The sequence below is a fragment of the Rugamonas sp. GW822-FHT03B10 genome (assembly GCF_058801745.1).
In genome coordinates, this window is the sequence record NZ_JBXANP010000015.1 from 1 (window position 1) to 48875 (window position 48875).

General features: G+C 66.6%; 37 protein-coding genes, 2 tRNA genes and 2 pseudogenes. 23 read left to right on the plus strand and 18 right to left on the minus strand.

What is annotated here, in order from left to right:
- Positions 1–223: 223 nt before the first annotated feature.
- From AC1RQG_RS20565 to AC1RQG_RS20580, 4 genes are all read left to right on the plus strand, one after another.
- Positions 224–1159, plus strand: coding sequence for an SEL1-like repeat protein (locus AC1RQG_RS20565; protein WP_493134093.1), 936 nt, complete (start codon positions 224–226; stop codon positions 1157–1159).
- Between the two features lie 38 nt (positions 1160–1197).
- On the plus strand, positions 1198–2382 hold the full coding sequence (locus AC1RQG_RS20570; RefSeq protein WP_493134095.1) for a tetratricopeptide repeat protein: 1185 nt from the start codon (positions 1198–1200) through the stop codon (positions 2380–2382).
- Positions 2342–3433: a tetratricopeptide repeat protein gene (locus tag AC1RQG_RS20575; protein WP_493134097.1), complete on the plus strand. Its 1092-nt coding sequence runs from the start codon at positions 2342–2344 to the stop codon at positions 3431–3433. The genes AC1RQG_RS20570 and AC1RQG_RS20575 overlap by 41 nt, the downstream gene beginning before the upstream one ends.
- A 182-nt stretch (positions 3434–3615) precedes the next feature.
- Positions 3616–3894 (plus strand): PAAR domain-containing protein, encoded by a 279-nt coding sequence (locus tag AC1RQG_RS20580; protein ID WP_493134099.1) that lies wholly within the window; start codon positions 3616–3618, stop codon positions 3892–3894.
- A gap of 5 nt (positions 3895–3899) precedes the next feature.
- Here the strand turns inward: AC1RQG_RS20580 and AC1RQG_RS20585 are convergent, their stop codons facing one another.
- Both AC1RQG_RS20585 and AC1RQG_RS20590 read right to left on the minus strand, forming a co-directional pair.
- Positions 3900–5180, minus strand: a complete 1281-nt coding sequence (locus AC1RQG_RS20585; protein ID WP_493134101.1) for an EAL and HDOD domain-containing protein — start codon at positions 5178–5180, stop codon at positions 3900–3902.
- A gap of 480 nt (positions 5181–5660) precedes the next feature.
- Positions 5661–6545, minus strand: a pseudogene (locus AC1RQG_RS20590) (23S rRNA (adenine(2030)-N(6))-methyltransferase RlmJ); the annotation flags it as partial.
- A gap of 245 nt (positions 6546–6790) precedes the next feature.
- Between AC1RQG_RS20590 and AC1RQG_RS20595 the strand changes: the two are divergent.
- Complete coding sequence (locus AC1RQG_RS20595) at positions 6791–7048, plus strand: hypothetical protein (protein WP_493134103.1); 258 nt, start codon at positions 6791–6793, stop codon at positions 7046–7048.
- Complete coding sequence (locus AC1RQG_RS20600; RefSeq protein WP_493134105.1) at positions 7045–7257, plus strand: hypothetical protein; 213 nt, start codon at positions 7045–7047, stop codon at positions 7255–7257. The genes AC1RQG_RS20595 and AC1RQG_RS20600 overlap by 4 nt, the downstream gene beginning before the upstream one ends.
- Before the next feature lie 99 nt (positions 7258–7356).
- Here AC1RQG_RS20600 and aceA read toward each other — a convergent pair whose 3' ends face one another.
- The 3 genes from aceA to AC1RQG_RS20615 all read right to left on the minus strand — a co-directional run bounded on the left by aceA (position 7357) and on the right by AC1RQG_RS20615 (position 10773).
- Positions 7357–8655, minus strand: a complete 1299-nt coding sequence (gene aceA / locus AC1RQG_RS20605; protein ID WP_493134107.1) for an isocitrate lyase — start codon at positions 8653–8655, stop codon at positions 7357–7359.
- A gap of 315 nt (positions 8656–8970) precedes the next feature.
- Positions 8971–9465: a ribonuclease E activity regulator RraA gene (rraA, locus tag AC1RQG_RS20610; RefSeq protein WP_493134109.1), complete on the minus strand. Its 495-nt coding sequence runs from the start codon at positions 9463–9465 to the stop codon at positions 8971–8973.
- A gap of 36 nt (positions 9466–9501) precedes the next feature.
- Positions 9502–10773, minus strand: coding sequence for an MFS transporter (locus AC1RQG_RS20615; RefSeq protein WP_493134111.1), 1272 nt, complete (start codon positions 10771–10773; stop codon positions 9502–9504).
- Between the two features lie 105 nt (positions 10774–10878).
- Here AC1RQG_RS20615 and AC1RQG_RS20620 point away from each other — a divergent pair, with 105 nt between their 5' ends.
- The gene (locus AC1RQG_RS20620; RefSeq protein WP_493134113.1) at positions 10879–11670 is read left to right on the plus strand and encodes an AraC family transcriptional regulator; all 792 of its coding nucleotides are present in this window, start codon (positions 10879–10881) and stop codon (positions 11668–11670) included.
- Between the two features lie 140 nt (positions 11671–11810).
- Here the strand turns inward: AC1RQG_RS20620 and clpB are convergent, their stop codons facing one another.
- From clpB to AC1RQG_RS20655, 7 genes are all read right to left on the minus strand, one after another.
- Positions 11811–14399, minus strand: coding sequence for an ATP-dependent chaperone ClpB (gene clpB, locus AC1RQG_RS20625; RefSeq protein WP_493134115.1), 2589 nt, complete (start codon positions 14397–14399; stop codon positions 11811–11813).
- 104 nt (positions 14400–14503) lie between these two features.
- The gene (locus AC1RQG_RS20630) at positions 14504–14980 is read right to left on the minus strand and encodes a molybdenum cofactor biosynthesis protein MoaE (RefSeq protein WP_493134117.1); all 477 of its coding nucleotides are present in this window, start codon (positions 14978–14980) and stop codon (positions 14504–14506) included.
- Positions 14977–17568: a DUF349 domain-containing protein gene (locus AC1RQG_RS20635; RefSeq protein WP_493134119.1), complete on the minus strand. Its 2592-nt coding sequence runs from the start codon at positions 17566–17568 to the stop codon at positions 14977–14979. Before AC1RQG_RS20635 ends, AC1RQG_RS20630 begins: the two co-directional genes overlap by 4 nt.
- Positions 17569–17644: 76 nt before the next feature.
- On the minus strand, positions 17645–18355 hold the full coding sequence (locus tag AC1RQG_RS20640; RefSeq protein WP_493134121.1) for a hypothetical protein: 711 nt from the start codon (positions 18353–18355) through the stop codon (positions 17645–17647).
- A gap of 167 nt (positions 18356–18522) precedes the next feature.
- Positions 18523–21150 (minus strand): bifunctional acetate--CoA ligase family protein/GNAT family N-acetyltransferase, encoded by a 2628-nt coding sequence (locus tag AC1RQG_RS20645; RefSeq protein WP_493134123.1) that lies wholly within the window; start codon positions 21148–21150, stop codon positions 18523–18525.
- Positions 21151–21241: 91 nt separating this feature from the next.
- Entirely contained in the window at positions 21242–22231 is a 990-nt protein-coding gene (locus tag AC1RQG_RS20650; RefSeq protein WP_493134125.1) for a DUF2804 domain-containing protein, read from the minus strand.
- Positions 22228–23475 (minus strand): winged helix-turn-helix domain-containing protein, encoded by a 1248-nt coding sequence (locus AC1RQG_RS20655; protein ID WP_493134127.1) that lies wholly within the window; start codon positions 23473–23475, stop codon positions 22228–22230. The genes AC1RQG_RS20650 and AC1RQG_RS20655 overlap by 4 nt, the downstream gene beginning before the upstream one ends.
- Positions 23476–23718: 243 nt before the next feature.
- On the opposite strand from AC1RQG_RS20655, the gene AC1RQG_RS20660 reads away from it, so the two are divergent.
- From AC1RQG_RS20660 to AC1RQG_RS20670, 3 genes are all read left to right on the plus strand, one after another.
- Positions 23719–26358 (plus strand): sensor domain-containing diguanylate cyclase, encoded by a 2640-nt coding sequence (locus AC1RQG_RS20660; RefSeq protein WP_493134129.1) that lies wholly within the window; start codon positions 23719–23721, stop codon positions 26356–26358.
- 115 nt (positions 26359–26473) lie between these two features.
- Positions 26474–27745, plus strand: coding sequence for an exonuclease SbcCD subunit D C-terminal domain-containing protein (locus tag AC1RQG_RS20665; protein WP_493134131.1), 1272 nt, complete (start codon positions 26474–26476; stop codon positions 27743–27745).
- A 16-nt stretch (positions 27746–27761) separates the two neighbouring features.
- Positions 27762–31655, plus strand: a complete 3894-nt coding sequence (locus AC1RQG_RS20670) for an AAA family ATPase (protein ID WP_493134133.1) — start codon at positions 27762–27764, stop codon at positions 31653–31655.
- Between the two features lie 26 nt (positions 31656–31681).
- On the opposite strand, the gene AC1RQG_RS20675 is transcribed toward AC1RQG_RS20670, so the two are convergent.
- Positions 31682–31840 carry a hypothetical protein gene (locus AC1RQG_RS20675; protein WP_182159197.1) on the minus strand — a complete coding sequence of 53 codons (159 nt, stop codon included), beginning with the start codon at positions 31838–31840 and terminating at the stop codon, positions 31682–31684.
- A gap of 213 nt (positions 31841–32053) precedes the next feature.
- On the opposite strand from AC1RQG_RS20675, the gene AC1RQG_RS20680 reads away from it, so the two are divergent.
- From AC1RQG_RS20680 to AC1RQG_RS20740, 13 genes are all read left to right on the plus strand, one after another.
- A complete protein-coding gene (locus AC1RQG_RS20680) occupies positions 32054–32740 on the plus strand; it encodes a putative metalloprotease CJM1_0395 family protein (protein ID WP_493134135.1) in 687 nt (228 codons plus the stop codon).
- A 38-nt stretch (positions 32741–32778) separates the two neighbouring features.
- The gene (locus AC1RQG_RS20685; RefSeq protein WP_493134137.1) at positions 32779–32991 is read left to right on the plus strand and encodes a hypothetical protein; all 213 of its coding nucleotides are present in this window, start codon (positions 32779–32781) and stop codon (positions 32989–32991) included.
- 68 nt (positions 32992–33059) lie between these two features.
- Positions 33060–34088: a hypothetical protein gene (locus tag AC1RQG_RS20690; protein WP_493134139.1), complete on the plus strand. Its 1029-nt coding sequence runs from the start codon at positions 33060–33062 to the stop codon at positions 34086–34088.
- Positions 34089–34381: 293 nt separating this feature from the next.
- Positions 34382–35539 (plus strand): methyltransferase, encoded by a 1158-nt coding sequence (locus AC1RQG_RS20695; protein ID WP_493134141.1) that lies wholly within the window; start codon positions 34382–34384, stop codon positions 35537–35539.
- A gap of 141 nt (positions 35540–35680) precedes the next feature.
- Positions 35681–35757, plus strand: a tRNA-Met gene (locus AC1RQG_RS20700).
- 201 nt (positions 35758–35958) lie between these two features.
- On the plus strand, positions 35959–37617 hold the full coding sequence (locus AC1RQG_RS20705) for an acid phosphatase (protein ID WP_493134143.1): 1659 nt from the start codon (positions 35959–35961) through the stop codon (positions 37615–37617).
- Between the two features lie 232 nt (positions 37618–37849).
- On the plus strand, positions 37850–38074 hold the full coding sequence (locus tag AC1RQG_RS20710; protein ID WP_493134145.1) for a hypothetical protein: 225 nt from the start codon (positions 37850–37852) through the stop codon (positions 38072–38074).
- A 111-nt stretch (positions 38075–38185) separates the two neighbouring features.
- On the plus strand, positions 38186–39598 hold the full coding sequence (dbpA, locus tag AC1RQG_RS20715; protein ID WP_493134147.1) for an ATP-dependent RNA helicase DbpA: 1413 nt from the start codon (positions 38186–38188) through the stop codon (positions 39596–39598).
- Between the two features lie 391 nt (positions 39599–39989).
- Positions 39990–41108, plus strand: coding sequence for an acyl-CoA dehydrogenase family protein (locus AC1RQG_RS20720; protein WP_493134149.1), 1119 nt, complete (start codon positions 39990–39992; stop codon positions 41106–41108).
- A 10-nt stretch (positions 41109–41118) separates the two neighbouring features.
- Complete coding sequence (locus AC1RQG_RS20725; RefSeq protein ID WP_493134151.1) at positions 41119–41979, plus strand: phosphate/phosphite/phosphonate ABC transporter substrate-binding protein; 861 nt, start codon at positions 41119–41121, stop codon at positions 41977–41979.
- The gene (locus AC1RQG_RS20730) at positions 41957–43159 is read left to right on the plus strand and encodes a ferritin-like domain-containing protein (RefSeq protein WP_493134153.1); all 1203 of its coding nucleotides are present in this window, start codon (positions 41957–41959) and stop codon (positions 43157–43159) included. Before AC1RQG_RS20725 ends, AC1RQG_RS20730 begins: the two co-directional genes overlap by 23 nt.
- 90 nt (positions 43160–43249) lie before the next feature.
- The gene (locus AC1RQG_RS20735; protein WP_493134155.1) at positions 43250–43726 is read left to right on the plus strand and encodes a MarR family winged helix-turn-helix transcriptional regulator; all 477 of its coding nucleotides are present in this window, start codon (positions 43250–43252) and stop codon (positions 43724–43726) included.
- A 45-nt stretch (positions 43727–43771) separates the two neighbouring features.
- Positions 43772–44629 (plus strand): CPBP family intramembrane glutamic endopeptidase, encoded by an 858-nt coding sequence (locus AC1RQG_RS20740; protein WP_493134157.1) that lies wholly within the window; start codon positions 43772–43774, stop codon positions 44627–44629.
- On the opposite strand, the gene AC1RQG_RS20745 is transcribed toward AC1RQG_RS20740, so the two are convergent.
- The 5 genes and pseudogenes from AC1RQG_RS20745 to AC1RQG_RS20765 all read right to left on the minus strand — a co-directional run bounded on the left by AC1RQG_RS20745 (position 44626) and on the right by AC1RQG_RS20765 (position 48872).
- The gene (locus AC1RQG_RS20745) at positions 44626–45939 is read right to left on the minus strand and encodes an amidase family protein (RefSeq protein WP_493134159.1); all 1314 of its coding nucleotides are present in this window, start codon (positions 45937–45939) and stop codon (positions 44626–44628) included. The genes AC1RQG_RS20740 and AC1RQG_RS20745 overlap by 4 nt on opposite strands.
- Before the next feature lie 199 nt (positions 45940–46138).
- Entirely contained in the window at positions 46139–46714 is a 576-nt protein-coding gene (locus AC1RQG_RS20750) for an elongation factor P (RefSeq protein WP_182159231.1), read from the minus strand.
- Positions 46715–46824: 110 nt separating this feature from the next.
- Positions 46825–47922, minus strand: a complete 1098-nt coding sequence (gene earP, locus AC1RQG_RS20755; protein WP_493134315.1) for an elongation factor P maturation arginine rhamnosyltransferase EarP — start codon at positions 47920–47922, stop codon at positions 46825–46827.
- 201 nt (positions 47923–48123) lie between these two features.
- Positions 48124–48696 (minus strand): annotated as a pseudogene (gene earP, locus AC1RQG_RS20760) (elongation factor P maturation arginine rhamnosyltransferase EarP); the annotation flags it as partial.
- Between the two features lie 100 nt (positions 48697–48796).
- Positions 48797–48872 (minus strand) — tRNA-Glu (locus AC1RQG_RS20765).
- Positions 48873–48875 lie beyond the last annotated feature (3 nt).

Genomic DNA, 48875 nt, shown 5'->3' on the forward strand with positions numbered 1-48875 from the left:
TGACTTGTCGCCGGTCGAATATGAAAAGCGGTACTTCCAACGGCTCGCGAGTGTCTAGCAAACTCGTGGCGATTCAACTACTATTCTCTGTTGATCGGAAGCCAGGTCCTCCTGTGGTCTAGCCATGGTTATATTGCGGCTTCGTTGGAAATTATTCCTGGTTCTATTGTGTGCGCTAGCGGCAGGCGTCTTATGGGAACGTGAAAATTTAGAGGAGAGAAAATTGCACACGTTACCTTACGGATTTGAGCCCTTCAATATCTATGCGCCACCACCAGCATGTGGTCGCTGGAAAGAACACATGCCGGCCACTCGCGGCCCCAAGGCCTACCGTGTCTATATTGAAGCGCGAAAGCTCTGGCGCAGCAAATTTGGCTGGCAACTGTCTCGTGAGGAAAACACACGAATACTAACCGACGTGCGTACAGCTTCCGACCTTGGGGATTGGGGAGCACGCGCGCTGTTAGCCCACTTTTATCTTTATGGATTGGGTGTGCTCGATACTAATCATGTGCTTGATGCTGCGCCAGAGAAGGCGATTGAAATCGAGCGCATGGCGGCCAAAGAATTGCAGCCCTGGGCTATATATGACCTTGGTGTCGCCTATGAAAATGGCTATGGCGGGATGCCTCACGATACAGACTTGGCATGGGCATATTTTTTTAAAGCGGCTAAACTCGGCAGTCCTGAGGCCCAAATGGCGCTAGCAAGTGCTTACGCTCATGAGCGACTATTTGATAACGAGAAGACTATGCTGCAATGTGCCTACCAGCAAATGCACGGTGCAGCGGCGTATAAGTTAGCCCTCAAAGAGGAAGTTAAGAAAAACTTCGGCAATGCCATAAATTTCTATCAAGATGGCGTTAAGTTTGGCAGTCAAGACTGTGCATCAGCACTAGAGCTACTATTCGATGACGAACCGAATTCTAAAACCGATGACGATGAAAAAGACATTCTGAAATCGCTAAGTATGGTTGCAGACCCAGAACGCAGCCGCCGATATAACGCAATCAATGATGCTTTGCAAATCAACCCCGACCTCAAACTGACTCGCTTAGATGAGGTGCTGCCTTTGCCTCCGGCCAAGCTCCCCAGTTGGAATGGGGTTGCTAGTGCTGTCGAGCCTGAGGCGAGTGGCCCGCCAACTTATTATAGATGAACGAAAAAGCTGTCCAATGACGAGGAAACAATGGTGCAGTGTTCGTAAAAGCACAGCTGAGGTGGGATGACTACGGGGACATCTGTATCCACGCCAAGGTGGCAATGATAGGCGACGCCGCCGTCACTATAGGCTCTACCCATTGGAGAGCAATTGATTGCCCAACTATTGCCGTTTTACCCAGTTGTCTAGCCATGTACATTGCACGGCATCGTAGGCATGTCTTCCTGGCGCTAATGGCCGCGCTTGCGGCAGGCATCCTGTGGGCAAGCTGCCATTTAGTGGAGAAAAAATTGCACGCGCTACCTAGTGGATTTGAACAATTCAGCATCTACGCCCCACCGCCGGCATGTGGTCGCTGGAAAGAACATATGCCAACAACTCGCTCCCCTAAGGCCTACCGCATCTATATCGAAGCACGAAAGGTCTGGAGCAGCAAAATTGGATGGCAACTTACGCGTGCAGAAACAACTCGAATACTTGCCGACGTGCGTGAAGCAGCCGGCCTTGGGGATTGGGGAGCACGCGCGCTATTGGCTCACTTTTATCTTTATGGATTGGGTGTGCTCGACACTAATCATGTGCTTGACCCCATGCCCGAGAAAGCGGTTGAAATCCAGCGCATGGCGGCTAAGGAGCTACAGCCATGGGCGTTATACGACCTGGGCGTTACCTATGAAAATGGCTATGGCGGAGCACCCCATGACCCCGATTTGGCATGGGCATATTTCCTAAAGGCAGCTCAACTTGGGAGCCCCGAAGCGCAAATGGCGCTGGCCAGCGCCTACGCTAATGAGCGTAGATTTGATGATGAGAAAGCGATGCTGCAATGTGCTTATCAACAAGGGCACGGTCCAGCCGCATACCTTCTAGCGATAAAGGCAGGCATAGAGAAGCGCTACCAAGAAGCCGTCTCAATATGTCAAGAAGGAGTGAAATTTGGAAGTTCGGAGTGCGCCAGAGACCTTAAGATTATGTTCCATCGAGGATATTGGGATAGAAAATCAAACGATGAAAAGGATATCCTAATGGGCTTGGGTATTGGGATAGATACAGAGCGTAGCAATCGTTACAATGCCTCTCTTGACGCGTTGCAAATCAATCCCGATTTGAAGTTTAGTCGACTTGATTTGGTGCTACCTCTACCCCCTGCTCAGTTACCAGTCTGGTCAGGCATAGAAGATGCTGTTGAGCCTGCGCCAAACGGCCCTCCAATTTACTAACATACAGGGCGGTCGAGTGGCCTTGAGCACTGTTCGCGGGCGTTGGAGGACCATCTTTATCGCAGCTTTGGTGCTTGCGGCCGGCGGGCTTTGGCTGCGCAGCCACATACAAGAAAAGGCATTGCACACCATGCCTTATGGCCTCGAGAAGTTCAATATTTACGCTCCTCCGCCACCATGTGCCCGTTGGAAAGTTCACATGCCTATGACACGTTCCCCTGAGGCCTACCGCATCTATATCGAAGCCCGAAGGGTCTGGCGCAGCAAAATAGAGTGGCAACTTTCGCGAGAAGAGGCAACGCGGATACTCGCTGATGTTCGTACCGCAGCCGAAATGGGTGATTGGGGGGCACGGGCATTGTTGGCACACTTCTACCTTGCAGGCTTGGGACCGCTCGATACCAACCATGTGCTTGATGCTGCGCCCGAGAAAGCAATTGAAATCGAGCGAATGGCGGCCAAAGAATTGCAACCCTGGGCTCTCTATGACTTAGGCGTCGCTTACGATAATGGCTACGGCGGAGTGCCCTACGATACGGATATAGCATGGGCGTATTTTTACAAGGCTGCTCAGCTCGGTAGCCCTGAGGCACAAATGGCGCTGGCCAGCGCTTATGCTCATGAACGCCGATTGGATGACGAGGAAACAATGGTGCAGTGTGCGTATAAGCAAGGTCACGGCCCCGCCGCATTTGCACTTGGTGTTGATAGACGGACGTCAAAAAATTCAAAGGGAGCTGTCGCGTATTTTCATGCGGGCGTAAAGTTTGGCAGCGAAGATTGCGCTATCGCACTTCATCAACTCTTTGACGAAGGATATTGGTCAGCGACTGAAGAGGAGGAGAAGCGAGGCTTACAGGAGGTTGGAATTACTATAGATCCCGAGCGTAGTACGCGGTACCGAGCCATTTCGGATGCCTTGAAAATTAACCCGGACCTGAAGCTTACGCGATTAGATGAAGTAGTCCCGTTGCCTCCAGATACGCTCCCGACTTGGAAAGGTGTTTCTGATGCCGTCGAACTAGAGTCAAAAGGCCCACCGACTTATTGAGTAGACCGTGAAAGGTAAGCAAAGCAGGAAAAAAAAGAATTTTTGGGCTAGTAGGATGGAAATCACCGTCAATTAGACAAAACTTTACCGCTTCAAATTGCGCAATTACAGGCAGGACTGTACCACCCATCGATACAGGCAGGCCAGGAGCCCAAAAACCCACTTCCTGAAATAGGTGCAAAATGTCCACAAAGATCATCGTCGTCGGCGATTCAACTGACCATGGCGGCAAAGTCATCAGCGGTTCGGCTAAACATGACATCGGAGGCAAGGCGATTGCCCGGCTTGGTGACGATGTGTCCTGCCCACAGTTCTACCCAGGCGGCAAGCCGCATGGAATCAACAAAATCATCACGGCCCACGAAACGTTGACCGCCGGCGATATTCCCGTCGCAGTCGAAGGTTGCAGGACCGAGTGTGGCTGCACCTTGATTGGCAAGGTCAACGCGACGGTCGGATAAGCGCCCTACTGCATCCCATGCGCATAGTCATTGACCCAATCAAACGCCGCCAACTGTATCGCGTACAGCTCCGACGGCGATAGGTGCAACGCGTGCAGCATGCGGCTCAGGTTGTGGCCGTCGCCGTCCGTTTCGAGGTGTTCGATCAGGCTCAGCATGCTGCCGTACTCGCCACTGTGGTGCAGCAAGGCCGCGCGCACGTCATCGAGCACGTTCACACTGTTGAGCACGTCGTTCATGTGGATCGAGAACAGCGTGTCCATCAGCGACATGATGCCGACCGTGAAGCCGATATCGGCGCACACGCGCTGACCGGGGCGCAGCTTTTCCATCAGCAGTTCGATGGTCTTGCCGCGCGTGGTGGCCAGTTGCAGCAACGGCGACGTGAATTCCTGTTGCTGCCCGGTCTTCACATACAACAGGATCTGCAACCAGCGCTGCAACTGGCGCCGCCCGAGCACCACCAGCGCGTGCCCCACGGAATTGATGCGGTAGCGCGCGCCCACAGCCGGCGTGTTCACCAGCCGCAGCAAATTGAGCGTGATAACGGCGTCGTGCTTGACGCTGCGTTCGATGGCTTGGGTGTCCGCATCCTGGTTCAGCAAGTCCAGCAAATGCAGGATCGTCAATTGCGACGGGGCGAGCTTCTTGCCGCTGAGGATCACGGGGCGGGCGAAATAGTAGCCCTGGAAGTATTCAAAACCGAGCGCCAGACATTGCTGGAACTCTTCCATCGTTTCCACTTTTTCCGCCAGCAGCTTCTGTTTGGGATGGCGCAATCCCCGCGTCAACGACGACAGCGCCCCCGGCCGCACATCCTTGATGTCGACCTTGATCACGTCGCACAGTGGCTGCAACTTGCGCACGTCGTCCGATTCGGCCACCACGTCGTCGAGCGCGAACTTGAAGCCGGCCTGTTTGAGCTCCTGCACCCGATCGAGCACATCCGGCGTGGCTTTGACGGATTCGAGGATTTCCAGGATCACCTTGTCGGTGGGCAGGAAGTTGATGAAGTCGCTCATCAATCCCACCGTGTCCACATTGACGTATGCCATCTGGTCGCCCACCACCCTGCCCATGCCCAGTTCGGACGCGTGGGCAATCACGGTGGCGGTCGCTTCGGTGTGGTCGATGAAGCTGGCATCGTTGCGTTCGGCGGCCGTACGGAACAGTAATTCGTAGGCAACCAGGCGTTGCTGCCGGTTGAGGATCGGTTGCCGCGCCAGGAAGAAATTGTTGGCGTACGGCGGTGCTGCGGTGGCTGGCTGCGACAAGGTCATGGACATACCTCAGATCAGCGCTAGTGGCCGCGGCCGGTCCGCGGCAAGCCCGGCGGGTATGCCTTTGCAACATACCCGTTGATATAAGACTATACCCAGCCGTATAGTCTTGACAATATTTTCCTGCTTAAATCAGGGCTTGCGCGGGCCACTGTTGCGCGTAGCCGTCGCCGGGCCACGGCCACCGCTGCCGGCGCCGCCACGTGCTCCGGCAGGCCCGTTGCGCGGACCGCTTTGTGAGCCACGCGCGCCCGACTGCGGGCCGCGCTCACCGGATTGAGGACCAACTGCACCACCTTGCTGGCCACGTGCACCGGCCTGCGGGCCGCGTTCGCCGGACTGGGGACCGCGTGCACCGACCTGCGGGCCACGGGCACCAGGCAGCAGGCCGCGTCCGCCTGGCTGAGGACCACGCGCACCGGCTTGTGGACCACGGCCTTCGGCCTGAGCGCCACGCGAGCCCGACGACGCGGCACGCCCTGTCACCGGCGTGCCCGATTCCAGCGTGAACCGGGCGCCCTCATCCTTGCCCAGCGCCTGCACCAGATAGGGCATCACTTGCTTGAGCATCGGCTCCAGCGTGTACGGCGGATTGAGGATGAACATGCCGCTGCTGTGCAGGCCGAAGCCGTCCGGCATCGGGGTGTGCGTGGTCAGCGTGACATTGAGCCAGTCGCCGGCCGGCAGTTGCTTGAGCTTGTCGGCGAACTGGCGCGATTCCATGCGCTGCAAGATCGGGTACCAGACCGCGTAGATGCCGGAGGGGAAACGCACCAGCGCCTCGGCCAGCATGTCCTTGACCTTGCGGTAATCCATCTTGTCTTCATACGGCGGGTCGCACAGCACCAGGGCGCGGCGCGACGGCGGCGGCAGCAACGCTTTCAGACCGAGGAAACCGTCGCCCTTGGTGACGATGACGCGCTTGCCGCGCGTGGTCGGACGCACACCCTGCGCGGCGGCATGGGCCTCCACCTTGCGGAAGTTGTCGGCCAGCAGCTTGGCGTCGGCTGGATGCAGCTCGAACAGGCGCAGACGGTCTTGCTCGCGCGCCACCTGATCGGCGCAGTACGGCGATCCCGGGTAGTAGCGCATCTTGCCGCTGGGGTTCATGGCCTTGACCAGATCCACATATTCCTTCAGCGGCGCGGGCAAGTCCGTGCGGTCCCACAGCGGGCCGATGCCGGTGTCGTACTCGGCGTTCTTGGACGCGTACGTGCCGTCGAGCGCATACACGCCGGCGCCGGAGTGAGTGTCGATGTAGCTGTAGGCCGTATCTTTCTGATTCAGATACTGCAGCAACTGGATGGTCACGAAATGCTTCAATACATCGGCGTGATTGCCCGCGTGGAAGGCGTGGCGGTAACTCAACATAAGCTTGGTATTTCCTAAAATGGGTGGGCGGTGCGGCGGGCGCCGCGCGGGTGGCGTCCGGCAGGGAGCGGGACGCGCGACACCGGGCGCGATAAGCAGCATTATCGCCCAGAAACCCGGCCACGCCAAAAAAGCGTGCCGACGGCCGGGCGATGCCGAATGCGTCAAAGCGGACGCGGCCACACTAGCTAAGATGAAGCTGCCAGGCTGCACTCGCAAGCACGGCGTTCTTTATGGAGGATATCATGGCATTCAACAATGTCGGTCCGCTGACCTTCCTGGCGCCCGGACAGACCGCGTTCTGGAGCTACAGCTACGGCGACGACCACGGCACGCAATTCGCGTCGGCCGATGTCAAGACGCCGAACCTGGGCGCGGTCCATCTGGCCGACCAGCAGCGCAAGCGCAAGGACAACAATGGCGTGGCCACCTACTTCGTCGACATCCGCAACCTGGGCGCCGGCGGCTGCTTCCACAATCTGCAAGGCGGGGGGATGTCATGAAGATGACCATCGTGACCGATGACAGCGGCAACATCCTGGGCGCCGTCCAGGGCCATTCACTGTCGGAAACCAAAAGCGGCGTGCAGGCCACGGTGACGTTCGCGCCGGGCCACCAGACCCACATGGTCGAGGTGGACGACGACATGGCCAACATCGACGACGCCGATGTGTTCCAGCAACGTCTCAAGCAGCACCTGCCCAAGCATTAAGCCCGGGCCAGCAACAAGCCGCGGTGGAGCCTTGATGCCCCCCTGCGGCTTTTCATTGGCCCTATTTGCGTTACGCCCCGATATTCGTGTGCGTGCGCTTCAGGCCACCTTCTTGGCGTCGAAGAATTGCGCGTCCTCGGTCGAGCCATGCAGCGCCGTGGTCGAGCTCTGGCCGTTCTGGATGCACTGGGTCACGGCGTCGAAATAGCCGGTGCCCACTTCGCGCTGGTGCTTGACGGCCGTGAAGCCGCGCTCGGCCGCCGCGAATTCCGCTTCCTGCAATTCCACGAACGCCGACATCTGGCGCCGCGCGTAGCCATGCGCGAGGTGGAACATGCCGTAGTTGAGCGCATGGAAACCGGCCAGCGTGATGAACTGGAACTTGTAGCCCATGGCGCCCAGCTCGCGCTGGAACTTGGCGATGGTCGCGTCGTCGAGGTTCTTCTTCCAGTTGAACGATGGCGAGCAGTTGTAGGCCAGCATCTTGCCCGGGAACCGGGCGTGCACGGCTTCGGCGAAGCGCTTGGCGTAGATCAGGTCCGGCTTGCCCGTCTCGCACCACACGAGGTCGGCGTACGGCGCGTAGGCGAGCGCGCGCGACACGGCTTGCTCCAGCCCGGGCCTGACCCGGTAGAAGCCTTCCACCGTGCGCTCGCCCGTGCAATAGGGCTGGTCGTTCTCGTCCACGTCCGAGGTCAACAAGTCGGCCGCCTCCGCGTCGGTGCGGGCGATCACGAGCGTGGGGACGCCCATCACGTCGGCCGCCAGCCGCGCCGCCGTCAGTTTCTCCACCGCCTCGCGCGTGGGCACCAGCACCTTGCCACCCATGTGGCCGCATTTCTTCACCGACGCAAGCTGGTCCTCGAAGTGCACGCCGGCCGCGCCAGCATCAATCATGGACTTCATCAACTCGTAGGCGTTCAGCACGCCGCCGAAGCCCGCTTCGGCGTCAGCCACGATGGGGGCGAAATAATCGATGTCGTTCCTGCCTTCGGACCACTGGATCTGGTCCGCGCGCTGGAAGGTGTTGTTGATGCGCTTGACCACCATGGGCACGGAATTGGCCGGATACAGCGACTGGTCGGGATACATTTCGCCGGCCAGGTTGGCGTCGCCCGCCACCTGCCAGCCCGACAGATAGATCGCCTTCAACCCCGCCTTCACCTGCTGCATGGCCTGGTTGCCCGTCAACGCACCGAGCGCGTTCACGTAGGACTCATGGTTCAGCAAGTGCCACAACTTCTCCGCGCCGCGCCTGGCCAGCGTGTGCTCGATCTGCAGCGAACCGCGCAGGCGCACCACGTCCTCCGCGCTGTACGTGCGGGTCACGCCGTTCCAGCGCGGGTTGGTGTCCCAGTCGTGTCGCAGGGCGGCGATTTGCTCTTCACGGGTGGCCATGGTGTTCTCCTCAATTGCGTAACAGCGTTAAAACGAAATCCGTTAGAACCATCATAGCCCCAGTTGTGCCACGCAACAATACTCTTATATAAGACATATAAGCGGATCGAAGTCACTGAAAATCAAGCACTTAGAATTTGGTTTTCAGGATGCGGAACGTAATTTCTTACTTTGAAAGGACGTGATGCTGCGCATCCATATCGCTTTTTACGATATGAAACGTACTTCTCGCCTGATGAAAAATGGAAGGGAGGACAGAGTCGCCACCCAACAGACGGTGGCCGTCCGTTGGGCAGGAGGAAGAAATACGCTGGTTTATGCCAGCTTCTGCTGCGCCACAAGCACACCATCGGCATCGACGTAGATCCAGTCGCCGGGACGCACGGTCACGCCGGCCATCTGCACCTGGATGTCGCGCTCGCCCGCGCCGCGCTTGCTGCTCTTTTGCGGATGGGCGGCCAGCGCGCACACGCCGATGGCGCAGGCGTTGATTTCATCCGTGTCGCGGATGCAGCCATTGACGACGATGCCGGCCCAGCCATTGTCCTGGGCCAGCAACCCCAGCTGGCCGCCCACCAGCGCGCGGCGCAGGCTGCCGCCGCCGTCGATCACCAGCACGTTGCCGTTGCCGGGCGTCTCCAGCGTGCTGCGCACCAGCGCATTGTCCTCGAACACCTTGAGCGTGGTCGCGCGGCCCGCGAAGCGCACGTGCTGGCCATAGTGGCGGAACACGGGCGGCAGCACGGCCAGGCGGCCATCTTCCAGCATGGCGGCGTTGTCGTCGCACAGATCGGTGGTTGCAAAGCTCATCGTCATTTCCACAGGGTAGTTAAGATGGCGACCATTCTAAGCCGTTTGCGGCCGCGTTGGGCGAACCTGCCCGCCCACGCCCAGCGCGGTGACGATCACCAGCGCCTGGAACACGGCGATACCGGCGAACACGCCGGCCGGGTGGCCGCCATCCATCAGCGCGCCGAACAGCAACGGGCCCAGCGCCAAGCCACTGTCCAGGCCCGAATAGACCACGCCGAACACGCGGCCGGTGGCGTTGGCCGGCGCCGCGCCGCGGATCATCAGGTCGCGCGAGGGACCGGCCACGCCCGTCACCAGGCCGATCAGCCCCATCAGCACCAGCGCCAGCCAGGCCGGAACGGCGGCGGTGGCCAGCACCAGCGCCATCAGCGCAGCCAGACCGAAAGCGAGCATGATGGCGCGCTCGTGGCGCACCGAGCCGGCGCCCAGGAAGCCGCCGTACAGCGTGCCGACGGCCGATGCCACCATGTAGGCCGTGTAGCCGGACGCAGCCCAGGCCAGCGGCATGCCGTACAACGTGACCAGGCTGGTGACGGCGAACGACTGGATGCCGGCCAGCGCCACGGCGGAAATCAGGAAGAAAGCGAAACACATCCACACTACGCGCAGGCGCAGGAAGGCGAACGAGCCTTCGCGCGCGCCGGCCGCGTCGCCGGTGTGGACGGCGGCCGGCACGGAACGCAGCGCGTGGCGTTGCCAGACCAGCAGCGCCAGCACGGCGCACGGCACGGCGGCCGCGCACAACAACGCCGTGCGCCAGTCGCTGCGGCTGGCCACATAGGTCAGGAACAAGGGCGAGACGGCCCAGCCGATATTGCCGCTGATGGCATGCACGGAGAAGCCATGCGCGAGCCGGCTGCGCGTCACGTGTTCGTTGAGGATGGTGTAGTCGGCCGGATGGAACACGCTGTTGCCGCAGCCGGCCACGAAGGCGCCCAGCACCAGCATGGCGTAGCTGTGCGCGCCCGACAGCAGCAGCGCGGACAGGCCCAGCAGGCTGATGCCGCCGAACAGCACGCTGCGCGCACCGAGCCGGTCGACGACGAAGCCGGCCATGGCCTGCCCCACGCCGGACACGGTGAAGAACACCGTCATCAGCAAGCCCAGTTCCGCGTAGCTGAGCTGGAAGGCCGGCTTGAGCCATGGGATCAGCGCGGCCAGGATCACGTGGTAGAAGTGGGACGTGCCGTGCGCCAGGCCCACCAGCCCGATCACACGGGCATCGCGCCGCAGGGCGTCGGCGCCGTCCGCCGTGGCCGGCGCGGCGGTTGATACGGGGGCGGCGGAAGATGTATTGCTGCGCATAATGTCGCTCCGGTTACAAAACAGGTGAGCCAGTGTAAGCAAACCACGCGCGACTGATTTAAGATAGCCGGACAAATTTTATCGAAAAACTGCCAAGCTAGCCTCATGGCCATCCCCATCGCCACCCACACCCAGTTCAACTGGCATTGCAACTTTCCCACGCCGACCCGGCCCGTCACCTTGTCCGGCCGCGACCTGCAGGCCGACGACACGCTGCTGCCCCACGCCCATCCGTGGGGCCAGGTGACGTATGCGCTGGAAGGCGTGATGCGGGTGACGGCCAACAACAGCAGCTGGATCGTGCCGCCGCTGCGGGCGATCTGGATCGCGCCTGACGTCGAACACGCGATCACGGTGCTCGAAAGTGCGCGGCTGCGGCCATTGTGCGTGCACGCCGAGCGCGCACCGTTTCCGGGCAACGAATGTCAGGTGCTGGAAGTATCGGGTTTGCTGCGCGAACTGATCGTGGCGCTGGAACAGCACGACCAGCACGAACAGTCGGCGCGCGAAGTGTTGCTGGGGGAATTGATCCTCGACGAGTTGGCCCGTTCGGCCACGCGCCCGATCCGGGTACCGCTGCCCGGGGATAAGCGGCTCAAGGCCCTGTGCGCGGCGCTGATGGCCGAGCCGGGTGCGGAACACACGCTGAAGGACTGGGCAGCCCAGGTCGGCGCGTCCGAACGCACACTGGCGCGGCTGTTCGAACGCGAGCTGGGCATGGGCTTCGGCCAGTGGCGCCAGCAGGTGCGGCTGGCGCACGCCGCGCCGATGATCGCGCGCGGCACGCCGCTGCTGGTGGTGGCCCAGGAACTCGGTTACACCAGCCAGTCGGCGTTTTCCGCCATGTTCAAAAAGACCTTCGGTTGCTCGCCATCGGCCTTCTTTGCCGATCAGTAGCGCACGAAGTCCGCCTCGTCCGACGCCCGGAAATTGCTGGCCAAAACGTGGCTGGAGAACTGGCGCGGCTCGTCCGCCCAAAAAAAGGCCGGGGATGGCATGCACCCATCCCCGGCCTGCGAACACCGTGGCGGCGTCGCTTACTGCTGGGCTTCGAACACCAGCTCGCCGTTGCGGACGTCGATCTGGATCGTCTGCTTGGGCCCGAAGTTCCCTTGCAGGATCAGCTTCGACAGCGGATTTTCGATCTGCTGCTGGATCGCCCGTTTCAGCGGTCGCGCGCCATACACAGGATCGTAACCAGCCTCCGCGATCTTCTGCAGCGCCGCCGGCGTGACCGTGAGCGCCATGTCCATCTTGGCCAGACGATCCTCGAGGATCTTCAGCTGGATCTTGGCGATCGCGCCGATGTTCTTCTCATCGAGGCCATGGAACACGACGATCTCGTCGATCCGGTTGATGAACTCGGGACGGAAGTGCGAGCGCACCTCGGCCATCACGGACAGCTTGATCACACCCGGATCGGCATCCTCCATCGACTGGATCTTGTGCGAGCCCAGGTTGGAGGTCATGATGATCACGGTGTTCTTGAAGTCCACGGTGCGGCCCTGGCCATCGGTCATGCGGCCGTCGTCGAGCGCCTGCAGCAGCACGTTGAACACGTCCGGATGGGCCTTCTCCACCTCGTCGAGCAGGATCACGCTGTAGGGCTTGCGGCGCACGGCCTCGGTCAGGTAGCCGCCCTCGTCGTAGCCCACGTAGCCGGGTGGCGCGCCGATCAGGCGGGCCACGGAATGCTTCTCCATGAACTCGCTCATGTCGATGCGGATCATCGACTCCTCCGTGTCGAACAGGAAGCCGGCCAGTGCCTTGCTCAACTCGGTCTTACCCACGCCCGTCGGGCCCAGGAACATGAACGAGCCATACGGACGGTTGGGGTCCGACAGACCGGCGCGCGAACGGCGGATGGCGTCGGCCACGGCCGAGATGGCCTCGTCCTGTCCCACCACGCGCTCGTGCAGCTTCTCCTCGATGTGCAGCAGCTTGTCGCGCTCGCCCTGCATCATGCGCGACACGGGGATGCCGGTGGCGCGCGACACCACCTCGGCGATCTCCTCGGCGCCCACCTGGGTGCGCAGCAGCTTGGGCTGGCCTTCCTTGCCGGCCGCCGCGCCCGCGTCCGCCTGCTTAAGCTGGGCTTCCAGTTCCGGCAGGCGGCCGTATTGCAGCTCGGAGACGCGCTGCCAGTTGCTCTCGCGCGTGGCCTGCTCCATCTGCAGCTTGATGCGGTCGATCTCTTCCTTGATGTGGGAGCTGCCCTGCACCACGGCCTTCTCGGCCTTGAGCACTTCCTCCAGGTCGGCCAGTTCGCGGCCCAGCTTGACGATCTCCTCCTCGATCAGGCCCAGGCGGCGGCGCGAGCCCTCGTCCGTTTCCTTCTTGACGGCTTCCTTCTCGATCTTCAGCTGGATCAGGCGGCGCTCGAGCTTGTCCATCACTTCCGGCTTGGAGTCGATCTCGATCTTGATCTTCGAGGCGGCCTCGTCGATCAGGTCGATCGCCTTGTCGGGCAGGAAGCGGTCGGTGATGTAGCGGTGCGACAGTTCGGCCGCCGCGATGATGGCAGCGTCCGAGATGGCCACCTGGTGGTGCAGCTCGTACTTGTCCTGCAGGCCGCGCAGGATGGCGATGGTGGCCTCCACGGACGGCTCGTCCACCAGGATCTTCTGGAAGCGGCGCTCGAGCGCGGCATCCTTTTCGATGTATTTGCGGTATTCGTCGAGCGTGGTGGCGCCCATGCAATGCAGTTCGCCACGGGCCAGCGCCGGCTTCAGCATATTGCCCGCGTCCATCGCCCCTTCCGCCTTGCCGGCGCCCACCATGGTGTGCAGCTCGTCGATGAAGACGATGGTCTGGCCTTCGTCCATGGCCAGTTCCTTGAGCACGGATTTCAGGCGCTCCTCGAACTCGCCACGGTACTTGGCGCCGGCCAGCAGGGCCGCCATGTCGAGCGACAGCACGCGCTTGCCCTTGAGCGAATCGGGCACCTCGTTGTTGACGATGCGCTGCGCCAGGCCTTCCACGATGGCGGTCTTGCCCACGCCCGGTTCACCGATCAGCACGGGGTTGTTCTTGGTACGGCGCTGCAACACCTGGATGGCGCGGCGGATCTCGTCGTCGCGGCCGATCACGGGGTCGAGCTTGCCGGCGCGGGCGCGCTCGGTCAGGTCCAGCGTGTATTTCTTGAGCGCTTCGCGCTGGCCTTCGGCTTCCTGGCTATCGACCTTGTTGCCGCCGCGCACGGCGGAGATGGCCGCCTCCAGCGCCTTGCGGGTCAGGCCGTTCTCGCGCGACAGCTTGCCGGCGTCGGACTTGTCGTCCGTCAACGCCAGCAGCACCATTTCGCTGGAGACGAACTGGTCGCCCCGCTTCTGCGATTCCTTGTCGGCCAGGTTGAGCACGGCCACGAATTCGCGGCTCACCTGCACGTCGCCGCCCGTGCCCGACACCTTGGGCAGGCGCTGGATCGACGATTTGAGGGCGTTGGTCAGGCCGTTGACGTTGACGCCGGCCCGCTGCAGCAGCGAGCGGGCGGCGCCGTCGTCCTGGTTCAGCAGGGCCGTCAGCAGGTGCACCGGCTCGATGTAGGGATTGTCGTTGCCGACGGCCAGCGATTGCGCATCGGCCAGTGCTTCTTGCAACTTGGTAGTGAGTTTGTCTTGCCGCATGGAGTGCTCCATAGAATTTTTAACTTATCTGCCAAATAAGGCTTGGCGATCCGTTTTCAAGGAGACTCCTATTTAATTAAATAAACAATGATCCAGGTCAAACCTCAACCAGTGCGCCATTTGTCCAGCGCCGTCTCGTCCGTCACGCGCGCGTCCACCCAGCGCGCGCCGTCCGGGGTCTGCTCCTTTTTCCAGAACGGCGCCTCCGTCTTCAGGTAGTCGATGATGAACTCGCAGGCCTGGAACGACTCGCCGCGGTGCGCCGACGTGACGGCCACCAGCACGATCTGCTCCAGCGGCCTGAGCGGCCCCACGCGGTGGATCACCAGCGCGCCGAAGATGGGCCAGCGCTGGCGGGCCTGCTCGATGATGGCGGCGATCGACTGCTCCGTCATGCCCGGATAGTGCTCGAGCTCCATCTCGGCCACGCTGGCGCCCTCGTTCAGGTCGCGCACCGTGCCCACGAACGTCACCAGCCCGCCCACGCCGGGCTGGCCGGCGCGCAGGGCCGCCACTTCGGCCGTCAGGTCGAAGTCGGCTTCCTGGATGCGTACCTCGCTGCGGAAGGCCATGGCCGTCATGCCGCCTCCGAGGCGCCGATGCGGCGGAACAGGGCTTCGATGCGGCTGGCCGTGCGCGCGTCGGCCAGGGCCGGCATGGCGCACAGGGCCAGGAACTGGTCGGCCTGGGTCTGCGGCTTGTGGCCGGACTTGAGCGACGATTGCAGCACTTCGACCTGCATCTTCAGGCGCTCGCGCGCGAACTCGGCGCCGCTGTCGACACCGGCCACGATCTCGAGGCGCAGCACTTCGTCGAGCAGACGGGCGCGGTTGGCCGCCAGTTGCTCGCCGTAGGCGGCGCGCCGGCCGTCCAGCGCGGCCAAGGCGGCCGTGAAGCGCGCGTGCAGCGTCTTCTCGTAGTCGGCCGCCAGCGGCGGCAAGGCGCGCCAGCGCCCTTCCCACTCGGCGCCATGGACCGCGTCGCCGCCGGCGATGGCCTGTTCCAGCGCCTGCACCAGACGCAGCTTGTCGCGCAGCGCGTTGGCCTGGGCCGCCCCGGCGCGGCGCCGGATGGCGTCGGCCTGCGCCTGGACGGCCGCCACGGCCGCCTGGTAGCGCTGGGTGATCTTCTGTTCGCTGGCGCGCGGCACCGAGCCGGCGCCATGCCAGGCGGCGGCGGTGTCGCGCAGCAGCTTGGTCATGGCGGCCAACTGCGCCTTGTCCTCGCCGCTGAACGTTGCCGTTTCCAGCGCCGCGCACAAGTCCTCGCGTGCGTGCAGGTGGACCTTGCGCTCGTGGTCGGCCGCGTGCGCCGTTTCCTTGCGCTGGGCGAAGATGGCGTCGCAGGCGGCCCGGAAGCGCAACCACAGCGCCTGCTCGGCCTTGCGCTCCAGCGGCAGCGCCCTGGCATGCTCCTGCCAGCGCTCCTGCAGGTGGCGCAGCTTGTCGAGCGTGTGGCGGTCGGACGGCTGCAACTGCTCCACTTCCGCGATCAGCTGCTCGCGCTGCCCCATCTCAATCTGGCGCTGCTCCGACAGCGGCGCCAGCAGCCGGGCCAGCGCCTGGTCGAAGGCGGTGTCGAGCTTCTTCTTGTCCTTGCGGTCGATGGCGCCCAGGCGGCCCCACATCTGGCGCAGGCGCTGGGCGGCGGCGGCGATGTTCTTCCACTCGGCGCCCTCGCGCACCCCGGCCGCCATGGCATCGGTCTCCTCGATCAGGGCCTGGGCCTTGACCGCGTTGCTGTGACGCTCGTCCGCCAAGTGCTTGAAGTGGGCGGCGGCCGGCGCGTAGGCGGCCGTGCAGGCGGCGTCGAAACGCTCCCACAGGCTCTTGGGCGCGTGGCCGGACACGGTGTCCAGGCCCTTCCACCGTTCGCGCATGCTGCCCACCTTCTTGGCCAGCTCGCTCATGGACAGGCCCAGCGTCTGCAATTCCTCGACCGCCTTGACCAGTTCCTCGCGCGACACATTACCGCCCCAGCGGGCCCAGTTGGCCAGCCGCTTCAGTTCGGCGCGCACATGGGCCAGGCGGTCGGCCTGGGCCGGCGTCAGGCGCCCGGTCTTGTGTTCCTTCAGCCATTTGTCGTGCTCGGACGCGGCGTGCAGCAGGCCCTCTTCGAGCGCCGCCTCCATGGCGGCCAAGGTGTCGAGGAATTGCTGGCCCACCGGCTTGTGGACGGCCGCGTCCTTGTTCGCGTCCTTGTTCGCGTCCTTATTTGCTTCCTTGGCCGGTTTGCGGGGCTGGGCCACGGCTTCGGGCGGCGCCGGCAGGCGCGCCAGCACGGCGTCCAGCCCGGCCTGCAGGGCCGAGGCCAGCTCGCCGGCCGGCACGGCCGGCAGGGCGCGCCAGTCGCGGCGGATCTGTTCGGCATCCAGCGTGGCCGGATCGGCCGCCTGCCACGCGGCCAGCGCCTGCTGGCGGGCCGTGACGGCGGCCTGGTGCTGCTCAAGCTCGGCCAGGGCGGCGCCGGCCTGCGCCAGCGCGGCGCTGTAATCGCTGAGCAAATGACGGGGCAGCGATGCCTGTTCGGGCGAGGCCTGGAAGGTGGCCTGGGCGGCCGTCAGCCGGGCCAGCGCGGCGCCCGCCTCGGCCGGGGCCAGCGCGGCGGCCGGCAGGCGGCGCAGTTCGGCCAGCGCGTCGATCACCGCGCGCTGCAAGGTGACCTGGGCTTCCAGGCGCCGGGCCAGCGCGGCGCGCACGCCGTCGAACGTGGCGGCCAGTTCGGGGCCGGCGGCCGTGACGGTCCACTGGCGGTCCAGCTCGGCCACCTGGTTGGGGGTGAGCTTTTCGTCTTGCAACAGGCGCTGGGCGCTGGCGATGCAGGACTGGGCCTTTTCCTGCTCGGCGCGCTGGTAGCGGATGGCGTCGAGCCGGCCTTGCATCAGTTTGGCCACGCGGCGGTCGGTGTTGCGCATGGCGTGCAGCACTTGTTCCAGCTGGGGCTGAGAGTGCACGTGCTCGGCGGCGGCCAGGCGCACGCCGGCGAATTCGCTGTGCAAAATCAGTTCGACGGCGGCGGCTTCGTCGCCGTTCAGGGCGCGCGCGCGCTCGGTCTGCTCGTCGCGGCGGGCAGCGCTCTGGGCGGCGGCGGCGGTCGGCTCGGCGACGGCCATGGCCGTATCGGCCGCGTCCGGCTTGTCGGCCGCGCGCTTAAAGAGGAATTCGAACATGGTGGGCTTTGCTATCTGGTGGGGGGGCTAAAACCACCATGATAGCAAAGCAGACAGATTTTGCTCGGGAGGCCGGCTATCCGGCGCGTACGCGCGGGCGCAAACGGCGCTCCGGCGCCTGCCGCAACAGCGGTGGCAGGGTCTGTTCCGCGTCCATGCCGGGCAGCGGCAACACGGCCAGCGGGGGGATGTCGATGCCGTCGGCCGGCCGGTCGTCGCCGTTGCCGGCCGCGCCGCCGTCGGCCGCGGCCGGGGTCGATGCGGGCGGCTTGCCGCGCCGCACCTCCTCGAGCTTGGCGTCGTGCAACAGGAACTGGTTGGCGATGGCGAACCAAGCCTCGCCGCCGATCACGCTGCGGGCGATGGCGAACAGTTCCCGCTCCTCCTTTTCCAGCCGCTGCAGCAGGGCCGCGCAGAACGCGTCCACGCTGTCGCAGATCTGGCCGACATGGGCGTCGTTGCCCTCGGCCACGTCGCCCATGCGCGCCTGCATGGCGCGGATCTCGGCCAGGGCCGACTGGTTCAGGTGGTTCAGTTCCTCGATCAGCTGGTCGGCCCGTTCCGTGGCCTGGCGGATGGCGGGGATCAGGTACATTTCCGTCTTGCGCCAGTTGCAGGTCTGGTACAGGCGGTTGAGCATCTCGCATGCGTATTCGAGTTGCCCGATAGTCAGGCTATTTTGCTGCAACAGCGTGGCGCGCACGTGGTGCTGGAACGATTGCAGGCTGATCCGCACCTTGGCTTGCTCGACAGACAGAGCAACCAGCGTGTATGTGGCCGTTAACATAGGTGTCCCCCGGCTGACCGGCGCCCGCGTGGCGCTGCGCGGGCGATTGTTGTCTCGGAATTATTGTCTCGCGGAACCGCATAGGGGGCGGCAGCGTCAAGCGAGGAACTACCAGTGTAAAGAATTCCGACAACGCCGTCTTGTGCAATATCAAATACTGCGCCGCATCAGTTGACCGGTTGCAACGGTAGGCGCAGGTTGACCATGCCGGCCTCCGCATGGGGCAGCACGGCGCCGCCGAAGTGGCGCACCAGGTCCTGCACACCATGGTTTTCCGACAAGGCCTCGCCGCTCAGCTCGACCGTGCCCCGCGCGCGGAAATAATCGACCAGCTTCTGGAACAGGATGCGGCCCAGGCCCAGCCCCTTGAGGTCGGAGCGCACGATGATGGCGAATTCGGCGCTCTGGTTGTCCGAATCGACCACGGCCCGCACCACGCCCAGCGTTTCGGGCTGGCCGTCGGCGCCGCTGGCGGTGGCGATGAAGGCCATGGCGCGGTCGTAATCGATCTGGGTCAGGCGCGCCAGCTGCGACGGCGGCAGCTCGCGCATGGCCGAGAAGAAGCGCAGCCGCACGTCGTCCGGCGCCAGCGCGCGGAAGAACGCCAGGTGCTGCGGCGCGTCCTCCGGGCGGATCGGGCGCAGCACGATGGTGCGGCCCTGCCACGCCAGCGCCTGCTCCAGTTCCTGCGGATATGGCCGGATCGCCATGTCGGCCCTGGTGCGCGGCGGCGCCAGCCGGATCTCGGCGTCCAGCGCCAGCACGCCGTCGGCGTCGGCCAGCAGCGGGTTGATTTCCAGTTCGGCCAGCTCGGGCAGGTCGGCCACCATCTCGGCCACCTGCACCAGCGCGCGGCCGATGGCGTCGGCGTCGGCCGGCGCGTGGTCGCCATAGCCGGCCAGCAGGCGCGCCACACGGGTGCGGCCCACCATGTCGCGCGCCAGCACCATGTTCAGCGGCGGCAGGCCGGCCACGCGGTCGTCGGCCACCTCGGCCGCCGGGCCGCCCTGGCCGAACACGATCACGGGGCCGAACACGGGGTCGGCCCGGACCCGGATCGCCAGTTCCTGCGCCTGCGGCCGGCGCGCCATCTGCTGCACGGCGAAGCCGGGACTGGCGGCCGGCCGCAGCCGCCGCACCCGCTCGCGCATGGCGCAGGCGGCCGCGTGCAGCATGGCGTCGTCCTCCAGGTCCAGCACCACGCCGCCCACGTCGGCCTTGCGGCCGATGTCGTGCGCGCCGGCCTTGAGCGCGACCGGATAGCCGATGCGGCGCGCGGCCGCCAGCGCCTGCTCGGCGTCGGCCGCGAACTCCGTGGCCGCCATCGGGATGCCGTAGGCGGCCAGCAGCGCGCAGGTGTCGCGCGCGTCGAGCGCCGTGTGGCCGGCCGCCAGCGCGGCCGTCACCAGCGCCTGGGCCGCCGCCCGCTGCGGCGCGGCGGCGGCCGGCACCCGGGCCGGCACCTCGATCAGCAGGTCCTGGTTGCGGCGGTACTGGACGATCTGCAGGAAGCCATGCACGGCCTTCTCCGGCGTGTCGTAGGTGGGCAGGCCGGCGTCGCTGAAGGTCTGGCGGGCCGCCGCCACCGAGCGTCCGCCCAGCCAGCACGAGAGCACGTTGCGGCTGGCCGCCCGCAGCTGCGGCGCCAGCGCCTCGGCGATCTGGGCGCTCGGCACCATGGCCGTGGGCGCGTGCAGGAACAGCAAGGCGTCCGCCTGCGGCTCGTGCAGCAGCGCGTCGACGGCGCCGCTGTAACGCTCCACGGGCGCGTCGGCCAGCAGGTCGAGCGGGTTCGATTGCGGCGCGTCCAGCTGGCGCAGCCGCTCCACCGTCTCCGGCGACAACGCGGCCAGATGGGCGCCGCCCGTTTGCAGGGCGTCGGCCGCGATCAGCCCCAGGCCGCCGCCATTGGTCAGCACGGCCAGCCGCTCGCCGCGCTGCTGGCGCGCGCGCGCCAGCGTCTCGACCGCGTCGAACAGGTCCTCGGTGGAAGACACGCGCAGCATGCCGGCGCGGCGGATGGCGGCGTCGAACGCCAGCTCGGCGTCCGGGTCCGGGTCGCGCCCCACCTTGAGCACGATCACGGGCTTGCCGCGCGCGGCCAGCCGGCCGGCCGACATGAACTTGCGCGCGCAGCTGACGCGCTCCACGCACAGCAGGATGGCGGCCGTGTCGTTGTCGGCCGCCAGATAGTCGAGCAGGTCGCCGAAGTCGACGTCGGCGCCCTCGCCCATCGCGACAAACGTGGAAAAGCCGATGCCGCGCAGGCTGGCCCAGTCCAGCACGGCCGTGCCGAGCGCGCCCGATTGCGACACGAAGGCCAGCTTGCCGGCCGCCGCCGCCAGGTGCGTGAAGCTGGCGTTCAGGCCCAGCGCCGGCACCTGCAGGCCCACGCTGCCGGGACCGAGTATGCGCAGCCGGTGCGGCCGCGCCGCCTCCAGCATGGCCTGGCGCACGCTGCGCGCGCCGGCGCGATGGGCGTCCAGGCCGGCCGTCATCACGATGGCGGCGCGGGTGCCGCGCGCGCCCAGGTCGGCGATCAGGCCGGGGATGGTGGCCGGCGGCGTGCACAGGATGGCCAGCGCCGGCGCGGACGGCAGCGCGCCCACCTTGCCGTAGCAGCGCAGGCCGTGCAGCTGGTCGTGGCGCGGGTTGACGGGCCACAGCGCGCCGGCGTAGCCGCCTTCGACCAGATTGGCCAGCACGCGGGTGCCGATGCGTTGCGGCTTGTCGGACGCGCCGATCACGGCCACCGAGGCCGGTGCGAATAAATGCTTGAGATGCCTGATGCTCATGCCTGATCCTTACCGGCTCGCGCCGCGCTGTTGCTGTTGCTGTTGCAGGTTCTTTTGCTGATGCCGTTGCCGCGGCCGATGCCGCCCAGGGCTACCAGCGTGAACTGTGGTCTTCCGTCACGCCCACCAGCTGGTTGACCATGCGCTTGGGCGCGTCCGGCGCCGTGCGCACCCAGCCGCTGAAGGTGCCGATCGGCTGCAGGTAGCGGCTGGCCGCCACCACCAGGTTCTTGTCCTCGCGCCGCGCGCCCTCGGGCGTGAAGAACAGTTCCAGCTGGTCGTCCTCGGTGAAGATGTGCCAGCGCGACAGCGGGTCGCTGTTATCGTACAGGAAGTGGGCCGGCCCCAGGGCATGCAACTGGCCGTCCAGCCACAGCGCGTTCTCGTTGGCGCCGAAATAGCCGGCCTGCAGGTTGAAGCCCACCTCCAGGTTGTGGCCCGACGCCCAGCGCCAGGCCGTCTCGCGCGCCAGCAAGCCGTTGGAATAGTCGAAGCTGGCCACGCCGCCGGCCAGGTCGTATTCGTCGCGGAAGGTGCGCACCCGGCCCGTGACGGGCATGGCGGTCGATTTCTGGGTGGCGTGCACGGAACCCTTGGCCACCGCCCCGCACGCCAGCAACAGCGGCGCCGTGCCGGGACCGAATTCGGCGTCGATCTCCAGGTAGTCGCAGCGCAGCGCGAGCCGGTAGCGGCCCGGTGCCGGGCTGTCGATCGCGATGTCGCTGCGGCGCGTCTTGAAGCGGCTGGCGCCGGCCGCGTTGTCGGCCAGGCTGGCCGACAGGCCGGGCAAGCCGTCCTGCGAGAAGTTGGCCAGCATGTCGCCGTCGTCGCGGTCGAACGCGTAGGCGAAGGCGGTGCTGGTCCAGCCCACGTCGACGATGGCGACGGCGCAGAAGATGCGTTCCGTGCCCAGCGCGATGTAATGCCAGCGCTTGTGGTGGAAACGGCGCCACAGGGCGTTGCGGGCATAGGGCGCCGCCAGCCGGGGCCAGTCGAACTGGTCGACCTGGCCGGCGTAGCGGCCAAACACGGGCTGGCCGTCGGGGCCGATCAGGCTGGCGGGGGCGGCGGGCAATATCATGCGGAAGCGTCTTTCTGTTCTTGGTTGGTGAGGTTGAGCCGGGCCCGTAACAATTGCGTGAAGTGCGCCGGCACAGTGGCGTTCACCTGTACGCACGGGCAGCCGTGCCATTGCGCACAGCGCTGCAGGGCGGCCGCCACGTCGCGCACAAAGCGCTCGCTCAGGCGCACGCCGGGCTCCAGCGCCAGCGATTTCAGCTCAAACACGCCGGCGTTGCGGTGCGCCTTGGCGTCCACCCGCCCCACCAGCGCGCCCCGGCGCAGGATGGGCAAGGTGAAATAGCCGTAGCGGCGCTGCCCGGCCGGCGTGTAGCATTCGAGCCGGTAATCGAAGCCGAACAGTTCCAGGGCGCGGCGGCGGTCCCACACCACGGGGTCGAACGGCGACAAGATGGTGGTCAGGGTGGGCGCCAGCGCGCCGGCGGCGGCCGCCGCGAGCAGCTCCGCGTGGTCCGGATGCACATACACGGGATCGTCCCAGCCGGCCACGCGCGCCTCCAGCAGCGCGCCTTCGGCCACCAGCGCGCGCGGGTCCAGGCGCGGCGGGCGGGTGCGGAAGTAATCGCTGATCCAGGCGGCGCGGGCCAGGCCCAGCGCCTTGACCGCCTTCAGCACCAGCGTGCGCCGGGTCTGCTCCAGCGACGGCATGCGGCTGTCGTCCCAGCCCGGCAGCACCCGTTCGGCCAGGTCGTACACCCGCTGGAAGTTGTGGCGGCGCGCGATCATCAGCACCCCGGCCGTGAACAGCACTTCCAGCGAGCGCTTTTCCGGCTTCCAGCCCCACCAGCCGCCGGCCTGGCCGTCGGTGCGCTCGAAGTCGGCCGAGCGCACCGGTCCATGGGCGCGGATGTGGGCCAGCACGGCATCGACATCGGCGCGCCGCTCGCGCATCCACTTCTCCGAATACTTCCAGCCCATGGCGCCCGGATCTATCATTCTGTGCCGGTACAGTCCATAATCCTCGACCGGCACAAAGCAAGCCTCGTGCGCCCAGTATTCAAACAGTTCACCGCGCTCCAGCGACTGTTCCAGCCACACCGGCGGATAGTCGCCCAGCCGGCTCCACAACACCAGGTAGGGGCTGCGCGCGACCACGTGGATGGTGTCGATCTGCAGCACGCCCATCTGGCGGATGGCGGCCAGCACGTCGGCCTGCACGGCCTTGCGGCGGCGCGGCTGCAACAGGCCCTGGGCGGCCAGATGCAGCGCACGGGCGGCCGCCAGGGTCAGAGTGGGTACGGTCAAATCCTGCTTCCTCAGGTGTGGGCCGGTGGCCGCGCGGCCCCGGCGCGGTGCGCGGAACGCCTATTCTAATAAAGAAACCAACATTGCCTGTGTTTTTTGTGCCACCGAAGTGATGCCTTTGGACACTTTTTTTTGCCGTGCGCGGCACCCAAGGCGGGCAATTCCGTGCAGAATAAGCGAAATCGTCCTGAAGACCGCCGGCCTCGGCATGCCACCTCCGACGCGGGGAATGCAGAATACTCAATGACACCGATCGCCTTCAGCCCTGCACTGCGCTTCCTGCGCCGCCTGTATCGTTGGATACTGTTACCAGTGTTTGCGCTGGCGTTGCTGGCCACCATGTGGACGGCCGTGGTGTACCAGGTGGGCCAGGAACGCCAGAACGCCCACGCCGAGGCGGTGCTGCGCAGCCAGTCGCTGGCGCGCACGCTGGCCGAACACGCCACTCACCTGCTGCGCCAGACGGACCACGCCAGCCAGCTGTTCAAGCTCAAATACGAGGAGACGGGCGGCGCGCTGCGGCTGGCCGAATTCAACCGCCCCAACGGCCTGCTCGATTCGCTGCTGCCAACCCGGCTGGAATTGCCGATGGCCCTGCTCGACGCGCGCGGCCAGGTGGTCGACAGCATGCACGGCTACTTCGCGCCCGACATCGGCCGGCAAGCGTTCTTCCGCACCCACGCCACCACGCCGGCAGACACCACGCTGGTGACCACGCCGGTGGTGGAGCCGGCCACCCGGAAGTGGCAGATCCAGTTGTCGCGGCGCCTGAACGCGCGCGACGGCAGCTTCGCCGGCGTGTTCGTGGTCATGATCGACCCGGCCATCTTCGTGGAGGACTACGACCGCCTCAACGTCGAGGAGCAGGGCGCCGTGTTGCTGGTGAGCCGCGACAGCGGGCTGTCCACCGGCCGGGTGGAGGAACGCCTGATCATCAGCGACACGCTCGACTTCCGCCCGTCGGCCGACAGCGCCGACGAACTGCTGCTCAAGCACCCGTTCGACGCGGTGGAGCGCATCTACAGCTACCGCGACCTGCCGCGCTACGGCCTGACGGCGGTGGTCGGCATCACCTCGCACGCGGCGCTGGCACGCTTCACCCACCAGCGCAACGTCTATTACGGCGCCGTCACCGTCGCCTCGCTGCTGGTGCTGCTGTTCTGCGGCCTGCTGATGCAGCAGGCGCAGCGCCTGCGCCGCAGCGCGCGCCAGGTGAGCGAGGCCCAGCTGATGCTGCGCGCGGCCGCCAACGCCAGCCTGGACGCCGTCTATCTGCTGCGCGCCTGCCGCACCCGCGAAAAGCCGTACCCCATCGTCGACTTCACTTTCGCCGATTTGAACGAGCGCGGCGCGCAACTGCTGGGCCACCGCCGCGAGGAACTGGTCGGCCGGCGCGTGCTCGACGTCGTGCCGGCCCTGCGCGAACGCGGCTTCCTCGACAAATACCTGCGCGTGCTGCAGACCGGGTTGCCGCTGGAGGAGGAATTCGACGCCGACTTCCTGCCCGGCCCGCCCCGCTGGCTGCGGCACCAGATCGTCGCCATCGAGAACGGCGTGGCCGTGACCACGCGCGACATCACGGCCCGCAAGGAGAGCGAGCTGGCGATGCGCAAGAACCAGGCTGAACTGGCCGCCGTCAACGACGCCTCGCCGCTGGGGATGATACGGGCCGACCGCGCCGGCCACTGCACCTACGTCAACCGCACCTTCGAGGCCATCACCGGCCTGACCCGCGAGCAGGCGCTGGGCGACGCCTGGATGGACGCCGTGCACCCGAACGACCGCCAGGAGCTGACCGCCTCGCTGCAACGCATGGCCGAGACGCGCGAGCCGTTGCAGGACACGGTGCGTTGCCTGCGCCCCGATGGCGAAGTGACATGGGTCTCGTTCAAGGTGGCGGCCATGACGGTCGACGGCAAACTGTATGGCTACGTCGGCACGCTGGACGACATCACGCTGATGCGCAAGTCGGTGATGGCGCTGCGCGAGAGCGAGGCGCGGCTGCGCACCATCACCGACACGCTGCCGGCCATGATCGCCTACATCGACTTCGAGGAGGTCTACCGTTTCCACAACATCGCCTACGAACGCGAATTCAACCGCGTCGGCCTGCACGTGCACGGCAAGAGCGTGCGCGAGACGATAGGCGAGGAACGCTACGCCTTCCTGGCGCCCTACATCCGCCGCGTGCTGTGCGGCGAGACGCTGTCGTTCGAGGAGGAGGACAACAGCCAGGGCTACGAGCGCACCTTCGAGGTGGTCTACATCCCCCAGCACGACGTGGACGGCATCACCGTGATCGGCTTCCACGTCATGCGCCAGGACATCACGGCGCAAAAGCGCGAGAAGCAGCGCCTGCTCAAGCTGTCGCAGATCGACGCGCTGACGGGCCTGACCAACCGCGCCGGCTTCCTGCAAAAGCTGCACGACGCCATGACCGCCTGCCGCGAGAACGCCAGCATGATGGCCGTGATGTACATGGATATCGACCGCTTCAAGCCCGTCAACGACACCTACGGCCACAGCGTGGGCGATGCCCTGCTCAAGTCGTTCTCGGCGCGCCTGACCCACGCCATGCGGGCCAGCGACACCATCGCCCGGCTGGGCGGCGACGAATTCACCATCATCATGGAGCGCGTCAGCCGCACCGAGGACGCGGCCATGCTGGCCGGGAAGATCGTCAGCGCCATGCAGGCGCCGTTCAACCTCGATGGCACGTTGGTCAGCGTGTCCGCCAGCATCGGCCTGACCTTCTACAGCGACGAGGACATGACCCCGGCCGAACTGCTCAACCGGGCCGACGTGCTGCTGTACGAGGCCAAGCAGGCCGGCCGCAACACCTTCCGCGCCGGCCCGGCGCAGCCGGTGGTGCACGCGGCCTGAGCGCGCGCCACCGGCTGCGGCTGACCGGCTGGCCGCCCGATGACGACTGCGTCAAACCGCGGCGGCCCTTCTTGCGCTATATTGTGCGCTTTACCGCCCGCGCCCCCCTATCTCCATGCGTCTGCTGCACACGTCCGACTGGCATCTGGGCCAGTCACTCCATAATTTCGACCGCGCCTACGAGCACCAGTGCTTCCTGAACTGGCTGCTCGACACCATCGTCGCGCAGCAGGTCGACGCGCTGCTGATCGCGGGCGACGTGTTCGACAACGCCAATCCGTCGGCCGCCTCGCAGCACCAGCTGTACCGCTTCCTGCGGCAGGCCAGCGAGCGCGTGCCGCACCTGAACCTGATCGTCATCGCCGGCAATCACGACTCGCCGGGACGGCTGGAGGCGCCCGGCCCGCTGCTCGAAGCGCATGGCACGCGGGTGGTGGGCAGCGTGCGGCGCGGCGCGGACGGCGAGATCGACCTGGAACAGCTGGTGTTGCCGCTGACGGACCGCGACGGCGCGGTGCGGGCGTGGTGCCTGGCCGTGCCCTTCCTGCGTCCTGGCGACGTGCCGCGCGCGGCACCCGCCAACGAAGCAGCGGACGGCGACGACGCCACCGGGCAGGCGCCGGCCGGCGATCCCTACCTGGCCGGCATCGCCCTGCTCTACCGGCAAGCGCTGGCGCTGGCCGAGGCGCGCCGCCAGCCGGGACAGGCCATCGTGGCCATGGGCCACTGCCACATGGTGGACGGCCAGATGTCGAACGACTCGGAGCGCCGCATCGTCATCGGCGGCACGGAGATGCTGCCGGCCGGGATCTTCGGCCCCGCCATCGCCTACGCGGCGCTCGGCCATCTGCATCTGGCGCAGGCGGTGGGCAAGCAGCAGCACATCCGCTACTGCGGCAGCCCGATCCCGCTGTCGTTCGCGGAGGTGGGCTACCAGCACCAGGTGCTGCTGATCGACGTGGAGGGCGAACAAGTGGGCGCGATCACGCCGCTGCCCGCACCGCGCGCCGTGCCGCTGCTGCGGGTGCCGGCCAGGCCTGCGCCGCTGGCGCAGGTGCTGGAGGAACTGGCCGCGCTGGCGCCCGTCCCGGCCGAACCGCACGCCCAGCCCTTGCTGGAAGTGCGGGTGCTGCTGGACGCGCCCGAGCCGGGGCTGCGCGCGCGCATCGAGGCCGCGCTCGATGGCAAGCCGCTACGGCTGGCGAAAATCGAGACCTCCAGCGCCGCCCGTGAACCGAGCCAGCACGATCAGGCCATGACGCTGGACCAGTTGGCCCAGCTGAAACCGGACGACATTTTCAAGCGCCTGTACACCCAAAAATTCGGCAACGACGCGCCCGCCGACCAGTTGAGCGCCTTCGGCGAACTGATGCTACCGGGCGCCTGACCGCCATTACGACACCATGAAGATACTGAAAATCCGGGGCAAGAACCTGGCCTCGCTGGCCGGCGAGTTCCAGGTCGATTTCGAAACCGAACCGCTGGCCTCGGCCGGCCTGTTCGCCATCAGCGGTCCGACCGGCGCCGGCAAAAGCACCTTGCTCGATGCCCTGTGCCTGGCACTGTACGACGCCACCCCGCGCCTGCTCAAGGTGCAGGGCCGCAGCGTGCTGCCGGACGTGGGCGCCGAAACCATCTCCACGCAGGATCCGCGCAACCTGCTGCGGCGCGGCACGGCCGAGGGCTACGCGGAAGTCGATTTCGTCGGCAACGACGGCGCCAGCTACCGCGCGCGCTGGAGCGTGCGTCGCTCGCGCACCAGGACCGAAGGCGCGCTGCAACCAACGGCCATGAGCCTGCACCTGCTGCCGACGTTGCAAGCCGTGGGCGGCACCAAGACCGAAGTGAAGGCCGCGATCGAGCAACGCATCGGCCTGTCGTTCGACCAGTTCACGCGCGCCGTGCTGCTGGCCCAGAATGAGTTCTCCACCTTCCTGAAGGCCGAGGACAACGAACGCGGCGAACTGCTGGAGACGCTCACCGGCAGCACAATCTACAGCGACATCTCGATCCGCGCGTTCGAGCGGGCCAAGCTGGAACAAGGGAAGCTGCAACAACTGAACCTGCGCCTGGCGGACCAGAAGCCCCTTGCCGCCGAGGAGCGGGCCGCCCACGAACAGCGCCACGCGAACGCCCAGGCCACCCTGGCGCGACTGGACCAGCACAAGGCCGCGCTGGAACAGCAACTGCGCTGGCATCGCCAGGCGGACCAGTTGCACGCCGCCGAACGACAGGCGCTGCAGGGCTGGCAGGCATGCGCCGCCGACGTGGAAGCGGCGGCGCCGCGCCGTACCGCGCTGGCGCAGATCGAAGCGGTGCAGGCCGCGCGCCCGCTGGCCGATGACATGGCGCGCATCGCCGGCGAGATCGCCCGCACCGAGACGGCCATCGCCACCCGCCAGGAGCAAGCCGCGCAGGCACGGCTGGCGCAGCAGCAGGCGGCGGACGCGCTGGCGCGGGCGACGGCGCAACTGCTGGACGCGGAACAAGCCCGGCGCGCCGCCTCGCCGCAACTGGATCAGGCCAAGGCGCTGGATGCCCGCATCGAAGCCATGATGCCGGCCTATCGCCAGGCAGCCAGCCAACGCGACCAAGCCGAGGCGGCGGACACGCAGGCCAACGCGACCCTGCGCGACAAGCTGGAGCAGCGCAGCAAGCTGCAGGCGGCCCAGGACAGCGCCGCCGCGTGGCTGCAACAACACCAGCAATGGCAGACACTGGCCACGTCCTGGGAACGCTGGGACGTGCTGTTCGTGCAGGCCGGCCAGGCCGCGTCGCAGGCGGAAAAGCTGGCGCGTGAACTGGCGCGGGCACAGCGCACCGCCCAGGCGCAACGCGAGCAACAGGAGCAGGCCGGTGCGCGGCTGGCCGAATCGGCCGCCGCCATGCAGGCGCTGGAAGCCCGGCGCCAGCAAGCCATCCAAGCGCTGGCGGCCTGCGCGGACCAACACCTGCCGCAACGCCGCAGCCAGCTGGAACAACGGCGCGACCTGCTGGCCGGTGCGGAAAAACTGTGGCTGGAGCTCGACGCACGCCAGCGCCGCAGCCGCCAGCTGGAAGCGCAAACGGCGCAACTCCACCAGGCCAAGGCCACGGCGGAAGCGCAACTGGCGTTGGCCCGGCAGGAACACGTGGGCATCATGGCCGCGTTCGCGCAGGCCGAGCGCTCGCTGAAGCTGGCCGAAGCGGCTTGCGCGGAAAGCGTGGAAAAGCTGCGCGCCACGCTGGAGGACGATACGCCCTGCCCCGTCTGCGGCGCGCATGAGCATCCCTACCGCCATGACGACGGCGCCCTGCAAGCCATGCTGGCGGGACTGCGCTCCGAGGTGGTGCGTTGCCGCGACCAGGTGACGGCCAACGCCAACGAACAGACCAACCAGCGCGCCATCGTCCAGTCCCGCATCGAACAATTGGGCGACATCGCGGCCGAAACACGCGGCGTCCACGACGCGCTGCAACTGGCCCAAGCGGCCTGGCGCAGCCACCCGCTGACCGGGGATGCAGACTCGGAATCCGCCCTGCCAGACGAGGACCAGCGGGTCGCCTGGTTCGATGCGCAACTGGCCGCCACGCGCGGCGAATTGCAGCAGGTCGAGCAGCAGGAGGCGGCCGTACGGGCCGCCGCCGCAGCGCGCGACCAGGCGCAACGCGCGTGCGATCAGGCCAACGCGGAGCATGCGCGCCTGCTGGAGCAGGCCAACGCTGCGCGGACGGCGCTGGCCGGCATGGCGGCCGAACTCAAGGCGCTGGACGAACAACGCATCGAAGTGGCGCTGCAACTGGCGGCCTTGCTCGACGATTTGAACCCGGCCTTCAGCGGCGGCGACATTCCGGTCGAGGACTGGCGCGACGACTGGCGCAGCGGGCCGGCCCGCTTTTATGAGGCACGCAAGGCCGAGAGCCGCAGCTGGCTGGCGCAGCACGAGGCGAGCGAACAGCGCGCCCTGGCGCTGGCCACCTTCGGCGTCGAACTGCACGCGTTGACGGCCGCGCGGGACAAGACGGCACTGGATGCGGCTGCGGCCCGCCACGCCTTCAGCCAGGCCGACGCCGCGCTGCGCGCCGCCCAGGATGCGCGCATGGCGCTTTGGGACGGCAGACCAGTGGCCGACATTGAAGGCGCGCTGCAGGCGGCCATCGACGCCGCCCGCGACAGCGTGGCGGCGCAACAAGCCAAAGGACAACAGGCCGCGCACGACGCGGCGCGGCTGGACGAGGCGCTGGCGCAGGCGCAAGCGGGCCTGGTATCGCTGCGGGAGGCTGCGCAGGCGGCCGCCCACGGCCTGGACGACTGGCTGCGGTCGTACAACCAGCGCCAGCCCGACACGCCGCTGGCCGATGCGGCGCAACTGCACGCGCTGCTGGCGCACACGCCGCATGCCATCCACGCCGAACGCACCGCCTTGCAGGCGCTCGACAGCGCGGCGGGCAACGCAGCCGCCGTGCTGCGTGAGCGCCAGGAACAGCGCGCGCAGCACCTGCGCGACGCGCCGCCGGAACCGGCCGAGTTGGCCGAGTTGACCGAATTGGCCGACTTGGCGGAAGACTGCGCCAAAGCCAGCGACAGCCAGCAACAGAACGCGATCCCGGAGGATGCATCATCCGAGGCGGCGCTGGAAGACGATCCAGCCACGCGCATCGCGCACCGGTTGCAGGCGCTGGCGGCCCGCCGCGCCGAGGCCGACGAGGCGAGCGTCGCATCACGCCTCGCGCTGGAGCAGGACAACGCGAAGCGTCGCCAGGCCCAGGCCATGCTGGCGGACATCGAACGTCAGGAAGCAATCGAAGAACGCTGGGCGCGCATGAGCGAATTGATTGGCTCGGCCGATGGCAAGAAGTTCCGCAACTACGCCCAGCAATTCACGCTGGAGGTTTTGCTCGGTTACGCCAACGCCCACCTGCGGCAACTGGCGCGCCGCTATCAGCTCGAACGCGTTGTCAATCCGGCCAACCCGTCGCTCGGCCTGCTCGTGCGCGACCAGGACATGGGCGGCGAGATGCGCTCCGTGCATTCGCTGTCGGGTGGCGAATCGTTCCTCGTGTCGCTGGCGCTGGCGCTGGGGCTGGCGTCGCTGTCGTCCAACCGCGTGCGGGTGGAGTCGCTGTTCATCGACGAGGGCTTCGGCAGCCTGGATGCGGACACGCTGCGGGTGGCCATGGATGCGCTGGACGGCCTGCAATCGATGGGACGCAAAGTTGGCGTCATCTCGCACGTGCAGGAGATGACGGACCGCATCGCCACCAGGATCCTGGTCCAGCCGTCAGCCGGGGGCAAGAGCGCCGTCACGGTGGAATAAGGCCCGCGGCGTCGCGGCCCGCCGACTCAGCGCTCGCGCGCGTTGGCGGGCCGCGACATCCTGATCAGCTCCCACCCCAGTTCACGCCGGATCTGTTGCGGGTCGGGCGGCGGACGACGCTCCACGATCTGGTTTTGCAACCACTGTCGGACGGATTCCTTGCTCGGTTGCTTGGACTGCTCCATGGCGTGACCTCTTGGCGGTAGGACTGCGGCGGCGACGCTGGTCGCATCGCCGGACACACCCTCAACGCCACGGCGTCCTTTCAGTTGACGCGCGCCTCGCCGCCTCCGCCCTTCAATTGCAACCAATTGCTACAGCGGGGCGGGGCCGGATTTGCTATTATCTGGACAAGTTCGCAGGTCGTTCGCCAACCTGGGCCACTCCGTCCCGCCGCCATGAGCACAGCCGCCATCCCCGCCAGCGCAAGCACCGTGCCGCCGCCCTCGGTGGCCCTGCGTGCCGCGTCCGGCACCGCAGGGCAGGACGCCACCCGCGCCACGGCCAATGGCGACGCGCGCGCCGGCGCCCCAGGCGACCGTGCAGCGACCGGCACTGCCGCCCCTGCCCCGGCGCCCCAGTCCACCGCCTCCAGCACCACCACGCTGACGCCGCAGGCGCTGGCCCTGATCGACCGGCTCAAAACGCGCGACACGGAGGTGCGCCAGCACGAACAGGCGCACCTGGCCGCCGCCGGGGGCATGGCCGTCTCCGGCGCCTCCTACACTTACCAGCGCGGCCCGAACGGGGTCGATTACGCCATCGGCGGCGAAGTCCACATCGACACCTCGCCCGGACGCACGCCCGAGGAGACCATCACCCGCGCCCGCACCATCCAGGCCGCCGCGCTGGCACCGGCCGACCCGTCCGGCCCGGACCGCGCGGTGGCCGCCCAGGCGCAGCAAATGGAACAACAGGCCCGGGCTGAACTGGCGGTCGAAACGGCGCAGCAGGCGGGAGCGGCCAGCGCGCCGTCGACCGGCGCGCAAGTGGCGCCGCTACAACAGCCCCCTACGGCCGAATCGGTCCGGCGCGCATACGAGATGACGCCACCGGCCCCGCCCCGGCTCGACGTCGTGGCCTGATGATAGAATCGCGCCTTTGTCCGCGATTCATCCAGATCATGCTTAAAGCCCCACGCACCCTCACGTTCAAATGCGCCAACTGCGGCAAATCGGTCCAGGTCTTCCTGCAAAAGGTATCGGCCTGCTCCCACATCCAGCCCTACCAGGGTATTTGCCAGTGCGGCGAAGTCAAACGCCACGCCACCGGTCAGAAGGAAGCGGTCCAGTCCTATCTGGCATCGCCCGATGGCAGCTGGTCGCATCACCATTAATTGCAATAAAGACCTCAAGTTTTTGACTCCGGGGTCGTTATCGTAAGTACCATCCTCAGGAAACTGCCATGTCTACCATCTCCGCACTCGGCGCCCGCACGTTGCCGGCGCAAGCATACCCTGCCGCCCTTGCGCAGGCCGATGCCCGGCCAGCCAACGTCCCCGCGCCCAAGGCGGCGGGCAGCGACAGCGCCATTTCCCTGTCCAACAGTGGCGTCGACCTGGAGAAGCGCCTGTCTTCGCTCGGCAATTCGACGGTGGACCTGGCCCAAAGCCTGCTGGGCAGCTTCGCCCAGAACCTGTTCGGCGATGCCGGCAAAGGCGCGGCCATCTCGTTCGACTCCGTCAGCCTGGACGCCCAATCGAGCCTGAGCGCGGCCGTGCAGCACAGCACCGGCCCCAATGGCAGCACCGACGCGGCGGGCGTGCAACTGACGGACAGCACCCACTTCCTGGGGAAAGGCACGATCACGACGGCCGATGGCCGCAAGTTCGACTTCGAGATCGAAGTCCAGTACAGCGACCAATACACGGCGCTGGCGGGCCAGCACAGTTCAAGTACAGCCGCCGCGCAGGGCGCCAGCGGCGGCCAGGGAACCACCGGCACTGCTGGCGGCACAGGGCAAACCAGTCACGCGGACACCAGCGGCCTGCCGACGGTGCAGTTCCCGAACGTGGACTTCCCCGGCACGCTGGCCGACCTGTTCCAGCTGATCGGGCGTAACCTGCAATCGAGCCTGTCGGTCGACCCTGGCGCCGGCGACAAGAGCAATGGCAACAATATCGACCGTACAACATTGCGCAACCTGTCGTTGCGTCTGCTGAGCCTGGTCGACAGCAAGCACAAAGACACCTACGCGCCGCCCAACGGCGCCGAGGCGCGCGCCAAGTCCGTCGCGGACGCGTATGGCGCGGCGCCGGCCGCCACCGACGCGGCGCAAGCCGGCGCGGTGCCATCGCAATCACCATCACCATCGCCAGCAACGAGCGCGCCATCGGAAACGACGGTGTCAGCCAGCACCGGCACCGGCACCAGCACCGCCGCCAGCGCGACAGCGGGCACCGACGCCGACCCAAGCGCGGCGTTGGCCGCCTGACTCCGCCCCGCCACCGTCATCGCAGACCGACCACTGATGCCACGCCTGCGCGGCGTCGTCCGTGGCATGGGGACGGCGTCACCGGTGGGCGCGTCGGCCCGGCTCTGAATCGCCACGTATAATAGCGGCCACATTCGCGCCATCGTTGCCCCCTCGTCCTGCCAGCACACCCGTCGCGGCAGTGCCGGTGGCTTGCACAACGTGGCGCCCGCCCCTATCCACCGTACCGATTGCCCCAAGATGCCCCTTCATTCCTCCGCTCCACGCTCCCCGCAACGCATGCAGGTGGCAGCATGACCGCCCCGATCCAGCACATCCACTGGCAGGAGAACGGCGCCGAACAGACGGCCCGCTGGCGCTCGGAAGCAGGCATGCCCCCGCCCAAGCGCGTCGTCATCGCCGATGACCGTACCAATGCCGACGTGGCGTACCGCCTGGCCTGCGAAGGCACGGCCCTGCTGTGGCGCGGCGACTTCCAGAACGCGCGCCAGTTGCTGCAAGCGCTGGCGCGGCGCGCCGACCACAAGCACGGCAAAGGTGGCAAGAAGGCGCCCAAGACAGCCAAAGTACCGGCCACGCCCACCGACGCGTTCCACCTGCACCGCCAGGCCCAGTCGCAACGGGCGCGCACGCTGGCCATGCTGCTGATTCCGTTCGACGCCGACTACGGCATCCCGCTGCGCCGGGCGCCGGACGTGAAACTGGCCTGCAATGAAGCGTACGACCGGGGCGAGGAGCCGTTCATCGCCTCGCTGCGCGAGCTGCTTGGCCTGATCGGCGCGCATGAATGGCGCCGCACGGGCGTCGAGATCGCGGCGCTGGGTGCGCGCATCCACCCGCACTATGGCGTGTTCTCGCCGGTGCGCGGCGAATACGTGCAGCTGGTGGCCGACACGCCGCTGCCGGCCGGCGCCAAGCTGGCGTTCGACATCGGCGTGGGCACGGGCGTGCTGTCGGCCGTGCTGGCCAAACGCGGCGTGGCGCGCGTGGTCGCCACGGACCAGGACCGGCGCGCCCTGAGCTGCGCGCGCGAGAACCTGGCGCGGCTGGATCTGGACCAGCAGGTCGAGCTGGTGGAAGCCGACCTGTTCCCCGAGGGCCGCGCGCCGCTGGTGGTGTGCAATCCGCCGTGGGTGCCGGCACGCCCCAGTTCACCGATCGAATACGCCGTCTACGATCCGGACAGCCGCATGCTGCGCGGCTTCCTGGACGGACTGGCGGCCCATCTGGCACCGGGCGGCGAAGGTTGGCTGATCCTGTCCGACCTGGCCGAGCATCTGGGACTGCGGCCACGCCAGCAACTGCTGGACTGGATCGCCGCCGCCGGCCTGAAGGTATTGGGCCGTCACGACGTCAAACCCATGCATCCGCGCGCGGCCGACGCCAGCGATCCGCTGCACGCGGCCCGCGCCGCCGAGGTGACGTCGCTGTGGCGCCTGGGCGCGGCCTGACCACGCACCGGGGCGCCCCCGAGCCCCGGTTCACCCGCGCGTCCATATAAGCGCCACTTAAGAATTACGCAGAAATATAAGTCCATCTTATTCCGGCACTTGCGCAGCGCAGCAAACGTCTATATAATTCGGGCACACAGACGCGGGGTGGAGCAGTCTGGCAGCTCGTCGGGCTCATAACCCGAAGGTCACAGGTTCAAATCCTGTCCCCGCAACCAAATTCGAAGCCGTTGATTCTTGCGAAAGGATCAGCGGCTTTTTCGTTTCCGGCCGCCTCATGGCACATACCATGCCATGCCATGCCATGCGCTTGAGCGGGCAACGGCAATCGCCAGCCCGCCTGCTTTGCACTTTCTGGACAAACTGTCACAATTGCGCCTACTGTAATTTCCCACCCGGCCATCACCAAGGAGCAGCGCGTGAACGACAAACCAGAAGACCAGCACTATCCAGCAGACGACCTTCCGGCCAATCCCGCGCGCCGGCGCATCTTCCAGGCGGCGACGGCGGTCGGCCTGGCCACCACCCTGCCCGAACTGGCGGAGGCGGCGCCCGCCCACAAGAGCGTGAAGGGCTCGCTGGACGCCAAGCTGAAAGCCCACGTCAAGCACGTCGTGGTGATCTATCTGGAAAACCGCAGCTTCAACAACCTGTTCGCGAACTTCCCCGGCACGCAGGCGCCGCTGTCGGGCGTGGCGCCGGAGGCCTGCCTGCAAAGGGACCGTGACGGCAGCGTGCTGCCCGTGCTGCCCAAGGTCTGGGGCGGCATGGTCCCCAACAGCCAGGACATCGGCGGCAAGCACTACGCGATCAAGGAAGACCAGATCAAGGATCTGCCCAACGGCCCGTTCAAACTGGTGGACACGGAAGGCAAGCCGCTGCCGGAAGCCGTCGTCACGCGCGACCTGTGGCACCTGTTCTACCATAACCAGATGCAGATCAACGGCGGCAAGAACGACGGCTTCGCGGCCTGGGGCAACGCCGGTGGCCTGGTGATGGGCTATTACGGCGAAACGAGCAAGAACCTGGGCCTGTGGAAGATCGCCGAACAGTACACGCTGTGCGACAACTTCTTCATGGCCGCTTTCGGCGGCTCCTACCTGAACCACCAGTTCCTGATCAGCGGCCGCACGCCCGAGTATTTCAACGCGGCCGATACAGCGGCGAAGAAGAAGATCGCTGTACTGGCCGACGGACCGCAAGGCGTCCGCCTGGCCGTGGCGCCCGACTGTCCCGGCGCGCTGGAAGGCCCGCCCAAGTTCGTCAACGACGGCGCCATCACGCCCGATGGCTACGCTGTCAACACCATGGCCCCGCCCTACCAGCCCAGCTACATCCGCCCCGCGCCGGGGGGCGACCCGCTGCTGGCCGATCCGGCCGACGCCAATGTCCTGCCGCCGCAAACCTACCAGACCATCGGCGACCTGCTGTCGGCCAAGTCGGTGAGCTGGGCGTGGTACGGCGGCGCGTTCCAGGCCGCGCTGGACGCACGCGGCGGTGGCGCCAAGCCGAATTTCCAGTATCACCACCAGCCATTCAACTACTTCCAACAGTTCGCCCCCGGCACCGCCGCGCGCGCCGCACACCTGCGCGATGGCGGCCTCGGTGACAGCCCGATCTCGAACAAATTCCTGGCCGACGTGGTGGCCGGCAAGCTGCCGGCCGTGACCTTCTACAAGCCGCAAGGGAACCTGAACCTGCACGCCGGTTATTCGGACGTGGAATCGGGCGACCAGCACGTCGCCAACGTGATCGAGCACCTGAAGAAATCGCCGCAGTGGAAGGACATGGTGGTGGTGATCACCTTCGACGAGAACGGCGGCTGGTGGGACAACGTGGCGCCGCCCAAGGGCGACCGCTGGGGCCCCGGTTCGCGCGTGCCGGCCATCATCGTCTCGCCGTATGCGAAAAAAGGCCAGGTCGACCACAACTTCTACGACACCACCTCCATCCTGCGCCTGATCACGCGCCTGCACGATCTGCCGCTGCTGGAAGGTCTGGCCGCGCGCAACGCCGCGTTCCGGGCGCGCGGCGCGCTGCCGCCGGGCGACCTGACGGCGGCGCTCAGCTTCCGCTGACGCACCGCCTGCCCGCCTGCCCCCAATGCCCGGCGCCCATCGCGCCGGGCCGGGCCGCCCACGGTCAAAACGGTTTGTGATACACTGCACGCGCTATTTACCGAGCCCGACTGCCACAGCCGGGCTTTTATTTTGAGCGGCGCATATTCGCGCGCCGCGCCGTTCAAGCGGTTCGCAGCCAGGGCCGCTCCATCGCCCGCGCAGGCGCGCGCGGTGGGCAAGAGATTTTGAAATGAGAGATAAAAAAGATAACGCGACGTTCGACCTGCCCGGCTTCAGTCCCGCCGCGCCGCTCGAGCCGGAGCCCAAGCGTCCGCTCGGGCCGCGCCCGCGGCGCGCCACGCTCCAGCAGGTGCAGCTCGAACTGCTGGAGCCGACCGACACCACCGGCCTGCCCGTGTGGAAGCGCGACGACAATCTGGACCTGACCGGCCTGCCCGTCTGGGCGCCCGATTAAACACACCTGTGCCTCCGCCCGCGCGCGGACGCATGCATCGCACCATGGCTCAACGCTGCGTTAGCCTGTTAGACTGTGCCCACCCCCGCCATCCTGACCCGTTCCTCCACCATGACATCGACTTCCTTTTCCAGCCTGCCGCTGACGCCCGCCCTGCTGTCCAACCTCGACACGCTGGGCTACCACCAGATGACGGCGATCCAGGCCCAAAGCCTGCCGGCCGTGCTGGAGGGACGCGACCTGATCGCCCAGGCCAAGACCGGCAGCGGCAAGACGGCCGCCTTCGGCCTCGGCATCCTGCAACGGCTCAACCCCGCCTGGTTCGCCACCCAGGCGCTGGTGCTGTGCCCCACGCGCGAGCTGGCCGACCAGGTGGCCAATGAGCTGCGCCGGTTGGCGCGCAGCGTCGGCAACGTCAAGGTGCTGGTGCTGACGGGCGGCGCGCCCATGCGGCCCCAGATCGCCTCGCTCGAACACGGCGCCCACATCGTGGTGGGCACGCCGGGCCGCATCCGCGACCACCTGGGCCGCGCCACGCTGGACCTGTCCAAGTTGCAGACGCTGGTGCTGGACGAGGCGGACCGCATGACGGACATGGGCTTCTACGACGAAATCGCCAACATCGTCAGCGCCTGCCCCACCCGGCGCCAGACCTTGCTGTTCTCGGCCACCTACCCGGACGACATCCGCCACGCCACCGCCGCGTTCCTGATCGACCCGCTGGAAGTGACGGTCGAGGCCCAGCACGACAACAACCAGATCGAACAGCGCTTCTACGAAATCGGCTTCGACGAGCGCAACCAGGCCGTGGCCCGTCTGCTCAACCATTTCCAGCCCGTCTCCACGATCGCCTTCTGCAACACCAAGGTCCAGTGCCGCGAACTGGCCGACGCGCTGCGCGCCCAGGGCTTCTCCGCGCTTGCGCTGTACGGCGAGCTGGAACAACGTGAGCGCGACGAGATACTGGTGCTGTTCGCCAACCGTAGCTGCTCTGTACTGGTGGCCACCGACGTCGCCGCGCGCGGCCTCGACATCCCCAACCTGGAAGCCGTCATCAACGTCGACGTGTCCAAGGATACGGAAGTGCACATCCACCGCATCGGCCGCACGGGACGCGGCGGCGAAAAGGGCCTGGCCCTGTCGCTGTGCGCGCCCAACGAAAAGAAATGGGTCAAGCTGATCGAGGAATACCAGAACGCGCCCGTCGAATGGCACAAGCTGGCCGAGTTGAAGGAGGACGAATACGCGGTGGCCGAGGCGGCCCCCATGATGACGCTGGTGATCCATGGCGGCAAGAAGGACAAGCTGCGTCCGGGCGACCTGCTGGGCGCGCTGACGGGCGACGCCGGGCTGCTCAAGGAACAGGTGGGCAAGATCAACGTGTTCGAGTTCCAGACCTATGTGGCGCTCGACCGCCGCATCGCCTACCAGGCGTTCGAACGGCTCAACAAGAACAATCCGCTGGGCGGCGACTTCGGCGCCATCAAGGGCCGGAACTTCAAGATGCGTTTTATCGACGTCTAACAGCGCTCCACCTGGGCGCCGGCGCCGCCCTCCCCCGGCCCCGCCCCGCCCCGCCGCCTGGCTGCTGACTTTGCAACGGGCGCCCCGCCTCTGCTACACTGCGCCCATCATCGGGTTCGTCTCACACCGGCCCGCCGTAACGCCGCTTGCATGTTCAGCTGAACTGTATCGGGTCTGACGGCCCGCGCGTGGCTGGTGCGTGCGACGAACACGATGGCATGTACCGTTTCCAAGCGCTGCCAGCACGCAGGTCGAGCAGAACAAATAGAGGTGCGCCATCCATGCGCGGATTCCGTCCGCCCATCCGCGTTCGCGCGGCGACCAGTCGCCGCTCCTGTCTGTTCATCCCGCGTCACCGGCGGCGTCCCATCGAATACCAACAAGGGATGCCATGACCTACCTGCACCAACTCGACGCCATCGTCCAGAACACCATCGCCCCGGCGGCCCACACCACCGACCGCGAAGCCGCCTTTCCCCGCGCCGCCGTGCGCGCGCTGGGCGAGGCCGGGCTGCTAGGCCTGATCAGCGCCACCACCGTCGGCGGCATGGGCCTCGGCCTGGCCGAGGCGGCGCAAGTGGTCGAGCGCATCGCCAAAGCCTGCCCGTCGACGGCCATGGTGGTGTGCATGCACTACTGCGCCACCACCGTGCTGGAAAAGACGGGCAGCGACGCCGTGCGCCGCGACATCGCCGCCGGCCGCCACCTGAGCACCCTGGCGTGGTCGGACACGGGCTCGCGCAGCCACTTCTGGGCCCCCGTCGGCACCGCCCGCGCCGACGGCGATGCGGTCCTGATCGACGGCAGCAAGACCATGGTCACCTCGGCCGGCGAGGCCGATTCCTACGTCTGGTCCACCGGCCCCATGGCCGCCGAAGGCGCCAGCTCGCTGTGGCTGGTCGACAGCAAGGCCGCCGGCCTGAGCGAAGTCAAACCGTTCGACGGCCTGGGCCTGCGCGGCAACCGCTCCTCGCCGCTGACGGCCAAAGGCGTGCGCGTGTCGCGCACCGCCCTGCTGGGCGCGGACGGCGGCGGCTTCGACGTGATGATCGGCACCGTGCTGCCCGTGTTCGCCACCCTGATCGCCTCGTGCTCGGTGGGCCTGATGGACGCCGTGCTGGAAGCGGCCTGCAGCCACGTCGGCGCCAGCAAACTCGAACACATCAACAGCGCGCTGGCCGACCTGCCCACCATCCGCGCCTACATCGCCCGCGCCCGCATCCAGGCCGACATGGTGCACACGCTGCGCGACGACACCGTCACGGCGCTGGCCCAGGGCCGGCCGGACGCCATGCTGCGCGTGATGCAGGTGAAGGCGGCCGCCGCCGAAGCGGCGCTGGAAGTGAGCGACACGGCCATGCGCGTGTGCGGCGGCGCCGCCTTCCGCAAGGATCTGGGCGTGGAGCGCTACTTCCGCGACGCGCGCGCCGCATCCGTGATGGCGCCGACCTCCGACGTGCTGTTCGACTTTATCGGCAAGGCCGTCTGCGGCATGCCGGTGTTCGGTTAAGGAGCGCGCGATGACCAAACCACTGATGATGGGCGCCGTCGCCTACGCACCGAAAGTCGTGACGATCTGGGAAGGCTTCAAGGAATACTTCCGCCGCAACGGCTTCGAGTTCGACTACATCCTGTACTCCAACTATGAACGCCAGGTGGAAGCGCAGTTCGACGGCAGCATCGCGCTGGCGTGGAATTCGCCGCTGGCCTGGGTGCGGGCCGAACGCATGGCCCGCGCGCGCGGCCAGCAGGTGCGCGCGATCGCCATGCGCGACAGCGACTGCGACCTGACCTCCGTGCTCGTGACCCGCGACGACGCCAGCGCCCCCGCCACACTGGCCGCGCTGGCCGGCAAGACGATCGGCTTTGGCGCCATCGACTCGCCGCAGGCGCGCCTGATCCCGCTCGACCACCTGCGCCAGCACGGCCTGCTGGCCGGCCGCGACTTCACGGCCAAGCGTTTCGACGTATTGGGCGGCAAGCACGGCGACCATATCGGCGGCGAACGCGACGCGGCGCTGGCCCTGATGGCGGGCGAGATCGACGCCGCCTGGATGATCGACAGCAACCACATGGCGTTCTCGCGCGAAGGCATCCTGCCGGCCAGCGCCACCCGTATCCTGACCCGCACCGGCGCCTTCGACCACTGCAACTTCACCGTCAGCCCCGGCGCGCCGGAAGCGGCCATCGCCCGCTTCTCGGAACTGCTGCTGGCCATGCGCTGGGACGATCCGGAAGTGCGTCCGCTGCTGGAACTGGAAGGCCTCAAGACCTGGCTGCCCGGCCGCACCAGCGGCTACGATGCGCTGATCCGCGCTACCGACGACGAGCGCTTCTACGACCTCGAAGGGAACATCCTTGCGACCGACTATCGATATTGAGACGCTTGGCTTCGACGCCGGCGCCCACCTGCTGGTCAAGCACGCGCTGCAGGACGTGGCGCCCGGCGCCGATATCGACGTGACCGGCGCCAGCGCGGGCTGGGACAGCCAGCTGGCCGCCTGGTGCCGCAGCCAAGGCCACCCGTGCCAGCTGGTCGAACAGGACGGTCGCACGGTGGCGCGCGTCACGCGCGGCCACGTGCAAGCGGGCCGCTGGCGCGGCGCCATGCACACCGGGCACGCCGATCCCGCGCTGGACGGCGCCGTGGCCGACCACGCCCAACCGCGCTGGGGCCTGGCCGCACGCGGCGCGACGGTGGAAGCCGGCTCGCCGGCCATGCACTTCCGGCTCGATCAGAAGAGCGAAGTGTGGGCCGGCCGCGCGGCCGACCTGTACGCGCAGGCGGCCGCCGCACAATGGGATCCCGAGACGGCCATCGACTGGAACACCCCGTTCGCGCTGCCCGACATCGTGGAGGACGCCGTGGTCCAGGTGCTGACCTACATGATCGAGAACGAGGTGGCGGCGCTGGTGGTGCCGGCCCGCTTCCTGGGCCAGTTGCACCCGCACTTCCGCGAAGTGCAGGCGGTGCTGGCGATCCAGTGCGCCGACGAGGCGCGCCACATCGACGTGTTCACGCGCCGTGTGCGGCTCAAGGGCAAGGAGCCCGCGCTGTCGACGGCCGGCGGCCAGAATTCGCTCAAGACGCTGCTCGACGAGGCCGATTTTTCCGTGGCCGAGTTCCTGCTGTCGGTGCTGGGTGAAGGCACGTTCGTCAGCCTGCTGCAGTTCCTGCACACCCACGCGCCCGATCCCGTCACGCGCCAGATCGCGCGCCTGGCCGCGCGCGACGAGGCGCGCCATGTGGCCTTCGGCATGACCCACCTGGCCGCGCGGCTGGAGCAGGAGCCGGCCTTCCGCACCCGGCTTGCCAACGCGGTCCAGTCGCGCAACGACGCGCTGTCGGGCACCTCGGGCCTGAACGAGGAAGTGTTCGACGCGCTGATCCTGCTGGCGGCCGGCGAATTCACGCCCGCCGCCATCGCCACCGGCTATCAGCGGGTACAGGCGCTGATGGTGGACATGGCCGAGGGACGCCAGGCGCGGCTCGAAAAACTGGGCTTCGCCAAGGACGCGGCGCAGCAGCTGTCAGCCCTCCACACCCGCAACTTCATGTAGCCAACGCTCCGGCGCCGTCGTGGAATTTCCACAACGGCGCCGGCCTGAGATTTATATAAGCACTTATGGAAATCATGCTAATATAACCACATGAGACAAGGACTCGGCACCCAATTACGGCACCTGATCGAACTACTGGACGGCGCCGTCCAGCAAGCCTACGTGGAAGCGGGGCTCGCATACCGGCCCCGCTACACGCCGGTGATGCGGGTACTGGCGCAACAGGGCTGCGCGACCATTGGCCAACTGGCGAGCATGGCGGGCATCACGCAGCCGGCGGCCACGCAGACGGTCGCGCTGATGAAGAAGGAAGGCCTGCTGTTGGTTGCCGCCAGCGACGACGACGGCAGGCAACGCGTGGTGCGCCTGAGCCCCAAGGGCGAGGCCATGCTGCCCCGCCTGCGCGCCTGCTGGAACGCGACCAGGCACGCGGCCGACAGCCTCGATACGGAACTGGAATTTCCCTTGTCGGTATGCCTGGCGCAGGCGATCACCGCCCTCGAGCGCCACGGCTTCGGCGCGCGCATACGCGAAGCGGGACAAACAGCGGACAAGGGACCCGATTAGCAAGTTTGAGAAAGAAGACCGACCAACCAACCGACGAAAGCGACCATGGAACACACTCTGAGCATTGCGACGACCAAACCCTCCCTGCCATCGCGCCTGATGGCCCATCCCCTGATCCGCATCCTGCTCGGCATCGTGCTGACCTTCGGGCCCGTGCCGCTGACGATGATCGCCGCATCCAAGCTGGTGGCCAAGTCCTACCGCGTCATGTGGCCGCAGTTGCTGGCCGCCGCACTGGTCTGGTTCGGCTATCGCTTCTACGTGCGCCGCGTCGAGAAGCGGCAACCGCTGGAACTGTCCACGCCGGGCATGGCGCGCGAACTGGGCGCCGGGCTGATGATCGGCGCCGCCCTGGTGATGTCCACCTTCGCCATCCTGGCCGTGCTGGGCGCATACCGGCTCGACGGCATCAATCCCGTGAGCGCCACGATGCTGGTGCCGCTGGCCGAAATGGTGCTGGTCGGCATGACCGAGGAGATGATGTTCCGTGGCGTGATCTTCGGGGTCGCTGAACGGTCGCTCGGCAGCCTGCCGGCCGTCGCGATCTCCGCGCTGGTGTTCGGCCTCGGGCACCTGCCCAATGAAGGCGCCACCGCGCTGGCCGTCAGCGTGATCGCCGCCTATGGCGTGCTGCAAGCGGCGCTTTACATGAAGACGCGCCGCCTGTGGGTCTGTATCGGCACGCACATGGCATGGAACTACGGCCTCGATGTCGTGTTCTCCTCCACCGTGTCGGGACACGCGGCGAGCAGCGGCCTGCTGCGCGGCGCGCTGACGGGCGACACCCTGCTCACGGGCGGCGCGTTCGGCGTGGAAGGCTCGCTGGTGGTCCTGCTGCTGATCGCCGCCAGCGCCGCGTTCTGGCTGCGCCGCGCGTTGGCGCAACAGAAGACCGGCCGCTAGCGCGCCGCCAGCGCCACACCGGCCGGCAAGCGCTGCGCGCGCCGGTGCAAGGTGGCCTGCTCGAAAGCGTACGCCATGCCGATCAGCTTCGCCTCGCTGTAGGCCGCGCCGACGAACGACAGGCCCACATGCAGCCCGCGCACCTGCCCAGCCGGCACGGTGATGTGGGGATAGCTGGCCGCGGCGGCCGACGATGGAAAAGCGGCGGCCGCATGGCCACCGTGGACGGCATTGTTCAGCCACGCGGGCCCACTGGTGGGCGCCACCAGCGCATCGAGGCCAAGCTCGCGCATCACTTGGGCGATGCCCTGCTCCGGCCCATCGCCCGCATCGGCCAGTGCCGATTCCACCAGCACGGCGCCCTGCGCCTTCAGGTCCACCAGCGCTTTTTCAATCACGACGTCGAGTTCGGTGTTGCCGCCGCAATGGCTGCGGACCACGCCGATCCGCGTGCCACGCAGTCCCGTCTTGTCGAGCGCGGCGCGATAATCGGCGGCCTTGTGGCCGGCCGCCGTCGTGGCCGGATCGTTCGCATCGGTGCCGGCCATGGCGGCCAGCATCAGCGCCGCATCGGCCACGCTGCGCGCCATCGGCCCCGCCGTGTCGCGCGATGGATCCACGGGTACGATGCCGCTGCGGCTCACCAATCCCAGCGTCGGCTTGATGCCAACCAGTCCGCAAATGGACGCCGGCGAGACGATGGAATCATCGGTCTCCGTGCCCACGGCCAGGGTGGCCAGGCCAGCGGCGATGGCCGCGCCGGAACAGGGCGTGGCGCCACCGGCGGCGAGCGCCGGCCGCACCTGGGCCCACTCGCGCGGATTGGTCTTGCCGATGATGACCGCGCCGGCCGCCCGCAACTGGGCCACCACGAACGCGTCGCGCGCCGCGCGCGCGTCGGCCGGCGCCTGCGCGCGGGTGCCGGCGCCGACAGCGGCGCAAGTGCTCATGCGGTCGGCGGTGGCGATGTTGTCTTTCAACAGAACGGGGATGCCGTGCAGCGGGCCGCGCAGGCGCTTGAGGCCGCGTTCGCGGTCCATCTCCAGCGCGATCTTCAGCGCCTCGGGATTGATCTCGATGAGGGCGTTGACACGCGGTCCGGTGGTGGCGATGGTCTTGATGCGGGCCAGGTACTGCGACGTGAGCGAATGCGACGTGAGCTTACCGGCCTGCATCAACTCCTGCTGTTCCCGGACGCCGGCATCGAGGATGCCGCCGCTACCGAACCTGGGCGCCGCGCCCGCGGCGCGCACACTGCCTGCCAACGCACCGGCGTCCATGCCGGCCCGAACGAACTCCCTGCGATCCATGCCATCCTCGTGAGTGGTTAATCCCTGGTATCTACCATCCGTTACCGCACGCGTTAGCATAGCAGCGGAAATACTTTCACTCCAGAAAAATTGCAGTTGAGAATAGAATATTCCTCAATATTTCCACACGCCGGGGTCTGGACGTAAAAAAAGCACGCCGGGCGGAACCGGGCGTGCTTTTCAGTGCGGCGGGTGCAGCTTAGTTGCGGACCACGCGCTTGTACTCGTTGGTGCGGGTGTCGATCTCGATCACGTCGTCCTGGCTCACGAACAGGGGAACCTGCACGGTGTGGCGGTGGGCTTCGATCGCGTTTTCGATCTTGGCTTCCTTCAGGACGTTGCCCGAAGTGTTGCCCTTGACGGCGGGTTCCGAGTACACCACTTGACGGGCGATGGTGGTTGGCAGTTCAACCGAGATCGCTTTGCCATCGTAGAACACGGCTTCGCATTCCATGCCGTCTTTCAGGTAGTGCAGCGCGTCGCCCAGGTTTTCTTCTTCGATTTCGTACTGGTTGTACTCGGCGTCCATGAAAACGTACAGCGGGTCGGCGAAGTACGAGTAGGTCACTGGCTTCTTGTCCAGCACGACGACGTCGAACTTGTCATCGCCACGGAACACGTTTTCCAGCGGGCTGTTGGTCAGAAGATTCTTCATCTTCCACTTGTAGGTGAAGCCCGTGCGGCTCGAACCGTTCACATCCGAACGCAGCACGATCATAGGCTTGCTGTCGACCATAATGATATTGCCAACACGAATTTCTTTTGCAGGTTTCATAGAGAGTGTACGTAAAAAGTAAGTTGCATAAAAAATCAACTGCTGCCGATGGCAATGAAGCCGCTAGCCACGTTTGATCGGGTAAAAATACGTTCTAAAATAACCGGGCATTATACCCGACTTTCATGCTTAACCGACTGGATTAGTCGGGAAAACTTCAGCAAATTCCCCGTCATGTCACCGTTCTCCAGGATTTGGCGCTGCCAGTCGGCGGCGCGCGCGGCGATCGCCGGCATTTCCGCGCGCAGCGCGGCCCACAGGGCGGCACTGTGCTGATCGCCTGTACCGGCACCGTTCCAGTACAGCGAGAAGGCCGTCAGCCCATCCAGACCGCCGGCGTACCGGTCCAGAAAAGCGCGCAGCTTTTTGTGGTGCAGGTTCTCGTCCTGCGGATAGATATGCCAGACGAAAGGCTTGCCGGCCCACTGCGCGCGCACGAAGGAATCCTCGCCACGCACGAAATTGAGGTCGCATGCCCACAGCAGCTTGTCGTAGTCCGGCTGCGGCACGAATGGCAGCACCCGCACCGTCAGCGCGCCACGGGTGGTGACGGCGCCGGCCACGGCCCGCGCCCCCAGGAATGCCTGCACCGCATCGGCCGCCACGCCTTCCGGCACCAGGCAGGTGACGGGTTCCGCGCCCGCCTCCCATTGCGCGAACAGCGCAGCGACGGGCGCGTGCGGATAGCAGAACACCGACACTTTTTGCGCCGCCATTTCCGCAGCCGACAGCCCCAATCCCGACAGGAACGCCGCCATGGCGGCGGGATCGGACTGGAACTGGCGGCGGCGCTCGTCCAGCGCCGCCTCCACCAGCAAGCCGCCGGTCTTGGCGGTGAAGCCGGGGAAGAAGAAATGCTTCGTCAGCGGCAGGCGCGGGTGGGAAGACGGCAGCGTATGGCAGCCCTCCACCCACTCCTCGGCCGTCAAGCCTTCGAGATTGAGCCACACGGGGCGCGGTTCGCATTCGACCATCGCGGCGATATAGCCTTCCGGGATATCGCAGCCGAAAAATTCGATCACGATATCGGCCACGTCGGCCGCCTCGAACTCGCCGTCCTGACTGTGCCAGTGGCGCACCGTGACGCCGGCCACCAGCTGGGTCTCGGTATCGGTGGCCACGTCGGGACAGATGCGACGGAAACTGCGCAGGTCGTCCACCCACAATTCGACGGCCACCCCATGCTCGTGCGCCAGTTGCCGCGCCATGCGCCAGCAAATGCCCACATCGCCGTAGTTGTCGACCACCTTGCAGAAAATGGCCAGCGTGGTCCGGCGATCCCGGCCAGTCGCGCCGAGCGGATCGGGCAGCCCTTCCGCCCACGCGCGCGCGTGCGGCGCGAGCAGGCACGATACCGGACCGGCCAGGCAAGCGCCGAGCGCCGCGTAGCGTCCACCCCCGCCATTCCAGACCTGGAAGGCTTCGGCCAGCGCGGCCGCCGCATGCGCGGGCAGCGCCGCGCCGTATGCGCCGACGAAGGTTTGCGCCACCGCAGGGCCGGCGCCCTCCTCCACCTGCCAGATGAAGGGGCGGGCCGCCAGCTGCGCACGCACCAGTTGCGTCTCGCCGCGCACGAAATTGACATCGCACGCCCACAGCAGATGATCGTAGGACTGCGCATCGAGGGTCGGCAGCACCTGCACGGTCAACCCGCCGCGCGTGGCGCGCGCGCCGGCGACCGCGCCGGACTGGAGGAACGCGGCCACCGCATCGGATGCCTCACCCTCGGGCACCAGGCACAGCGTGGGCGTGGCGGCGGCCTGCAACTGTGCGAACAGTTGCGATACGGGCGCCGCTTGGTTGCAGCACAGCGAGATCCGGCGCGCGTACGCCACGCGCTGCATGTCCACATCGAGCCCGGCGAAGAAGGCGGCGCGCACATGCGCGTTGTGATGAAACGGCCAGCGGCGCGCGGCCAGCGGCGCGGTGTCCGGCACGTCGGCAACGGAGCCGGTTCGGTTCAAATCGGAGGAAGAGGCCATCGTCGGGCACCATCAACAAACGCGTCCAAGGCGGACGCAAAAAAAGCCGCACCAGGCGGCTTATTCGACCGTCTTCCGGCGTGCGGCCGGCGCGGTTATCTGGCGTCCCCAGGGGGATTCGAACCCCCGTACTCACCGTGAAAGGGTGATGTCCTAGGCCTCTAGACGATGGGGACACG

Coding starts and splice junctions, on each gene's coding strand:
- AC1RQG_RS20575 (WP_493134097.1), top strand. CDS start 2,342: ATGCTGTTGAGCCTGCGCCAAACGGCCCTCCAATTTACTAACATACAG.
- AC1RQG_RS20580 (WP_493134099.1), top strand. CDS start 3,616: ATGTCCACAAAGATCATCGTCGTCGGCGATTCAACTGACCATGGCGGC.
- AC1RQG_RS20585 (WP_493134101.1), bottom strand. CDS start 5,180: ATGTCCATGACCTTGTCGCAGCCAGCCACCGCAGCACCGCCGTACGCC.
- AC1RQG_RS20595 (WP_493134103.1), top strand. CDS start 6,791: ATGGCATTCAACAATGTCGGTCCGCTGACCTTCCTGGCGCCCGGACAG.
- AC1RQG_RS20600 (WP_493134105.1), top strand. CDS start 7,045: ATGAAGATGACCATCGTGACCGATGACAGCGGCAACATCCTGGGCGCC.
- aceA (WP_493134107.1), bottom strand. CDS start 8,655: ATGGCCACCCGTGAAGAGCAAATCGCCGCCCTGCGACACGACTGGGAC.
- rraA (WP_493134109.1), bottom strand. CDS start 9,465: ATGAGCTTTGCAACCACCGATCTGTGCGACGACAACGCCGCCATGCTG.
- AC1RQG_RS20615 (WP_493134111.1), bottom strand. CDS start 10,773: ATGCGCAGCAATACATCTTCCGCCGCCCCCGTATCAACCGCCGCGCCG.
- AC1RQG_RS20620 (WP_493134113.1), top strand. CDS start 10,879: ATGGCCATCCCCATCGCCACCCACACCCAGTTCAACTGGCATTGCAAC.
- clpB (WP_493134115.1), bottom strand. CDS start 14,399: ATGCGGCAAGACAAACTCACTACCAAGTTGCAAGAAGCACTGGCCGAT.
- AC1RQG_RS20630 (WP_493134117.1), bottom strand. CDS start 14,980: ATGACGGCCATGGCCTTCCGCAGCGAGGTACGCATCCAGGAAGCCGAC.
- AC1RQG_RS20635 (WP_493134119.1), bottom strand. CDS start 17,568: ATGTTCGAATTCCTCTTTAAGCGCGCGGCCGACAAGCCGGACGCGGCC.
- AC1RQG_RS20640 (WP_493134121.1), bottom strand. CDS start 18,355: ATGTTAACGGCCACATACACGCTGGTTGCTCTGTCTGTCGAGCAAGCC.
- AC1RQG_RS20645 (WP_493134123.1), bottom strand. CDS start 21,150: ATGAGCATCAGGCATCTCAAGCATTTATTCGCACCGGCCTCGGTGGCC.
- AC1RQG_RS20650 (WP_493134125.1), bottom strand. CDS start 22,231: ATGATATTGCCCGCCGCCCCCGCCAGCCTGATCGGCCCCGACGGCCAG.
- AC1RQG_RS20660 (WP_493134129.1), top strand. CDS start 23,719: ATGACACCGATCGCCTTCAGCCCTGCACTGCGCTTCCTGCGCCGCCTG.
- AC1RQG_RS20665 (WP_493134131.1), top strand. CDS start 26,474: ATGCGTCTGCTGCACACGTCCGACTGGCATCTGGGCCAGTCACTCCAT.
- AC1RQG_RS20670 (WP_493134133.1), top strand. CDS start 27,762: ATGAAGATACTGAAAATCCGGGGCAAGAACCTGGCCTCGCTGGCCGGC.
- AC1RQG_RS20675 (WP_182159197.1), bottom strand. CDS start 31,840: ATGGAGCAGTCCAAGCAACCGAGCAAGGAATCCGTCCGACAGTGGTTG.
- AC1RQG_RS20680 (WP_493134135.1), top strand. CDS start 32,054: ATGAGCACAGCCGCCATCCCCGCCAGCGCAAGCACCGTGCCGCCGCCC.
- AC1RQG_RS20685 (WP_493134137.1), top strand. CDS start 32,779: ATGCTTAAAGCCCCACGCACCCTCACGTTCAAATGCGCCAACTGCGGC.
- AC1RQG_RS20690 (WP_493134139.1), top strand. CDS start 33,060: ATGTCTACCATCTCCGCACTCGGCGCCCGCACGTTGCCGGCGCAAGCA.
- AC1RQG_RS20695 (WP_493134141.1), top strand. CDS start 34,382: ATGACCGCCCCGATCCAGCACATCCACTGGCAGGAGAACGGCGCCGAA.
- AC1RQG_RS20710 (WP_493134145.1), top strand. CDS start 37,850: ATGAGAGATAAAAAAGATAACGCGACGTTCGACCTGCCCGGCTTCAGT.
- dbpA (WP_493134147.1), top strand. CDS start 38,186: ATGACATCGACTTCCTTTTCCAGCCTGCCGCTGACGCCCGCCCTGCTG.
- AC1RQG_RS20720 (WP_493134149.1), top strand. CDS start 39,990: ATGACCTACCTGCACCAACTCGACGCCATCGTCCAGAACACCATCGCC.
- AC1RQG_RS20725 (WP_493134151.1), top strand. CDS start 41,119: ATGACCAAACCACTGATGATGGGCGCCGTCGCCTACGCACCGAAAGTC.
- AC1RQG_RS20735 (WP_493134155.1), top strand. CDS start 43,250: ATGAGACAAGGACTCGGCACCCAATTACGGCACCTGATCGAACTACTG.
- AC1RQG_RS20740 (WP_493134157.1), top strand. CDS start 43,772: ATGGAACACACTCTGAGCATTGCGACGACCAAACCCTCCCTGCCATCG.
- AC1RQG_RS20745 (WP_493134159.1), bottom strand. CDS start 45,939: ATGGATCGCAGGGAGTTCGTTCGGGCCGGCATGGACGCCGGTGCGTTG.
- AC1RQG_RS20750 (WP_182159231.1), bottom strand. CDS start 46,714: ATGAAACCTGCAAAAGAAATTCGTGTTGGCAATATCATTATGGTCGAC.
- earP (WP_493134315.1), bottom strand. CDS start 47,922: ATGGCGCGGCAACTGGCGCACGAGCATGGGGTGGCCGTCGAATTGTGG.